Origin of the sequence: Photobacterium phosphoreum, assembly GCF_002954725.1 — a bacterium.
Lineage (GTDB): Bacteria > Pseudomonadota > Gammaproteobacteria > Enterobacterales > Vibrionaceae > Photobacterium > Photobacterium phosphoreum.
Map to the genome: position 1 here is coordinate 2,631,770 of NZ_MSCQ01000001.1, position 42,508 is coordinate 2,674,277.

Annotated in this window: 44 protein-coding genes and 2 pseudogenes; 15 read left to right on the plus strand and 31 right to left on the minus strand. The window is 41.3% G+C overall.

Going from position 1 to position 42,508, the window contains the following annotated elements:
- Positions 1–54 precede the first annotated feature (54 nt).
- The 7 genes from BTO21_RS11660 to BTO21_RS11690 form a co-directional block, all read right to left on the minus strand.
- Entirely contained in the window at positions 55–435 is a 381-nt protein-coding gene (locus BTO21_RS11660) for a 3D domain-containing protein (RefSeq protein WP_045031576.1), read from the minus strand.
- 109 nt (positions 436–544) lie between these two features.
- On the minus strand, positions 545–934 hold the full coding sequence (locus BTO21_RS11665; RefSeq protein ID WP_045031577.1) for a 3D domain-containing protein: 390 nt from the start codon (positions 932–934) through the stop codon (positions 545–547).
- Positions 935–1,049: 115 nt separating this feature from the next.
- Entirely contained in the window at positions 1,050–2,387 is a 1,338-nt protein-coding gene (gene dinF / locus BTO21_RS11670; protein WP_045031579.1) for an MATE family efflux transporter DinF, read from the minus strand.
- Positions 2,388–2,483: 96 nt separating this feature from the next.
- The gene (cyoE, locus tag BTO21_RS11675; RefSeq protein WP_045031581.1) at positions 2,484–3,410 is read right to left on the minus strand and encodes a heme o synthase; all 927 of its coding nucleotides are present in this window, start codon (positions 3,408–3,410) and stop codon (positions 2,484–2,486) included.
- Positions 3,403–4,458, minus strand: a complete 1,056-nt coding sequence (locus BTO21_RS11680) for a COX15/CtaA family protein (protein WP_045031583.1) — start codon at positions 4,456–4,458, stop codon at positions 3,403–3,405. The genes cyoE and BTO21_RS11680 overlap by 8 nt, the downstream gene beginning before the upstream one ends.
- A 29-nt stretch (positions 4,459–4,487) precedes the next feature.
- Entirely contained in the window at positions 4,488–5,024 is a 537-nt protein-coding gene (locus BTO21_RS11685) for a hypothetical protein (RefSeq protein ID WP_045031585.1), read from the minus strand.
- The gene (locus tag BTO21_RS11690) at positions 5,021–5,704 is read right to left on the minus strand and encodes an SURF1 family protein (protein WP_232574054.1); all 684 of its coding nucleotides are present in this window, start codon (positions 5,702–5,704) and stop codon (positions 5,021–5,023) included. Before BTO21_RS11690 ends, BTO21_RS11685 begins: the two co-directional genes overlap by 4 nt.
- A 69-nt stretch (positions 5,705–5,773) precedes the next feature.
- Between BTO21_RS11690 and BTO21_RS11695 the strand changes: the two genes are divergently transcribed.
- On the plus strand, positions 5,774–5,986 hold the full coding sequence (locus BTO21_RS11695; RefSeq protein WP_045031587.1) for a DUF2909 family protein: 213 nt from the start codon (positions 5,774–5,776) through the stop codon (positions 5,984–5,986).
- Positions 5,987–6,037: 51 nt separating this feature from the next.
- On the opposite strand, the gene BTO21_RS11700 is transcribed toward BTO21_RS11695, so the two are convergent.
- From BTO21_RS11700 to lexA, 5 genes are all read right to left on the minus strand, one after another.
- Complete coding sequence (locus BTO21_RS11700; RefSeq protein WP_045031589.1) at positions 6,038–6,940, minus strand: cytochrome c oxidase subunit 3; 903 nt, start codon at positions 6,938–6,940, stop codon at positions 6,038–6,040.
- Positions 6,924–7,502 (minus strand): cytochrome c oxidase assembly protein, encoded by a 579-nt coding sequence (locus BTO21_RS11705; RefSeq protein ID WP_045031591.1) that lies wholly within the window; start codon positions 7,500–7,502, stop codon positions 6,924–6,926. Before BTO21_RS11705 ends, BTO21_RS11700 begins: the two co-directional genes overlap by 17 nt.
- A gap of 11 nt (positions 7,503–7,513) precedes the next feature.
- Positions 7,514–9,103, minus strand: coding sequence for a cytochrome c oxidase subunit I (gene ctaD, locus BTO21_RS11710; RefSeq protein ID WP_045031593.1), 1,590 nt, complete (start codon positions 9,101–9,103; stop codon positions 7,514–7,516).
- A gap of 18 nt (positions 9,104–9,121) precedes the next feature.
- Complete coding sequence (gene coxB, locus BTO21_RS11715) at positions 9,122–10,258, minus strand: cytochrome c oxidase subunit II (protein ID WP_045031594.1); 1,137 nt, start codon at positions 10,256–10,258, stop codon at positions 9,122–9,124.
- 281 nt (positions 10,259–10,539) lie between these two features.
- Positions 10,540–11,160: a transcriptional repressor LexA gene (lexA, locus tag BTO21_RS11720; protein ID WP_045031596.1), complete on the minus strand. Its 621-nt coding sequence runs from the start codon at positions 11,158–11,160 to the stop codon at positions 10,540–10,542.
- A gap of 350 nt (positions 11,161–11,510) precedes the next feature.
- Between lexA and plsB the strand changes: the two genes are divergently transcribed.
- A complete protein-coding gene (gene plsB, locus BTO21_RS11725) occupies positions 11,511–13,949 on the plus strand; it encodes a glycerol-3-phosphate 1-O-acyltransferase PlsB (protein ID WP_045031597.1) in 2,439 nt (812 codons plus the stop codon).
- An 87-nt stretch (positions 13,950–14,036) separates the two neighbouring features.
- On the opposite strand, the gene ubiA is transcribed toward plsB, so the two are convergent.
- Entirely contained in the window at positions 14,037–14,900 is an 864-nt protein-coding gene (gene ubiA, locus BTO21_RS11730) for a 4-hydroxybenzoate octaprenyltransferase (RefSeq protein WP_045031600.1), read from the minus strand.
- Positions 14,894–15,436 (minus strand): chorismate--pyruvate lyase family protein, encoded by a 543-nt coding sequence (locus BTO21_RS11735; protein WP_045031601.1) that lies wholly within the window; start codon positions 15,434–15,436, stop codon positions 14,894–14,896. Before BTO21_RS11735 ends, ubiA begins: the two co-directional genes overlap by 7 nt.
- 172 nt (positions 15,437–15,608) lie before the next feature.
- Here BTO21_RS11735 and BTO21_RS11740 point away from each other — a divergent pair, with 172 nt between their 5' ends.
- Positions 15,609–16,028 carry a flagellar basal body-associated protein FliL gene (locus BTO21_RS11740; RefSeq protein ID WP_232573081.1) on the plus strand — a complete coding sequence of 140 codons (420 nt, stop codon included), beginning with the start codon at positions 15,609–15,611 and terminating at the stop codon, positions 16,026–16,028.
- A 59-nt stretch (positions 16,029–16,087) separates the two neighbouring features.
- On the opposite strand, the gene glpD is transcribed toward BTO21_RS11740, so the two are convergent.
- From glpD to ftsY, 10 genes and pseudogenes are all read right to left on the minus strand, one after another.
- The gene (gene glpD, locus BTO21_RS11745; protein WP_045031605.1) at positions 16,088–17,623 is read right to left on the minus strand and encodes a glycerol-3-phosphate dehydrogenase; all 1,536 of its coding nucleotides are present in this window, start codon (positions 17,621–17,623) and stop codon (positions 16,088–16,090) included.
- 229 nt (positions 17,624–17,852) lie between these two features.
- On the minus strand, positions 17,853–18,614 hold the full coding sequence (locus tag BTO21_RS11750) for a DeoR/GlpR family transcriptional regulator (RefSeq protein ID WP_045031607.1): 762 nt from the start codon (positions 18,612–18,614) through the stop codon (positions 17,853–17,855).
- Between the two features lie 199 nt (positions 18,615–18,813).
- Positions 18,814–20,117, minus strand: a pseudogene (glpT, locus tag BTO21_RS11755) (glycerol-3-phosphate transporter); the annotation flags it as partial.
- A gap of 360 nt (positions 20,118–20,477) precedes the next feature.
- The gene (gene glpG / locus BTO21_RS11760; protein WP_045031610.1) at positions 20,478–21,317 is read right to left on the minus strand and encodes a rhomboid family intramembrane serine protease GlpG; all 840 of its coding nucleotides are present in this window, start codon (positions 21,315–21,317) and stop codon (positions 20,478–20,480) included.
- Positions 21,318–21,427: 110 nt separating this feature from the next.
- Positions 21,428–21,748: a thiosulfate sulfurtransferase GlpE gene (gene glpE, locus BTO21_RS11765; RefSeq protein ID WP_045031612.1), complete on the minus strand. Its 321-nt coding sequence runs from the start codon at positions 21,746–21,748 to the stop codon at positions 21,428–21,430.
- Between the two features lie 443 nt (positions 21,749–22,191).
- The gene (locus BTO21_RS20350; RefSeq protein ID WP_268875252.1) at positions 22,192–22,317 is read right to left on the minus strand and encodes a hypothetical protein; all 126 of its coding nucleotides are present in this window, start codon (positions 22,315–22,317) and stop codon (positions 22,192–22,194) included.
- Positions 22,295–23,155 carry an RNA polymerase sigma factor RpoH gene (gene rpoH, locus BTO21_RS11770; protein ID WP_045031652.1) on the minus strand — a complete coding sequence of 287 codons (861 nt, stop codon included), beginning with the start codon at positions 23,153–23,155 and terminating at the stop codon, positions 22,295–22,297. Before rpoH ends, BTO21_RS20350 begins: the two co-directional genes overlap by 23 nt.
- 178 nt (positions 23,156–23,333) lie before the next feature.
- Positions 23,334–24,266, minus strand: coding sequence for a permease-like cell division protein FtsX (gene ftsX, locus BTO21_RS11775; RefSeq protein ID WP_045031614.1), 933 nt, complete (start codon positions 24,264–24,266; stop codon positions 23,334–23,336).
- Positions 24,256–24,924 (minus strand): cell division ATP-binding protein FtsE, encoded by a 669-nt coding sequence (gene ftsE, locus BTO21_RS11780; RefSeq protein WP_045031616.1) that lies wholly within the window; start codon positions 24,922–24,924, stop codon positions 24,256–24,258. Before ftsE ends, ftsX begins: the two co-directional genes overlap by 11 nt.
- Positions 24,925–24,929: 5 nt before the next feature.
- Complete coding sequence (gene ftsY / locus BTO21_RS11785; protein ID WP_045031618.1) at positions 24,930–26,336, minus strand: signal recognition particle-docking protein FtsY; 1,407 nt, start codon at positions 26,334–26,336, stop codon at positions 24,930–24,932.
- Positions 26,337–26,420: 84 nt separating this feature from the next.
- On the opposite strand from ftsY, the gene rsmD reads away from it, so the two are divergent.
- Both rsmD and BTO21_RS11795 read left to right on the plus strand, forming a co-directional pair.
- Positions 26,421–27,026: a 16S rRNA (guanine(966)-N(2))-methyltransferase RsmD gene (rsmD, locus tag BTO21_RS11790; RefSeq protein WP_045031620.1), complete on the plus strand. Its 606-nt coding sequence runs from the start codon at positions 26,421–26,423 to the stop codon at positions 27,024–27,026.
- Positions 27,023–27,289 carry a DUF1145 domain-containing protein gene (locus BTO21_RS11795; RefSeq protein ID WP_036789251.1) on the plus strand — a complete coding sequence of 89 codons (267 nt, stop codon included), beginning with the start codon at positions 27,023–27,025 and terminating at the stop codon, positions 27,287–27,289. Before rsmD ends, BTO21_RS11795 begins: the two co-directional genes overlap by 4 nt.
- Positions 27,290–27,346: 57 nt before the next feature.
- Here the strand turns inward: BTO21_RS11795 and BTO21_RS11800 are convergent, their stop codons facing one another.
- Together BTO21_RS11800 and BTO21_RS11810 are read right to left on the minus strand one after the other, a co-directional pair.
- Entirely contained in the window at positions 27,347–27,679 is a 333-nt protein-coding gene (locus tag BTO21_RS11800) for a putative signal transducing protein (RefSeq protein WP_232573082.1), read from the minus strand.
- 838 nt (positions 27,680–28,517) lie between these two features.
- Complete coding sequence (locus tag BTO21_RS11810; protein WP_045031622.1) at positions 28,518–28,880, minus strand: hypothetical protein; 363 nt, start codon at positions 28,878–28,880, stop codon at positions 28,518–28,520.
- Positions 28,881–29,066: 186 nt separating this feature from the next.
- Between BTO21_RS11810 and BTO21_RS11815 the strand changes: the two genes are divergently transcribed.
- Positions 29,067–29,399 (plus strand): DUF2500 domain-containing protein, encoded by a 333-nt coding sequence (locus BTO21_RS11815; RefSeq protein ID WP_045031624.1) that lies wholly within the window; start codon positions 29,067–29,069, stop codon positions 29,397–29,399.
- Between the two features lie 51 nt (positions 29,400–29,450).
- On the opposite strand, the gene BTO21_RS11820 is transcribed toward BTO21_RS11815, so the two are convergent.
- Positions 29,451–30,455: an acyltransferase gene (locus tag BTO21_RS11820; protein WP_045031625.1), complete on the minus strand. Its 1,005-nt coding sequence runs from the start codon at positions 30,453–30,455 to the stop codon at positions 29,451–29,453.
- 149 nt (positions 30,456–30,604) lie between these two features.
- On the minus strand, positions 30,605–31,327 hold the full coding sequence (locus tag BTO21_RS11825) for an SDR family oxidoreductase (RefSeq protein ID WP_045031627.1): 723 nt from the start codon (positions 31,325–31,327) through the stop codon (positions 30,605–30,607).
- 207 nt (positions 31,328–31,534) lie between these two features.
- On the opposite strand from BTO21_RS11825, the gene BTO21_RS11830 reads away from it, so the two are divergent.
- From BTO21_RS11830 to BTO21_RS11840, 3 genes are all read left to right on the plus strand, one after another.
- Positions 31,535–32,380, plus strand: coding sequence for a LysR family transcriptional regulator (locus BTO21_RS11830; RefSeq protein WP_045031629.1), 846 nt, complete (start codon positions 31,535–31,537; stop codon positions 32,378–32,380).
- 112 nt (positions 32,381–32,492) lie between these two features.
- Positions 32,493–33,380: a patatin-like phospholipase family protein gene (locus BTO21_RS11835; RefSeq protein WP_045031631.1), complete on the plus strand. Its 888-nt coding sequence runs from the start codon at positions 32,493–32,495 to the stop codon at positions 33,378–33,380.
- A 142-nt stretch (positions 33,381–33,522) separates the two neighbouring features.
- The gene (locus BTO21_RS11840) at positions 33,523–33,999 is read left to right on the plus strand and encodes a Dps family protein (RefSeq protein ID WP_045031633.1); all 477 of its coding nucleotides are present in this window, start codon (positions 33,523–33,525) and stop codon (positions 33,997–33,999) included.
- A 149-nt stretch (positions 34,000–34,148) separates the two neighbouring features.
- Here BTO21_RS11840 and BTO21_RS11845 read toward each other — a convergent pair whose 3' ends face one another.
- Together BTO21_RS11845 and rhtB are read right to left on the minus strand one after the other, a co-directional pair.
- Complete coding sequence (locus tag BTO21_RS11845) at positions 34,149–35,372, minus strand: EAL and HDOD domain-containing protein (RefSeq protein WP_045031635.1); 1,224 nt, start codon at positions 35,370–35,372, stop codon at positions 34,149–34,151.
- A 91-nt stretch (positions 35,373–35,463) separates the two neighbouring features.
- Complete coding sequence (gene rhtB / locus BTO21_RS11850; RefSeq protein WP_045031637.1) at positions 35,464–36,081, minus strand: homoserine/homoserine lactone efflux protein; 618 nt, start codon at positions 36,079–36,081, stop codon at positions 35,464–35,466.
- 201 nt (positions 36,082–36,282) lie between these two features.
- On the opposite strand from rhtB, the gene BTO21_RS11855 reads away from it, so the two are divergent.
- Both BTO21_RS11855 and BTO21_RS11860 read left to right on the plus strand, forming a co-directional pair.
- The gene (locus BTO21_RS11855; protein WP_065193982.1) at positions 36,283–37,251 is read left to right on the plus strand and encodes an alpha/beta fold hydrolase; all 969 of its coding nucleotides are present in this window, start codon (positions 36,283–36,285) and stop codon (positions 37,249–37,251) included.
- Positions 37,252–37,415: 164 nt separating this feature from the next.
- A pseudogene (locus BTO21_RS11860) lies at positions 37,416–38,131 on the plus strand (HAD-IIB family hydrolase).
- Positions 38,132–38,208: 77 nt separating this feature from the next.
- Here BTO21_RS11860 and BTO21_RS11865 read toward each other — a convergent pair.
- On the minus strand, positions 38,209–38,667 hold the full coding sequence (locus tag BTO21_RS11865) for an EVE domain-containing protein (RefSeq protein WP_045031641.1): 459 nt from the start codon (positions 38,665–38,667) through the stop codon (positions 38,209–38,211).
- A 61-nt stretch (positions 38,668–38,728) separates the two neighbouring features.
- On the opposite strand from BTO21_RS11865, the gene BTO21_RS11870 reads away from it, so the two are divergent.
- From BTO21_RS11870 to potE, 4 genes are all read left to right on the plus strand, one after another.
- Entirely contained in the window at positions 38,729–39,148 is a 420-nt protein-coding gene (locus tag BTO21_RS11870) for a hypothetical protein (RefSeq protein ID WP_045031643.1), read from the plus strand.
- 80 nt (positions 39,149–39,228) lie between these two features.
- Positions 39,229–39,810: a tRNA-uridine aminocarboxypropyltransferase gene (locus BTO21_RS11875; RefSeq protein ID WP_045031644.1), complete on the plus strand. Its 582-nt coding sequence runs from the start codon at positions 39,229–39,231 to the stop codon at positions 39,808–39,810.
- 129 nt (positions 39,811–39,939) lie between these two features.
- Positions 39,940–40,410 carry an outer membrane lipoprotein gene (locus BTO21_RS11880; RefSeq protein WP_045031646.1) on the plus strand — a complete coding sequence of 157 codons (471 nt, stop codon included), beginning with the start codon at positions 39,940–39,942 and terminating at the stop codon, positions 40,408–40,410.
- 715 nt (positions 40,411–41,125) lie between these two features.
- A complete protein-coding gene (potE, locus tag BTO21_RS11885) occupies positions 41,126–42,451 on the plus strand; it encodes a putrescine-ornithine antiporter (protein ID WP_105026805.1) in 1,326 nt (441 codons plus the stop codon).
- The last annotated feature ends 57 nt before the right edge of the window (positions 42,452–42,508 follow it).

Genomic DNA, 42,508 nt, shown 5'->3' on the forward strand with positions numbered 1-42,508 from the left:
AGCATCAAAATGCGGCTTTTTTTATTAACCTATTTTAGGACGAGACATTAAGCATCAATCAAGGACGGTAATAGTTACAGTCCGCTTACCCCATTTCCGCGCAGCTTTTATATCGTTACCCATATAAATATCAATCTTATTACGCCAACGACGATGCATTTTATCTAATACAACATATTCCCCAGAGAGTCCTTGAATAGTAATTCGAGAACCCTTTTTAAGTCCCTTGTGGAGTAAATCACGCGATATAGCAACCGCTTTCATGCCAGGCTTTAAACGCACTCCCCACGCAGTAAGATTAGGGTGATGATTAGTTTGTGCCGCTACCGAGTTATAAGCACTCGCGGTAACGCGTAATGTTTTGACTGTATGAGCTGAGCTCTGAAAGCTAAAAAACAATGACAATAACAGAATAAAATACGTCGACTTTTTCATTGTCTACAACGCCTTGAGAATCAAAGCACCGTATTAAACCAAAAATAGTTAACCAAGAACATGTTTACCTATCAATACCAACAATAAAAAATACTGATAATAAAACGTCTTACGTCTTAACAACGGTAATGGTTACCCGTCGTTTACCCCAGTTTTTAGCGGCTCGAACATTTTTACCCATATAGATATCAATTTTACGACTCCAACGATGATGCATTTTATCAAGTACGACATACTCACCAGGTAAACCTGAAATCTTCACTTTAGAACCACGCTTTAGACCCATTTTAAGTAAATCACGAGAAACGGCGATGGCTTTCATTCCAGGCTTTAGACGATCGCCCCAAGCGGCAATATTTGGCGTAGAATCTGTTTGCGCTGATACTGAATTATATGCTGTTGCCGTGACATTCAATTTTTTAAAACTGCTAGCATAACTGTGAACACTGAAGGTTAAACTCAGTACCAGCAATAAATAACCTATAATCTTGTTTATCATTCGCACCACCTGGATAATAAGTGAACGCATTTAAGCAAATCGAAGTCATGATTGAAAGCCCTTTTTGTACAAAAAAGCACCAACAAAACTCACAGTGATGATAAGTATTTGTTTATTAAGTGTGCGGTAAAAAAATATTTTTTCGCCACTGATAAATAAATAGTACTGCTAATATCAACCCTCGTAACGCCATAAAACCAACCATTGCTGCCCACAAGGCATGATTACCGTAACTGCTCATCGACCACCAAATCACAAAAAATCCGCAGGTGGCTAAAAACATACTATTACGCATATCTTTGCCGCGTGTAGCACCAATAAAAACCCCATCTAATAAAAAACACCACATCGCCACTAAAGGCACTGCGGTTAACCACGGTAAATACTGATCAGCTTGCTGCTGCACCGCTGGAATATCAGAAATAACCCCAATAATTTGAGTACCAAACAGAGCAAATATAGCGGTTAAGGCGAGGGATATCAGTAAACTCCAAAAAGTTGTTCCAACTAAATAACGCTCAAGTTGACCTTTATTTCCAGCGCCAACAGCTTTCCCCACTAACGCTTCCATTGCATAAGCAAAACCGTCCATCGCATAAGACACCAGCATTAAAAAACTCATCAATACTGCATTAGCCGCTACTACGTTATCGCCTAAATGTGCCCCTTGAAAGGTCATAAACGTAAACGTCGCCTGTAAACATAAACTGCGTAAAAAAATATCGCGATTAAGTTTTAATAGCCGTTCCATACCATGACAGACACTGGTGAGTTTTTGTTTCAGTGGCGGTAAACCTAACCGTAACCATTGTTGAGCAACAAACCATAAACCCAATATCATGCCACTGTAATCGGCAATGACAGACGCAGCTGCCGCACCTTGTACTTTCCACCCCAAACCAAGTACAAACAGTAAATCTAGCGTTATATTGACGACGTTAGTTACAATTAATAGCCACATCGGTAATTTGGCATTCTGCATTCCTAGCAGCCAGCCCATAATCACAAAATTAGCTAAGGCGGCGGGAGCGCCCCAAATACGAATTGAAAAATATTGCGCGGCATACAATTTCACTTCACTGCCAGCACTACTAAAGTGAAAAATAGCGTGGCTCACAGGTTGGTGTAATGCCACTAACACCCCCCCAAATAACCATGCAAGCGCCATGCCTTGAACAAAAATCACCGCTTGCGCATCTTTGTTGGCACTGCCTTGCGCTTGTGCGGTAATGCCTGTAGTTGCCATCCGTAAAAAGCCAAGTAACCAAAAAGTCACGTTGATCATGGTGCCACCGACAGCGACACCGCCTAAATACCATGATTGATCAAGATGACCGATAACAGCAGCATCGACCAACCCCAGTAAGGGGACGGTAATATTAGACAACACCATTGGCAGTGCTAATGCAAAAACTTGATAGTGTAGTGATTTATCTTTTAAGGCAGCAAGCACACTCATTCCTTATCTAATATATAAATAAGCGCGCAGTTTACCATTTGAGGAGAGAGACAATAGACAGATAGCGATACAAAATATCAGCCAATAACATTAATACTGAGCTAGCACCCACGTTAACCACCAGTGATCGACTAACAACACCACAAACAAGGCTAATAAATGCCAGATTGAATATTTAAATGTCGCCCATGCATGACCTGTGGTATCAAAAAATTTCAGCTTGATGGCATAACCAATAAATCCGAGGTTCAACACACTGCTACCAATAAGGTATATGCCGCCACTCATCCCTGTTAACCACGGTAATCCCCCGACGGCCAACAGTAAGAAAGTATAAAACAACACCATGGTTTTAGTGTATTCAATCCCATGTGTCACAGGCAGCATCGGTATTCCTGCTTTGGCATAATCATCACGACGATGGATCGCTAATGCCCAAAAATGAGGAGGGGTCCATGCAAACACTAGCATTACCAATAACAGCGCATGAGGATCTAAACTGCCCGTTACTGCCGTCCAACCTAATAAAGGTGGCGCAGCCCCCGCTAAACCACCAATCACAATATTTTGAGGAGTCGCATGTTTTAACCACACAGTATAAACCACCGCATAACCGACTAAACTCGCCATCGTTAACCATGCGGTTAATGGATTCAGCTGCCACAGTAAAATAAACCCCGATACCATTAATGCACACGCGAACAGCACCGCTTTTGAGGTTGCTATCCGCCCTTTTGCTAACGGTCGATGATAAGTCCGCGTCATTTGAGCATCAAAACGACGATCAAGCACATGGTTAAACACCGCTGCTGCTGCTGATTGCAAACCAATCCCTGCTAGCCCAATGATAACAACATGAGCAGCAGGCACTGTGGGTACAGCAAGACACATACCCACTAAGGCGGTGAGCAATAACATCGCCACCACTTTAGGCTTAGTCATGGTGAGGTAATCTCGCCATACTGCCGTGGTTACAATAGCGGTGTTAATGCGATCGATCCCTTGTAATTTATCCATATGATTGCTCCTCCCTTAATGGTTGTTCGGCTTCTCGTGAATGACGTGAGCCAACTCCCACTCGATAACTAATGGTCACCATCGCCACCAATAATCCTAAGCCAGTAACATTATGTGCTACTGCAACCGCAAGCGGTAAACTTGCAACTACGTTTGTCACCCCTAATGCAATTTGCAGCGTCAGTAACAACACTAATCCCCAGCTATAACGCCGTAATACTGGTTGTCGCCAACATAACCATGCCATTGCTAACACCACCACCGTGGTTATCATCGCACCGATACGATGTACAACATGAATCGAAACCCGTTGCCCATAATCGAGCACCCCATATTGATAACTATCATGCTGAGGTTGGATTAACAAAAAGGCTTTAACGTCAAATAACTGTTGCCAATTAGCCTCACAGAGAGGTAATTGACTACACACTAAGGCGGCATAATTGGCTGCCGTCCAACCGCCTAATGCAATTTGCAAGATAACCACAATCACACTGATAATGGCCGCTACTCGCAACCGAGATAGTGTTTTTATGCCAATCTGCGTCATGTCTACGGGTGTAGCTTGAAGCTGTAACCGTAATAACCACAATAAACTTACAATGGTAAAGCCGCCTAATAAATGCGCCATCACCACCACGGGCATAAGGACTAAGGTCACCGTCCACATACCTAATAGCGCTTGAATAGTCACCATGATTAACAGCAATATCGGAATTAATTTAGGTCGTGATACTTGTCGCCACGCCATCAGATTGATAGCCAATACAAACAAACCAAGCGTACCCGCAATGTAGCGATGCAGCATTTCATTCCATGCTTTTTGTGGCTCTAATGGGGTGAGAGGGAAAAATTCTGCGGCAGTTTGTTGCTCAAGGGCGGTTTGAGGAACGGTTAAAAAACCATAACAACCCGGCCAATCAGGACAGCCAAGACCCGCTTCAGTCAAACGTGTAAAAGCCCCTAATGCCACAACAGCCAGCGATAATACAAAACTAAAACTGACTAAATAAAAGAAGTATCGATCATTATTATTATTGATAATCATTCGTTATCCTCCCTAATAACAGCAATGACTTAGCCAATTTTTGAGACTTTTAATAACCTTTTTAAATCACGTAAAACATCTTTACCTTGCATTAAGATAGCCTGCTCCCCCGCAACCAATGGGTAAGCCATTAGCATGTTACCGTGAGGATCGGCGATATAAATAGTTGCTAAACCATACTCTAACTGTGCCAATTGTTGCTGTAGCGGAGCATCTATTTGGCGCTGTTCTAAACCCTGTAGCAATGATGTTGTTGCAACCGTATTATCACCAGCAACCAATACTAAACTCTGTAATCGATTGTTATCAGCGCCAGCAGCTTGGGGCACTTGCCGTAAATTAAACAATGCCCCTTGGCAACGTTCATCACAGCGCGTTGGTAGTCGATAAACTAACTGCCACGTCTGTGGTATCGCAAACTCAGTAACGGTAACCGCTGGCTGCAATAATTGGCCACGATTGGTTACTCCACCCTGATACCATTGCTGTTGTAACATCAACTTAGCCACAATCATTGGCACCGCAAACACCACCATAACCACAAATAACACTTGATATTTTTTCATACAGCTTGCTCCCTGCGTAGCCATAGTAAAGACATAAAAACCACCGCGATGGCTAATAAAAACCACTGCATCGCATAACCATAATGTTTTTTCGGCCCCATAACGACTGGCTGCCATGTTTGCGTTAAGGCAAGCGGACTTGAGGCTGAAATCTGAATAACCCACGGTAAGAGTGGCCGTTGTAATTGCTGAGTCAGCCAAATTAACTCGATGTTTTGCACCCGCAATGGCCATTGATCATCACTATTATCTGGCTTAAATTGTAATAACTGCTGCGCCGGAGCAACCACTCCAGAGATAATTTGGCGGCCATTAAAGGTGGGTAAGGTCGGTAGCATATTTCGATATGGCGGAGCGGCAATCCAGCCAAGGTTAACTAGCACTCGCTGTCGCTGACTCACAAAAGGCAAATAAAGATGGTAGCCAGGACGACCACGATAAAGCTGGTTATCTAATAAGATTGGGTGTTGGTTATCAAATTCACCTTCAATGGTAATGCTATGCCATAGCGGTTGCATCGGCAGATTAGCTAAATCAACCAACATTGTTTGTTGCCGAGTCGTGACTTGTGATTGTAACTGCTGCTTTTCATTTGCGCGGCTCATTTGCCACCAGCCAAGTTTTAATAACAAAGCAACAACTGCAATGGTAAAGATAATAAAAGCGACAGATCGCATCATTAAGTATCCTTTTATCGCTAACAGTTAAAACCCGCTATGCTTTAAATAGCCACTTGAGGAGCGTCTAACATGCTAATTAAATTGTTATTTATCGTATTATTGCTACTAATGATTATTTATCTATTTCGCGCTCTACCACAGATGCTAAAAGGTCAATCATCACTACCATTATCGCATTACCTTGGGCGTCGCCTGCTGATTGCGGTGATTCTATTTGGGCTACTCGTTATCGCATTAGTGACCGGTATGATTCAACCCAACCCCAGCCCTTATAAGCTTTAAATTCTCTTTTTTAAGCTCTCTTTTTAACCACTAACAGTCGCACTTAATTGCTTATAAAATATAAACAAAAACAAACAAGCATAACCACACCACATCCACAAAATGCCAATACCAGGCTCCGGCTTGAAAAGCAAAATGGTGCTGAGGGGTAAAATGACCTTTTAACACTCGACACCAAACAATGAATAATAAAATCGCACCTAAGGTGACATGCACACCGTGAAATCCCGTTAACATAAAAAAGGTATTACCATAAACGCCACTCTCTAACCGTAAGTTAAGATCATGGTAAGCATGGATATATTCCACCGCTTGTAGATAAACAAACACCCCACCGAGTAATACCGTGACTAACAAAAACAGGCTTAATCGACGCCGTTGATTATTTTCTAACGCTAGGTGGGCAACATGGAGGGTTATCGATGAGGTCAGCAGAATAATAGTGTTATATAACGGTAATCCAATCGGCCCCATGGCTTGCGTTTCTGTACCATCAGGCGTAACAACCAACGGCCAATCCGCGACAAAATTAGGCCATAATACAATGTTGGTCATTGCATTATTACTGGCACCGCCTAACCAAGGAACAGCAATCATTCGAATATAAAATAACGCCCCAAAAAAAGCCCCAAAGAACATCACTTCAGAAAAAATAAACCAACTCATGCCTTGTCGAAACGAACGATCCATCTGCGTACTGTACAAACCACCCATAGACTCGTTAATAACATCTCTAAACCACCCCGTTAGCATCAATAAAATTAACCCAACTCCAGTTAATAAAATCCATGGTCCTTGACCTGCGAGTAAATCACCAACCGTAGCCCCCGCACCTAAGGCGATTAAAAATAATGCCACCGCCCCTAAAATCGGCCAACCGCTAGCAGCAGGAACATAATATTCCTCAGTGCTTGCGACTACCGACGGCTTGGGATCATCATAAGAGTTCGACATTTATCACCTCATTCTCTTGCTCATTAGATTGAGTAAGGGGTTGTACATCAGGGGTCACGTCATAAAGTGTATAAGCTAATGTCAGTACCTTAATATCACGCGGTAAATCAGGATCGACATAAAAAACCAACGGTAATTCAGCTTGTTCACCCGCCGCTAATGGCTGATGGTTAAAACAAAAACATTCAATTTTATTAAAATATTGTGCCGCAATCCCTGGCGTTACTGAAGGTACTGCTTGACCAATAGAAGCCTGTGAGTTGAGATTTTTAGCATCATATTTAATGATTTTGGTCTCACCTGGGTGAACATTTACTTGGGTCACCTGTGGCGTAAATTGCCACTTCACATCAGGGTTAATATAAGCAACAAATTCAACGGTTACGGTACGACTGCGATCAACCCTATCGCTAGCCGCGGTTGGCTCTGTCGCCGTTTTGCCATTGATGCCGGTAATATCACAAAACACGTCATATAACGGTACTAATGCAAACGCAAAGCCAAACATTCCAACGGCTGCTAACACCAATGCAATCACCGAACGTTTTGATTGCGGTTCCATATCAACCTCCGCTAATCAATCTTGGGTGGGGTTGAGAAGGTGTGATATGGCGCCGGAGAAGGCACTGTCCATTCTAGACCTTCCGCCCCTTCCCACGGTTTTGATGCGGCTTTTTCACCACCGCGAATACATTTCACCACCACCGCAACAAATAACAATTGTGAGAAGCCGAATAAAAAGCCACCAACACTCACCACCGCATTAATATCAGCAAACTGCAACGCATAATCAGGAATACGACGTGGCATCCCTGCTAGACCAAGAAAGTGCATCGGGAAAAATAAAATATTGACTGAAATTAATGAACACCAAAAATGCCACTGAGCTAGCCGTTCATTGAACATATGCCCCGTCCATTTCGGTAACCAATAATACGCCGCCGCCATAATCGAAAAAATCGCTCCAGACACCAGCACATAATGAAAGTGTGCCACCACAAAATAGGTATCATGATATTGGAAGTCAGCCGGTGTGATCGCCAACATCAATCCCGAAAAACCACCAATGGTAAATAACACAATAAACGCAATCGCAAACAACATCGGCGCTTCAAAGGTCAATGAACCGCGCCACATAGTGGCCACCCAGTTAAACACTTTGACCCCAGTGGGAACTGAGATCAGCATGGTGCAATACATGAAAAACAGCTCGGCAGCGACAGGCATACCAGTGGTAAACATATGGTGCGCCCACACTAAGAAGCTTAACCCCGCAATCGAAGCGGTGGCATACACCATTGAGCTATAACCAAAGAGCTTTTTACGCGAAAATGCAGGGATAATTGCCGAAATGATACCAAAACTCGGCAAAATCATAATATAAACTTCAGGGTGACCAAAAAACCAAAATATGTGCTGGAACATCACCGGATCGCCACCACCAGCGGCATCAAAAAAACTGGTCCCGAAATATTTATCGGTTAAGACCATGGTTACTGCGCCCGCTAACACTGGCATTACCGCTATCAATAAAAAAGCCGTGATTAACCATGTCCATACAAACAATGGCATCTTCATGTAAGTCATGCCGGGGGCGCGCATATTAATAATGGTCACGACCACATTGATTGCGCCCATGATTGAACTGATCCCCATAATATGAATCGCAAACACAAACAGTCCAGTACTGGCTGGGCTATAGGTGGTTGATAAAGGGGCATAGAATGTCCAACCAAAATTAGGGCCACCCCCTTCCATAAATAGTGACGACAATAACAAACTAAACGCAAATGGTAGGATCCAAAAACTCCAGTTATTCATTCGTGGCAGCGCCATATCTGGCGCGCCAATCATCAATGGAATCATCCAATTCGCGAGCCCTGTAAAGGCGGGCATTACTGCACCAAACACCATGATCAAACCATGAACAGTGGTCATTTGATTAAAAAAATTCGGTTCAACCAATTGTAATCCTGGCTGAAATAACTCAGCACGAATCACCATAGCCATCGCACCGCCAATAAAAAACATCGACAAGCTAAACAACAAATACAGCGTACCAATATCTTTATGATTGGTGGTAAATAGCCACCGCTTAATCCCCGCTGGGGGATGATGCTCATGGTGATCAACGATCGGTTGTTGGCGCACTATCTCCGTCATGCTGATAATTCCTTATTGCTACTGTCCATTTTTAATCGCTTGAACATCCGCGGCTTGCACGGTTTCTCCGGTATGATTTCCCCAAGCATTACGCTCATAGGTGATCACGGCAGCTAATTCTTTAAGGCTGAGTTGCGGACCAAAAGCCTGCATCGCCGTGCCAGTACTGCCATGTACCACAATCTTGATATGCTCAATTCGACGCTTTGGATCAATCGACATTCCTTCAGCAGCTAAGGCAGGGAAAGCCCCCGGAATACCCTCGCCATTGGCTTGATGACACATAGCACAACGGCTGTTATAGGTTTTCTCACCGAGGGTCATTAGTTCATCCATCGGCATAGTCATATCGAGTAATTGCTGTTCTTGCTCTCGCGCTTGACGCTGACTGGCTTGGGTTTGTTGCAACCATTGGTCGTATTCAACTTGTGTTTTTGCAATCACGACAATCGGCATAAAGCCATGATCTTTACCGCATAACTCAGCACATTGACCACGGTAAATACCCGGTTTATCAATGCGGGTCCATGCTTCATTAATAAAACCAGGGTTAGCATCTTTTTTAACGGCAAATGCAGGTACCCACCAAGAATGGATAACGTCTTGCGAGGTAATTAAAAAGCGGATTTTCTTGTCGATAGGCACCACTAATGGGTAATCGACTTCTAATAAATAATTGGCCCGTTTAGGACGGAGGTTGTCAATTTGAGCGGCACTGGTGGCGAGGTGTGAATAAAACTCAACCTCTTGATCAAAATAACGATAATGCCATTTCCACTGGGATCCCGTGACTTGAATAGTAAGATCAGATTTAGACGGATCTTCCATGGCTATTAGAGTTTTAGTGGCAGGGATCGCCATCACAATCAAAATAATGAACGGGATCAGGGTCCAAATAATTTCAACTTTAGTACTTTCATGAAAAGAAGCAGCAATCGCACCTTTAGACTTTCGATGATGGAAAATAGACCAAAACATGGCCCCAAACACCACCACACCGATAGCAATGCAAATATAAAGAATCGTCATATGTAAACCAAACACATCTTGGCTTATTGCGGTGACGCCAGGCGTCATATTCAATTGTATCGTCTCACCTTGCAATGATGATGAGAATATAATTAATCCACTACTACCGATCAGCTTACGTATCATCGTTCTGACCTCCTTGTCGGCTACATTCCACCTTACACAGCACATGCAGCGACAAATTCACCTACCCGCAGCAAAGCTAAAATAACATTCCTCTATGTTTAACTTAGGTACAAAATGGTAATAGTGCAAAAAAATACCAACAAAAAATTACTAACAGATCACTAGATAAGCCTATGATATTCGAGATAAAATAATACAAATCATTTTACGAGGCACAAAAAAAGCGCAGCTTATGCGCTACGCTTATTAAATATTCAACTCAATCTGTCGTTTACTGATATTTACATCCAATCAGCGTTACGGATCACGCCAACGGCAATACCTTCAATGGTTAAACTTTGATGTTCTAAATCCACTTCAATCGGTGAAAATTCTTCATTTTCAGCATGAAGCAACACTTTTACACCTTGTTTATCCAATCGTTTAACCGTAACTTCGTCATCCACACGCGCAACAACCACTTGGCCATTATGCACATCTTGGGTTTTATGTACTGCGAGTAAATCACCGTCCATAATACCGATGTTTTTCATGCTCATACCATTAACACGCAATAAAAAATCGGCACGAGGCTTAAACAAGGTTGGATCAACCTCATAATGAGCTTCAACATGCTCTTGCGCTAAAATGGGTTCACCAGCAGCAACGCGGCCAATTAACGGTAAGCCTTTTTCTTCTGTTGCATCATCCGCAATTAATAAACGGATCCCTCGTGATGCACCAGGAATAATTTCTAACACACCTTTACGGGCTAAGGCTTTTAAATGTTCTTCTGCGGCATTAGCAGAACGGAAACCAAGTTCACGCGCAATTTCTGCACGTGTTGGTGGCATTCCACAATCATCAATCTTTGTTTTGATTAAATCAAAGACTTGTTGTTGTCGCGGCGTTAACGGCTTCATGAGTCACCTGTCTTTTTATACAGTTGCTGTAAGTATATCCAGTGTTCAGAGACAATAAAAGCCAATTGTTTACGAAAACAGCAATTTGAGTAGGAATTCAATGCCATTCAGTAACTTGGCTAAAAAAAATATAATGCTATTGTTTATCGCAATAATTTCAACAGAATCAATCATCTTTCATTAACTGGTCATGCCAGATCGATTTTCAATCCAAAAGTTGTCATAAAAATAAACCATGACTGAGTCAAAAAAGTGGTATTTTAACGGTTATTTACCGCATATCTTCTGCATGAAAGCTGCATTTTTCTGCTATTGTGCGGCGTATTAGAGTTCAGAGGCTAATTATATCTATGTCAAGCGGGCAGAAAATCTATCAACAATTATTAAAATTGCCACTTTCTTTGTTGGTAAAACCTCATTCGATTCCATCTGATCCAGTTGCTGACTTAGAACTCGATTTAGCACGCCCAATCGTCTATATATTGCCGTACCGTTCTAATACTGATCTATTAACTCTACGTAGCAGTGCGCTAGCATCAGGATTACCTGATCCATTATCGACATTAGAGATTAATGGCCAATCATTTCCGCGCTTTGTTTGTGTCGCTGAAAGCCCAAGTGTATTCGGTCATAAAAGCGGCCTTCCGCAAGACTCAATCACACTATTTTGTGATCTATTAGAACTGCATAAGCAAGACAGTGAATTAAATATTCAATTAATTCCTGCTTCTATTTTATGGGGTCGAGCACCGGGTAAAGAGTCAAAAACTAAGCCTATTTTACGCCCTTTAAATGGCCCCAAAAAAACCTGGGCTATTTTAGGTCATGGTCGAGATTGCTTAGTCCGTTTGAGTACCCCGGTGTCTTTACGCTATATGGCGGATAATCATGGCACTGATGATGCCATTGCACAAAAGTTAGCGCGCGTCGCTAAAATCCACTTCTCACGTCAGCTGTTAGCAACATCTGGACCTCGACTGCCTGATCGCAAACAATTATTCAAACGCCTGTTAGCATCAAAAGCAATTGATAAAGTGGTACAAGAAGAAGCGTTAAGCCGTCAGGTTCCGGTAGAAAAAGTCCGCCGTGAAGCGATTGCAATGATGGAAGAAATTGCTGCTGATTTTTCTTACCCATTAATTAAACATGGTGAGCGTTTCTTAGGTTGGTTGTGGAACAAACTTTACCAAGGATTAAGTATCACTAATGCGCAGCGAATTCGTCGCTTGGCGCAAGATGGTCATGAAATTGTCTATGTCCCTTGTCACCGCAGTCATATGGACTATTTATTACTGTCTTATGTCTTGTATCAAGAGGGCTTAGTACCACCGCATATTGCCGCTGGTATTAACCTCAATTTCTTCCCCGCAGGTCCGATCTTCCGTCGCGGTGGGGCGTTCTTTATTCGTCGCAGTTTCAAAGGTGACCGCCTTTATTCGACGGTTTTCCGTGAATATTTAGCTGAATTGTTTGCCAAAGGCTACTCGGTTGAGTATTTCAGTGAAGGTGGACGTTCACGCACTGGACGCTTACTGCCAGCAAAAACCGGCATGTTATCGATGACCATCCAAGCGATGTTACGCGGCTTAAATCGTCCTGTAACCTTGGTACCTGTCTACATTGGTTATGAGCATGTGATGGAAGTCGGCACTTATGCCAAAGAGCTGCAAGGCAAGCGTAAAGAAAAAGAAAATGTCGGCCAAGTACTGCGTACCCTACGTAAATTACGTAATTTCGGCAAAGGCTACGTTAACTTTGGTGAGCCGTTATCACTCAATCAATATTTAAATGATAACGTGCCTAATTGGCACCAAGATATCAACCCAATCGAACCCCAACGTCCAAATTGGCTGTCACCAGTGGTGAATGATTTAGCGGTTAAGATGATGACTCACATTAATGATGCCGCCGCGACCAATGCCCTTACTTTATGTGCACTGGCGCTGTTGTCATCTCGCCAGCGAGCGCTAAGTCGAAGCTCATTAGAACAGCAAATTGAATGTTACCTTGAACTGCTGCGCAATGCACCGTATTCAAACCATTGCACCACCCCAAAAGACAATGCGACTCAAATGGTCGATCATGCAATTACCATGGATAAATTCTTGGTTGAGCGTGACGTATTAGGTGAAATCATCTCGCTTGATCGTGAACAATCCATCTTGATGACTTACTACCGTAACAATATTATTCACTTGTTTGCGCTACCGTCATTAATTGCCCATATCGTGGTGCAGCAACAGTGCTTAACCCGCACTGATATTCATCAACAAGTTGAGTTATTGTATCCATTCTTGAAAGCTGAATTGTTCTTACGCTTTGATAAACAACAGTTACCGCAAGAAATTGATCGTTTAATTGCTGAGCTAGTACGCCAACGGTTATTGCTGATTAATGATGAAACCATTGCGATTAATAATGCTCGCATTGGTCCATTACAGCTGTTAGCACGTACCATTACTGAAACACTACAGCGTTACGCGATTGCACTGACATTGCTCAATGCCGATCCGCAACTACCGAAAACTGACTTGGAACAACAGAGCCAAGTACTTGCTCAACGTTTAAGTCGTTTACATGGCATTAATGCGCCGGAGTTTTTCGATAAAGGGGTGTTTAGTACGCTGGTGAAAACCCTCCGCAGTGAAGGCTACCTTAACGCTGAATGCCATGCAGTAACGGCTCCAGTAGAGCAATTAGCAGGCTTGTTAACCTCATTAATTTCATCCGAAGTGAGATTGACTATTCAAGCGGTAATGCACCCAGATGAAGTGCCAAATAACGACTAATTCTGAGTCACAAAAAAAGCGCCTTGCGGCGCTTTTTTTATAATTTAAATTTTTATACTTGTGTATCAATCAGTTAAAGATAACAGCTTATTGCCACAATACACTTAAACTAATACCGATAAAGATCACCATGCCAACGTAATTATTATTTAAAAACGCTTTAAAGCATTGCTCTCGCTGCCGACCTTGAATCAACATTTGTTGATAAACAAACAATGCTGCCGCCAGCAATAACGCCCAATAATAACCCTGACTAAGATCTAAAATACCACCGATAGCAATCAATAACATGATTGTCGCTAACTGCAATATTCCAATGATTAATTTATCAAACCGACCAAAAAGAATTGCTGTCGATTTAATCCCCACCTTGAGGTCATCATCACGATCGACCATCGCATACAGCGTATCGTAAGCAATGGTCCACAAAATATTAGCCGCAAATAATAGCCATGCTACCGTCGGTAACGTCCCTGATTGTGCGGCATAAGCCATTGGAATTGACCAGCCAAAAGCTGCCCCCAAGACCAATTGTGGTAAATGGGTATAACGCTTCATAAACGGATAAGCCGCAGCCAGTATTACCGCCACCACCGATAACATAATGGTGAGATTATTCATGGTCAGTACTAATAAAAACGACACTAATACTAATAAACTGAATAACCCTAACGCTTCGCGTTCAGAGACTTTTCCCGATGGCATTGGTCGATTAGCAGTGCGCTTAACATGACCATCAACATTGCGATCAGCAAAATCATTGATCACACACCCTGCGGCACGCATAAATACCACCCCAAGTACAAACACCACCAACACATCTAATTTAGGGAAACCATCTGCCGCTAAAAATAGTGCCCATAACGTTGGCCATAATAATAATAAACTGCCAATTGGGCGATCAAAGCGGGCTAACTGCCAAAAAGCTCTAGCCTTGGTAATTGCTAACATCCATTTTCCTTAGCATACACTGGTGATTGGGTTAAAAAATATTCTGCCACCAGCATTGGCTTTTCATTGATCCATAATCGCGACCGACGTGCCCATCGAGGCTGCTGCTGAGTGCCAAGATTGGCAATTTCTAATGCATCTCGGCGTGAATTTTTATCATTAAAAACTCGATACCCTAACGGACGATTACCAAGATCAACAAGATCTTGCTCCTTACCACTTAAGGTTGTCACCGGAATCAATGTTCGCGCAAATACCCATGGCTGTTGATCACCATAAAGTATCACTTCTCGTTCTAAACAATCACTCTCACCAACAAGCTGCCGTTCCATTACTGACAAATTATCATTGCTGATAATCGTTTGTGCCAATACCGTCACGGTAAAATGTTGGCAATATTGTGCCAATCGGCGTGACAATGATTCTGACTCGAGCAACCAGGCTCCATGTGACGTTTGTTCTAATGCCCATGATTGCACCGGGTACCATTTAGCACTCCGAATCAAGGGACTGTACAACTGCTTGAATTCCGACATTTTTTATACTACAAAATTAACAAACACGTGATCAAAACACTTGGTTGAAAGCGGTTAATTTATTACCATATTGATCTGCTATTGTAGCAAGAGGTAACGAATTCTAATATCGTTAACCGTGGTAGATTACACCTTGTTAAGCCTAAATGTCCCTAACTGCATGAGTATAATGATGAAAAAAACTGTTTTTGTAGCGAGTTTATTGATGGCGATAACATTACTCTCACCCTTCAGTTATGCAAAACCGCCACAGGATAGCGCAACGCAGTCAAATATTACCTATTACACCTTAACGCCTGATATCACCACCAACTATATTATTAATGGTTCGCACTTAGGATATATTCGACTACAAGTTGACTTAATGCTCACAGATAGCAGTCAGATCATCAATATTGAGCATCATGCACCATTAATTCGCGATACTATTATTAGCATCATTGGCCAACAATCAGCCCAACAAATAAAGTCATTGGCTGGGCGTGAAAAAATTCGCCAATTAAGTAAACAAAAAATCAACCAACTGTTACTTGCAGAAACGGGGCATACGGCAATCAATGAGCTGTTATTTACTCAATATCTATACCAATAAGCGCCCACAAAAAAAGCGCCCATCGGCGCTTTTCTATTAAATATAAACCACGACTATTATTATGCTGCGGCAATAGCCGGTTGCAATGGATGCTCGGTAATATAATCCCCGATTAACTGCTGCTGAGATGGCGTTAAATACAAGCCTAATTTACTTCGTCGCCATAAGGCATCGGTTGCAGTTTGGACAAATTCATGGGCAATTAAGTAATCAAGTTCACACTGATACACCCCTTCACCAAAGTGCTGCCCCATCTCAACTTCGGTTGTTATGCCATTAAATAACACTTCAACCCTTGAGCCATAATTATGTGCCATACGCTGACACGTAAATGCATTTAACCACGGATATTGTTGCTGCAACTGTGTTGCCAACTTATCACCATCAAAATCAGCACTACCACCGGGTAAATAACTGTCTTTGGTCCAAGCAGGCCCCATTTGAGAATAAAATGGCGCTAATTTCACTAACGCAGATTCGGCTAATTTACGGTAGGTCGTCAGCTTACCACCGAAAACCGATAATAATGGCGCTTCATCTGCTTGCTGCTCTAACTCTAAGGTGTAATCACGCGTTACTGCCTGCGGTGAATCTGATTCATCATCACATAGTGGTCTTACGCCACTCCAATTCCACACCACATCGGAACGCTGACATTGATGCACAAAATGGTTGTTATACACCTCCAGTAAATAATCAATTTCCTGCTCATCAATCGCAACATCACGCGGATCGCCATGATATTCAACATCGGTAGTGCCAATCACAGAGAAACGATCCAAATAAGGGATCACAAATACAATTCGATTATCTTCGTTTTGAAGAATATAGGCTTGCGGTTGATCATGCACCCGCGGCACCACAATATGAGAACCTTTAATTAATCGTATATTACGTGGCGATGTTAAATCGGTACTGTGATCATAAAATGACTTCACCCATGGGCCCGTAGCATTAACCAGACCATGCGCACTGCGTTGAAAGGTTATCCCTGTCTGCATATCTTTAATGGTAACCCGCCAAATATCGCCTTCACGCACCGCTTTCTCAACTCGGCAACGATTACGTACTTCAGCGCCATGTTGCACCGCTTCCATCGCATTTAAAATCACCAACCGCGCATCATCAACCCAACAATCAGAATATTCAAACCCTTGTTTAATTTCAGGCACCAATACCGAATCAGCACCAAATGACAAGCTTTTACTGGCGGGAAGTGTGGTCCGTTTACCTAAATGGTCATATAAAAATAAGCCCGCACGAATCATCCACGCGGGACGTAAATGGGGCTGATGCGGCAATCGAAAACGCATTGGTTTTGCAATATGAGGCGCTTTTTTTAATAACACTTCACGCTCAGCTAAGGCTTCAGCCACCAATCTAAATTCGTAATGTTCTAAATAACGTAATCCACCGTGTATCAACTTAGAACTTGCTGATGAAGTGGCCGAAGCAAAGTCATCCGCTTCATAAAGACCGACACTCAAACCGCGACCCGCGGCATCAGCAGCAATGCCAGTACCATTAATACCGCCACCAATCACAATGAGATCCAGCAGTTGATTATTTTCGAGGCCGCTTAATGCTACTGTCATAATGTTCACATCCATCCAAATATACACAACAAAACGAACCAAAAATGTTCGTTCGAAACTAACGAGTTAATAATAGCGTATATATTGATCTAATCCAGCCTTGGTTAAGATTGTTGTGACATAAGTTTGATCATTAGCGCAAATTTGATTTTTATGGCGATTATCAGTAAAAAAAATGGGCTTCTATGAAAGAAGCCCATCGATATAACCATATGCTGTCACGAGAGGGTTATTCCACCACCTCAAAATGAATTTCATTGCCTTGTAAGCACTCAACAAGACTTGCTGGCGGTAGCTGATCGGTAAATAGCATATTAATTTGACTAATGTCGCCTAGATTCACCATCGCATTGCGACCAAACTTAGTATGGTCGACTCCCAACATCACACAACGACTGTTTTCAATTATCGCTTGTTTAACTCGCACTTCATGGTAATCAAAATCTAATAATGAACCATCAAGATCAATGCCACTAATACCTAGAATGCCGAAATCTAATCGAAACTGGGACACAAAATCGAGGGTTGCTTCACCAACAATACCACCGTCACGATTACGTACTTCACCACCGGCTAAAATCACGCGGAAATCTTCTTTCGCCATTAATAAACTGGCGACATTGAGATTGTTAGTCACAATACGGAGATCGTTATGATTCATTAAAGCGCGCGCCACCGCTTCTGGGGTGGTACCAATATCAATAAATAATGTCGCACCATCAGGAATATGGCGCACTAAGGCTTGAGCGATACGATCTTTTTGTTCTAATTGTAATACTTGGCGAGTGCTGTAAGCGGTATTAACCGAACTAGAAGGAATGGTTGCACCACCATGATGGCGACGAATTTTATTTTCATCAGCCAACTCATTAAGATCACGGCGAATCGTTTGCGGACTAACATTGAAACGTGCCACAAGATCGTCAGTACTGACGTATCCCTGACTCATGACTAAATCAATAATTTCTTGATGACGTTTACTTTGCTTCACGGCTGGAAAGCTCCTATCTATACCTGCCATATTCAGCAATGAAAGGTAATAAAAACAAGGCTTCGCCAATGCGAAGCCTTTTTATATTACTCACAGCGCTACCAAGAAGCCAAACTTAATCAACCATTTTGTTGCTGTAACTCAAGTTGCTGTTGTTGATAGGCCTTCTTTTCACCAACCATTGTGATAATAAAGAAGAAAATCGCCATTACACATGATCCGGTTAGCACAATAAAACCACCATCCCAACCAAAATGATCCACCGTATAACCCAATAATGCATTTGCCGCGACAGCGCCACCTAAATAACCAAATAACCCCGTCAGCCCAGCCGCAGTACCTGCTGCTTTTTTAGGTGCAAGCTCTAATGCATACAAGCCAATCAACATTACTGGGCCATAGATTAAGAAACCGATCGAGATCAGTGCCATCATATCAACAGTCGGATTACCAGGAGGATTAAGCCAGTACACCAATACTGCGACCGTCACTAGCAGCATAAATAGAATCCCTGCTGGTGCACGACGACCTTTAAATAGCTTATCGGATATCCAACCACATAATAATGTACCGGGGATCCCTGCCCACTCATAAAGGAAATAAGCCCATGATGATTTATCGACCGTAAAGCCTTTTGCTTCCCCTAAATACACTGGTGCCCAATCTAATACACCATAGCGAATCAAATAAACAAACGCATTGGCAATCGCAATGAACCACAATAATTTATTATTAAAAATGTATTTAAAGAAAATTTCTTTAGCCGTCATCTCTTTTTCAAATGATTTATCATAGCTTTCAGGATAATCATCTTTATATTCTTCAATCGGTGGTAAGCCACAAGATTGCGGCGTATCACGCATCACTAACAACGTGAAACCTGCCACTAATAATGCAAAAAAAGCGGGCACATAAAACGCGGAACGCCAATCATCATTAAACGCCCACAGGCCAAATAAGAACAAGGGACCGATTAAACCACCGCCAACGTTATGGGCCACGTTCCACACCGAAACCAATCCGCCCCTTTCTTTATGCGACCACCAATGCACCATGGTTCGTCCGCAAGCTGGCCATCCCATCCCTTGAAACCAACCGTTTAAAAATAGCAGTATAAACATCGCAGTAATGCTGCCCGTTGCCCATGGCATAAACCCAAAACACAACATCACTATCGATGACAATATCAATCCCGAGGCTAAAAAGAAGCGAGGATTGGATCGATCCGATACATTCCCCATTAAAAATTTAGATAAGCCATAAGCAATTGATACAGCGGCTAACGCAACGCCTAACTCACCGCGACTATAGCCATATTCTTCAATCAAATACGGCAATCAAATACGGCATCGCTAATGAAAAATTCTTACGTACCAGATAATAGCCAGCATAACCAAAAAAAATACCAACAAACAATTGCCACCGCAATCGCTTATAAACCGGATCGATACTGCCATCAGGTAAACGCTGTTTATGCGCTACGGGGTTAAATAAACCAAACATAGATGTTCCTTTCTGTTATCACATTACTGTAGTGCCATTGATGTCTATCAATACGTTTATGGCATCTTATGGGTGCTAACTTTTCGTTATTTACTCAAAAAATCACTATTATTTCGATATCGCTCAAAGTCGCGTAGATTATTGCTCGAATGAGTAATTAAAAATGTGAAAACAGTCAAAGTCAGACAGATAAATATGAATAGATATGAAAATAGGCAGGATTTATATCAACATTGGACTCACTATCAACTAATCAACAGCTTTAGTTAATATCAATAGTGCATTCACGACCGTAATGATGCCGTCAAGCTAAACATCATTACGGGTAGTAGAGGATTTAGAGGATGTAAAGGCAGGAAACTAAGCTTTAGGTTTAATTAACTTGGCGTCAATTAACGCAATCGCACAACCGGTTAATAACCCCATTAAGTGCGCCATATTAGCAATTGCAATACCCGCAGGTTCAGCAAAACCAATGATCAACCACACCAACATAAACACCACATAAGAACGGGCAATCACTAAACCACGCTGGGGAGCTAGCCATCCCATCCACCAGATATACCCTAGTAACGCATAAACCACGCCAGATAAACCACCAAAATTAGGGCCATCAAGCCAGAATTGACCAAAGCCTGAGATTAGCGATGAAATAAGGAATAATTGTACTAATTTAGCGGAGCCACTATGACGTTCAATTTGGCCGCCTAATAGCCACCACCACAAGCAGTTAAAAATCACATGCAGTGCTGAAAAATGAAGTAATGCATGACTGAAATAACGCCATAACTGCCATTGATCACCATTCATAAACGGAAAATGGAACCAATCAAACAAGAGTGATTCAAATCCTAACAACCACAACCCATAAATTACCAGCGATGCCACCATCACCACCAGTGTAAACGGGCCCGCTTGAGCTTTTACTAACGAGACTAAACTGGGGCTGGAGTAATCAAATTTTGCAGTACGACTCTCCGCCACTTGCCATGATGCTTCTTGGTATTTGCTATTATTAGGATTTGCAATAAACGCATTCAATTCAGCTTCGGCTTCAATCAGGTGTTGGCTATCTTGCAGCCATAGCGCAAATTTACCCTCGGGCTCTGGTGCTAAAGTCAGTTCAATACCCCGTGAAGCCATATAATCAATAAATGCTTGCGCATGACGAGGGTTATAAAATTCAGCTAAGCGATGCATAGTTATCACTCTAATGGATAGGAGATTATCAGTACTAAAGATCAAAGGTGGCTACATTCAAAGTAAGTAACACGCCCTCTTGTTAGTCATGTTATCAAGGACAAACTTAACTAAGCTTGTACCATTGGTAATGCTTCACGACGCCAAGCTTCAAAGCCACCATCAATACTATACACTTGCTCATAACCTTGATTAGCCAAGTATTGAGCCGCACCTTGGCTACTGACACCGTGATAACACATCACTAATACGGGCTGTTCAAAATCAACTTCATCCATCAATGTCACCATGGTGTCATTAGTTAAATGAAATGCTGCTGGGGCATGAGCAAGACGATAAGATTGAAGATCCCGAATATCAACTAAAACGGTATTCGGTTGTTGTAGTAACTGCTGGGCATCAAGTACTGATAGGTGTTGAAACTGTTCCATAATTTTTCCTTCTTATTTATACAGATAAAAACTGGGACACAAGGTTATGACGTTAGTAACCGTCACGATCAATCACTGTATAAGATCATCATTAATGATCTTGACACTGACTCGACCCAAACAATGCATTACAGATCATTGTACCTCAGCTTAACGCGGCTATCTCCCACCAAAAAATAAGGCTTTATCCACAATATAATGACCATTCGTAAACGCAACTCTTCAATAGCCGCAAGGGGTTATCGTTGATAACACTTCCATAGCGAACATAAATTAACCAGTTGTGGAAAAGCCTGTGGATTGCGTTGATAATGTGGTTGCTAATAAAAAGATCCACTACATGTAGATCAGATCCTACTATAAGCTGTGGATAAGTTACCGAAGCATACACACAACTATTCACAAATGTGACTTATCACACATAAAATCAGCGAGATAAGTTATTAACAGATAATGGCAGTTACCCACTGCGGATTAAGGCGATCAATAGCTATAAAAAAACCGACACTGAGGTCGGTTTTTAGATCTTTCATGGCAACTGATGAATCAATAAAAATCACCCACCGCATCTTTCAGCTTCTTCATGGCATTTTTTTCTAACTGACGAATACGTTCAGCTGAGACACCATAATTATCGGCTAAATCTTGCAAGGTGGATTTCTGATCATCTAACCACCGTGAACGAACAATATGCTGACTGCGCTCATCAAGACTGGCTAATGCTTGTGATAAGCGATTATTAGCATGACTTTCCCAATTACTTTCTTCATAACTCAAGGCAACATCAGAGCCTTTATCTTCAAGGAAATAAGCGGGGGCCATCGGTGTTGAATCACGTTCATCATCATCATTTTGCATTTCAAACGTGGGATCTTGAGCCGCTAAACGTGATTCCATCTCGCGTACTTCAGCAGGTTCAACCCCTAACTGTTGAGCGACCATGTTCACTTCATCATTATTAAACCAACCTAGGCGCTTCTTTGATTTACGTAAATTAAAAAATAATTTCCGTTGGGCTTTGGTGGTTGCCACTTTCACTATTCGCCAATTGCGTAATACATATTCATGGATCTCAGCTTTGATCCAATGGACGGCAAAAGACACTAATCGCACACCAACTTCAGGATTAAAGCGCTTAACCGCCTTCATCAAGCCGATATTGCCTTCTTGAATTAAATCAGCAATCGGTAAACCATAGCCAGAGTAACCACGAGCAATGTGCACTACAAACCGTAAATGGGACATCACTAACGCTTTAGCAGCATTAATGTCACCCTCATAGTGCAGCGCTTCAGCAAGTTCTTTCTCACGCTCAGGCGTTAGCATTGGATAACGGTTTACAGTCTGAATATAACTTTCAAGACTATCCGCCGAAACTAGAACTAATTTCGACATCTCATTTGACATTCGAAAACCTCGTGTAATTTTTGTGCGATCACAACGGTTATTAAGCATAGGCTATCGTTGTGTGAACCGACTATGATGCCTGTAAACATAGTTCAAATGCAAGTCGAAGCGCAAATATATATGATTATAAGCATCACTTTTTCTTATCGTGTTGTTTCAAAACTATTAACAATCACGATTATACTGGGTTAATTTCACGCAAATGGCGTCCTGCAGCAAGACGAGCCGCCATCAAGCCAAGGAATGTCGCGATCATTATCATGATCAGACTTTCATCCCAACTTAAACCTAGCATTCTAAAATGGCTACCGTACAAGTCTGACAGTTTTGCGACCGCATCACCTAGTAATAGCGTGACACCTTGAGTTAACCCCCATGCAATAAGCGCAGCAATCAAGCCATACCAAACCCCGACATAAAGATAAGGTCGAAGAATATAGCTATTGGTCGCCCCCACCATTTTCATCACTTGGATTTCATCTTTATGGCTTAACACCTGTAAACGTAAGGTGTTACCGACAATTAAGAACACCGCAAACAACATTAAGCCTGACATTAATAACGCCAATGCTATCGCTAATTGCTGAATAGCGGCTAAACGTTGTAGCCAATCACTGTCTAAGCGTACTTCAGCAACTTGGTCTTGTTGACCCAATTTTTGAGCCAACTCATTGGCTTTAGCTGTCGTTTGCCAATCACTACTCGGTTCAACAATCACCACTGCAGGTAACGGGTTATTTTGTTCATCAAACAAACTCAGTGCTTTCTCAAAGCCACCATTTTGACGTAACTGCTCTAAACCTTGCGTCGCAGTAATATATTTAACACTATTAACTTGTGACCAATTTTTAAGTTTATCTGCTAATGCCTGACCATCATCATTGCTGACATCATGTTTTAAATACAAGGTGATTTGGCTTGGGTTTTGCCATGCATCAGCCACTGCAGTAATATTTTTGGCCATTAAATAAAATGTACATGGCAAAGTTAATGCGACGGCCAATACTGCTAGGGTTAAAAAATTACCCAATGGATGGCGAAACATATCTTTTAATGCAGAACGTGCTTGTTGGCGATGAATTGCAAAAAAACCAATCGATTTACGCGCCATGTGCCAGCTCCCTTAAATTACCTTTATGTAAATCTAAACGACGATAATCACGACTGGCCAGCAATGACGTATCATGAGTTGCCATTAATACTGCAACACCAACTCGGTTAAACTCTTCAAATAAGCGTAATACTTGTTGTGATAATTCAGCATCAAGGTTACCGGTTGGCTCATCAGCCAACAGCACCATTGGCTTATTAACAATCGCGCGGGCAATGCCTACGCGTTGTTGTTCGCCGCCAGATAATTGGATAGGCAAACATTTTGCCTTATCCAATAATCCGACTTTATCCAATGCTGCGCTCACTCGACGTTTGATATCATGTTCCGTCATTTGCTCAACCCGTAATGGCAATGCAATATTATCGAAAACACTGCGATCCATTAACAGCTTATGATCTTGAAAAATAATACCAATATTACGGCGCAAAAATGGAATTTGCTTATTAGGTAATCGAGTAATATCGTGACCATTGAACCAAATCTTGCCGTCACTTGGACGTTCAAGGGCGCAAATTAATTTCAGCAGAGTACTTTTACCGGCCCCAGAGTGACCCGTTAAAAAAGCCATATCTGCTGGTTTTAGGTGAAAATCTACTTTTTGTAGGGCTTGCCTACCACCACGATAAGCCTTACTTACCTGCTGAAATCGAATCACTTTTATTATTCCTCGTTGCTAAATAATGCTTCTATAAACTCATCGGCCGCAAACGGTCGTAAATCATCAATGCCTTCGCCAATACCAATATAACGAATTGGAATATTGAATTGATCCGCAATGGCAAAAATAACCCCACCTTTAGCGGTACCATCTAATTTGGTAATGGTGATCCCTGATACGGGTGCCACTTCACTAAATAGCTTTGCCTGGCTAATGGCATTTTGGCCCGTACCTGCATCCAGTGTTAACATAATTTCATGCGGTGCTTCAATATCAACTTTCTGCATCACTCGCACAATCTTACGCAACTCTTCCATCAAGTGACCTTTGTTTTGCAAACGCCCTGCGGTATCAGCAATAACAACATCAACATTTTTCGCTTTGGCAGATTCAATCGCATCAAAAATCACCGATGCGCTATCGGCACCTGTATGCTGAGCGATCACAGGGACATTATTACGCTCGCCCCAAACTTGTAATTGCTCAACAGCTGCAGCACGGAAAGTATCACCCGCCGCTAACATTACCGATTTACCTTCTGCTTGGAATTGTTTGGCTAATTTACCAATAGTGGTGGTTTTACCCACACCATTCACGCCAACCATTAAAATAACATACGGCTTTTTAGTCATATCAACCACTAACGGTTGTTCAACTTTAGCCAACATTCCACCCAGTTCATCTTTTAATAAACCATAGAGTGCTTCACCGTCATGTAAATCACTGCGTGATGCTTTGTCGGTAAGGTTCTTAATGATTTTTAATGTGGTATCCATCCCCACATCAGCAATCAACAGTTGCTCTTCTAGCTCTTCAAATAAATCATCATCAATTTGCTTGCCACGGAACAAACCAAAGAAACCAGCACCAAAGTTGGTTTTAGTACGTTTTAAACCACGCATTAAACGGCTAAAGAAGCCTTCTAATTTTGGTTTTTCTTGTTCAACAACTGCCATTACCTGCGGGGAATTTACATCACCATCAGCAGCATTTGTATCACTAACGCTCGTCTCATCAACAATCTCTTTCATCGATGTTAGTGATAACTCACTTTCATCATTATGCTTATCAACTAAAGGTTGTTGACTATTATCTTCGGCTACATTTTCATCATCAACGACACTATCAGTAACTATCGTGTCTTTTTGATGATCATTTTCTTGCAACGTTGCAGCCAATTGGCGATCATTTGTTTTAGCAATTAATTCTGGTTCAATGGGTGTTTCTAGCTCAAGGTCATGATTATGACTGGCTTTTTGCCCCTCATCGTCAGAGGAATGTGTTGATTTTTGGCTATCAACCGAGCCATCAACTACTGATTGATCAGTAGCTTGTTCCTTTGATGCGTCGTTATCTTCAGAGCTAAATCCTAGCCATGAAAATAATCCGCGTTTCTTTTTTTCTGCCATTGGCAAATCCTAGCGCTTGATTGGTACAATTTACGGCCTAAAAACAGGTGTATACTATCATTTTCTTAACGGTCAAAAAAATCTATGACGCAGCGAAGACAGCAAACAACTCGCAAAACACAAAATAATCGTCCTGGTGGGTTCGTTAGAATCATCAGCGGACAATGGCGTGGACGCAAATTACCCGTTCATGATGTCGAAGGACTCCGTCCAACCACTGACCGTGTCAAAGAAACACTTTTCAACTGGTTAGCGCAAGACATTTATCAATCTAAATGCCTTGACCTTTTTACTGGTAGCGGTGGCTTAAGTTTTGAAGCACTTTCACGCGGTGCTGAAAGTGTCACTATGCTTGAACTTGATAAAAAAGCAGCCGCACAACTCGAAATAAACCTCAACACAGTAAAAGCGACCAATGCCACTGTGATCAATAGCGATAGTTTACGCTTTTTGTCACAAACAGGTACGCCGCACGATATTGTTTTTATCGATCCTCCGTTTCGCAAAGATCTTATTCAAGATGTTATCACAGCGTTAGAAAATAATGGCTGGTTAACACCACATGCAATGATTTATATTGAAGCAGAAAAGGAATTAGGTCAGTTGGCAATCCCTAGCCACTGGCACTTACATCGCGAAAAAAGTGCTGGCCAAGTCTGCTACCGCTTATTTTCCAGAGAGGAACCATGAAAGCACTGATCATTACTGCCAAAATAGCGATAGCCTTAGTCTGGCTAATATTGTTCATTAATATCGTTCACCCTTTTCCGGGAGTGTCGGCGATAGCGCTGTATATCATGACCGCGTTTTTGTTCATGATGCACGGCTTACAAATGCTGATTTTCGTTGGCGCGTTTGGTGATAAAATCAATATGTCGCGTTGGGAGCATTGGTCAATTTTAATTTTTGGTATCTTCGCGCTGCTTGATATTCGTCGCAAACACATGATGTAACACCAATAGAGCGGGCAACATCATTGATGCTCGCTTTGTTATCTTGTGTTTAATACCCTACTCATCTCTATCCTGCTGACACTGCCAACACAATTCAAATTGCCCCTGATTAACTTCACCACAATGGTCGCAATACCAATCACGATAATCAGTACGTAAATAACCATCAATGACGGTCAACGCTTGTTGGCGTTGATTATCCGTTACCCATAACTGCACTTCTACCACGCTCATGGGTAATTCACCGGCCGCTGCTGCTAATGCTTCTCCCGTTAAACGTACATCTACTCCCATACTTTCTAGTAAGCCTTTAATACTATGGGCTTCTAAACTATTACCAGCACGATACAAACACTGCCATTGTTGATCCACCATCCCGCTTCCCATCATGTAAATTATCATTAATTAAAGATAGCAACAGTGGCTCAAACGAATGTCTTTAATATTAAACGCATATTGTATGAGGTTGAGTCTCACAGCATGAGAAAGAGTGCTAACAATAACAACTCGCATAGAAAAACAACCACTAATAACAATAAAAAATAGACATAACAACATAAAAAAAAGCATAAAAACAATGAATTAGTTAAAATAAAACCAAAAAAAACAACTAAGAACCATAATTATCACCAACAACACATTTAACAACAATGAACCACAATCAAACCACGTTAATGTAATGAAAAACCAACACTTTAGCTATTTTATGTACACCGACCATTGGCCACATAAATACAACCATTAAAATATAACAACTAAATAGGGTTACTGCTAAATATTGCTTCTTTTATGTCATTTTTAACAAAAAACATCACCACTGCCATCAACAAGCTAGACATTTAAAAAATAAAACAATAAAAACATTGATTTAAAATCAAAAAAAGCAAAAACCATAAAACAAACATTAAATTTACATTAAGAAAAACATTGTTTTAATAGTGATTATTAGCTTTTATTGATAATGAAAAATGTTTTTATGAAAGATACACCATGACTTCATTGCCAGTATTGGCAAAAACGTGTTATCCTTATTGTCAAGAGAAAAAGATACTCACCATGAAGGATTAAAAAATATGCTTACACACTCACAAAAACAAGGTCTTGTAATGATTGCTGTTGTTGTTGGTCTAATGACACTACCTATTATTTACTAAGATCAATTCAAGAAACAAAAAAATAGCGCCTAATGGCGCCATTTTTTTATCTGGGTTATTAATATACTTAATTATCATAATGTGATGTGTTGCCAATGATAAAGATAGAATCCTAATGCTGCCAAGGTAATACCACCAAGAAGTACCACCGCCACCCCCCATACTAAGCGACTACTACGCGGCATTAATTCCTGCTCACACTCTGCACATAAATCGATAAAATGCTGATAGTCATTCGATGCTGACATCGACGTATCTGTCATCATTATTTGCTGACGTATAGTAGCAATTTTGTTTAATTTATTAACAATATCATCAGGAAAGCGATTATCACAACTGTGAACTAATTGCGTAAAATCAGTGCCTTTAGCATGATAATGTTGGCGCAGTAAATCTTCTAGTCGACGAGATTTATCAATAACTTGATCAATGTCCATCGTCACCTCCCTAAATTTTCAATTATGATTACCTTACCTAAGCTATCAATCCAATATAGTGTTTTAGTAAAATAATTGTATTTAGATCACGATTTTATTATCCATAGCTAGGGATGTAGAAATTTGCTGTGAATAATAGCGCGGTATTTATCTAATATAGCTTATTAACCACCAAGGAGTTTGGGAATGCCAATATGGATTATTGTCGTACTGTGCCTGCTATTACTATTGGCATTATCTTATTTTATCTATAACTATCGCCGCCATACCTTAGGTATAGATGCACCAGAGAAAAAAATTGAAGTACAAATACTTGATAAACAAAGTAACCGTATTATTGGTGCGCAGCCTGGAGAGGAAGATGAAGAGTATTGGTTTTATGTTCAACCACTAACGGGTGGCCCTAAACGTGAATTCATGATTGGTATTCATTATTACCATGCTTTACATCCAGGTGATATTGGCACCATGACCTACCGCGGTCAGCAATTTGTTCATTTTGCACTAAAACGTCAATAAGCCACAACGCTGTTTGCTCACACCTTTGTGAGCAAACAGACAGCCACTCGGTTATGGCACTAACCAAGCCGTATAACGACTACGCCCTAATAGCCAGCTAGTTGCTAATGCTAAACTAGCAGCAATCGCGGTCCAGACAGGAATCGCAATTAACGGATTGGCGAAATAGAGATCATATTCCCGTAGCGGCCATAAAAAGATCGGATGAATCAAATACACTCCAAGGCTATATTTGCTCAACCAGGCTAATTTATTTTGGGTTGCCAAACTTAGCTTATCGCTAATCATTCGACATCCAACAAAAATAGCGGCAGCCACCAACACCGTATTCAAGGTTTTATACGACATCCAACGGCCGACTTTATATTCATCGGCTGCAAAACTATGACTGATCACGCTATAGTCCGTCGCCACAATGGCAATCACCGCCAGCGGTAACAACACCATCAAACTTGGCCAGCGATATTGATACAAGCAATACCCTAACAATAAATAGCCGCTATAAAGTAAATAAGTTTCGCTCCACAAACCATCAATATAAAACAGATATAAGCCCGTGATCAGCAGCCACACCATCAGGACACCTTTCACTTGCCCAGGCTCTGCTTTTTGAACCCACCATTGAATAATCGGAACAACCAAATAAAGAGGAATAAAGTAATAGAAAAAACCGAGATGGTAATAGGTTTCGTGCATCGGCAGTTTTTTCAATACTGACCAACTAACAGCGCTATCAAAACCGCTAACCGTTAAGCCAGAGAAAAATGCATAAAACACTGACCACACTAAAAAGGGGACCAAGACTTTGCCTAAACGACGCTTAATATAATAGACGGGCTCAAAAGGACGCTGGTCACTGAGCATTAAGGCACCAGTGATCATAATAAAGACAGGGACAGCCCACCGACTTAAGCTATTGATCGTAATGGCGCTGATCCACTGCCAATCAGGTAATTGACCAATTTGGTCACGATAAGGCCCTAGAACATGGATCACCACGACCGCGATGGCAGCACTCACCCGCAGTAAATCAAAAAAACCTATTTTTTCTCTCACCAACGGCTCCTTATATAAGCAAAAGCAGAGCCATAATAATTTAGGGCTCTGCTTTGAATATAGCAGTCGTTGAGTGGCAAGTATCTAATACTTCAATCAATTAGAGATTAATTAACCCTCGCATGACAGTAACAGATTTATTTATCTAATTATGGTTGCTGGCGCGTTGCTGCAAGTACAATTTCACGCACACAAAGGTTTTGTGGTTGGTTGTAAGCATAACTGATCGCATTGGCAATATCTTGTGGTGCAATCACGCCCCCCATACCTTGCTTCCACTCTTCATAACCCGCTTTAATTGCATCACTGCTGGTGTGAGTCAATAATTCAGTTTCTACCGCACCAGGAGCAATAGTAATAAAGCGCACATTATCATCAGCCACTTCTTCACGAATATTTTCAGTGATCGCATGAACAGCAAACTTAGTACCACAATAAGCAGCATGGTTAGGGAAAGTTTTACGACCAGCTATTGAACTGATATTAATAACAGTCCCGGTTTTACGTGCTTTCATGCCCGCAAGCACCACATGAATACCGTTCAGCATCCCCATCACATTGACATTGAACATAGTTTGCCATTCAACAGGATCTTGCTCATCGGCAAGCCCTAGTAACATCATACCGGCGTTATTGATCAAACAATCGACTGGGCCAAATTGTTGCTCAGCTTCAGCGACTGCAGCAGCAATCGCTTTTACATCGGTCACATCCACTTGACGGCATAATGTGTTGGGTAGATTAAGTGCTTCCATCGCCTCAACACGACGCGCCAATAATAATAATGGATAGCCTTCTGCTGATAATTTACGTGCCGTAGCTTCACCAATACCTGAACTTGCACCCGTGATCACAACTAAAGATTTCGACATATTTTTGTTCCTCTAGAATAAACCGCACACTCGATGCAGCCAGCTAAGATGCTGTTGATGGCAATAACTATAGAACGAATATGCGACACTGAAAAATATCTATTTCCTTGGTTTATCATCAAAAAAAACTATGGATAACTCACTGTCGTCATAAGTTTCAACAATGTGGTAGGCTAATAGGGTCTTTTTTTAAGTGAGTATCAGTTGATGGATTTACGCTTATTACGGTTTTTTATTGCGGTTTATGAAGAAAAAAATATCACTTTAGCCGCCCTGAGATGCTGTGTCTCTCAACCGTCAATATCAAGTGGTATCAAACAATTAGAACAAGAGCTCGCCACTCAGCTGTTTATTCGCCACAAAAAAGGGGTCAACCTCACCGATGAAGCACACTACCTCTACCCATTAGCGATTCGGTTATTAAATGACGTTAATACGCTACCACAGCTATTTCAGCAGCGAACAGAAAGATTACCACTGACTTTGGCTAACTTTGCCGATCTTAGCCAAACCCAATTAGCCGCAATATTTAGCCAACTGCAACAGCAGATCCCAACGGTTTTATTAGAATTAGTTGATCACGATCGCCCTGCTGATGCGCGTATTACACTTGATATGTTTAAAGCTGAAGATGAGATATTTTTGCCATTATGGGAAGAAGATTATGTACTGTGTATGTTACCTAATCACCCTTTAGCCAAGTTAACCAGCGTGTCACCACAACAATTACACCAGCACGATTTTATTGAATGTCCACCGTGTGAAGCTCATCAACAAACGATTGGTTTATTAGCCTGTGATGGTTTATCGGTTAATTTAGTTGCCAAAGCTGAGCATAAAACCCAAGTGATGCATTTAGTTCAAGCGGGATTAGGGATCTCTTTTCTGCCAACGGGGGTATTAGAAAGTGCCACCCAATTAGTCACGGTTCCGCTTGAAGGACCACGGATGTTCCGTCGCTTAGGATTATGCTACCCCGCCACTAAAACCCTTAATCCAGCCTTAGCTGCTTGTATTAAAGTGTTAAGTCAACCCGCGATCGTTGCCCAGTAATAAACGGTTAAGTTTTACCTATTACAGCAATAAGAAAAATCGAATTTTTTATTGCTGCCAATCTGTTTATGCTGCGCCTTCAGTTAAGGATCGTTAAAAGATAGGTTGCACAATGAATACAATTCAAGCCACTCCCCATGCACTGGTTGTCGAAGGCGGTGCAATGCGCGGCATTTTTGCCAGTGGTGTACTGGATGCATTCCTTGAAAATAGCTATCTTCCGTTTGATTTTGCGATTGGCGTCTCAGCTGGGGCAACCAATCTCATTGGTTATTTAAGCGGTAATTATGGCCGTAGTCATAAAATTATTACCCAATACTCTCGCGATCCACACTTCATCAATTTCTCGCGTTTTACCCACGGTGGTCACTTAACCGATATTGATTGGTTATGGCGTACAACCGCACGTTATTTACCGCTGAACCTATTAAAGTACGAACAACGTCAGATCCCGCTTTACGCCACCACGACTAATTTAGAAACCGGTAAAGCTGAATATATCAAGGTCACCCGCAATAATATTATGCCATTGATGGAAGCGACCTGCGCCCTCCCGATTGCCTATCGCCATAACCCGACCATTCAAGGCGTCGCAATGAGTGACGGTGGTATTGCTGATTCAATTCCAGTGCTTGAAGCTTATCGTCGCGGAGCGCGTAATATTACGGTTATTTTATCAAAACCACTTGGTTTTCATAAATCTGACACTAAATTACCATGGCTCATTAAGTCGATGTTTCACGATCATCCTGCATTTGCCGATGCAGTAATGACCCGCGCTAATCGTTATAACGATGCACTTGATTTCATTAACAATCCACCTTCTGATTGTACTATTACCGTTATTGCCCCCAATGAGCAATTTCAGGTTGGTCGTTTAACGCGTAACCTTAACAAATTAGAACAAGGTTATTTGCAAGGTAAACAAGCGGGTCATCGTGTCTGCGGTATTATTCCTTGTGAAGGCGAGCATTGTGGTTCAACGTCATTAGTCGCTTAGTCATCGATTGCTTAGCCATCATAGATTAAAGCTATCGTTATAATAGATAACAACCGTTATACCTATTAATAGCATTTATCTATACTGGCTTCATCAAAACGAAATCTACTTTTGTTTTTAACCATTTTATGAGGAATATACCATGGCTCACCAAACCAATTTAATCGGTCTTGACAGTGATAAAGCCCAAGCGCTGGCCACTGACCTCAACCAACTTTTAGCTAACTACCAAGTCTTTTATATGAATACCCGTGGTTACCATTGGAATATCAAAGGTCACCAATTTTTCGAATTACATTTGAAATTTGAAGAAATTTATACCGATCTTCAAATCAAAGTAGACGAGTTAGCTGAACGTATTCTTACCTTAGGCTATACCCCAGATCACAGCTTCAGCCGTTATTTAGCAGCGAGTGACATCAAAGAACAACAAAATGTCAGTGATGGTCTGCAAGGGGTGCAAGGCTTAGTGGATGGCTTTAGTATTTTACTCGGCCAACAGCGTCGTATTCTTCTTACTGCAGGTGATGCGAATGACGAAGGTACTGCTGCATTAATGGGCGATTATATTCGCGAACAAGAAAAGTTATTGTGGATGCTTAACGCTTATTTACAATAATAATAACGACACAATGTTAGTGAATTAGTCGCTCATTAACATTTTAAAATGTACTTATGTAAAATAAGTATATTAATACTCAAGGCGACCCGCCTGACTACAGCAATACATTATATGGTTCTTTTGGGGTCTTTATGGCCCCGTTTTTTTTACGATAGATTATCAATTTGGGCACATTTATCAGCCCATGTCACTGCTCGTAAGTAGCTATCTTGCACCTGCTGTTCTGATAACCCTAATCGACAACACTCTCTCGCAACTTGTCGCCAATCTGCTTTATCAAAGGCATCAACTAAATTTAATACTTGTCCAAGTTCTCCTTGTCGGTGTAATAACGCCGCTTGAATATTAGGTTGTAACTTTAATAACCCCAATAATTCAGCTAACGAACTGTCTAATAGCGCATCCAATAATGAAAACATACCCGCCAAAAAAGCCTGCTGGGACAGTATCTCTAACGGACTGTAATCAACTAATATTTCACACATTTTTGCACGTTGTAATGACAGCGCATACAGCGCTTTAGGTTTATCCAATGCGGCATGAGCGGTAGCTACAACGCCAACAAACATGCGTAATTTTTCTTCGCCTAAATACACTAACGCCTGATGAAAAGAACTGATCGGCTCAACCAATCTTTGATTGGTCTGGTTCACATAACGCAGCAATAAATAAGACAGCGAAACATCACTGCTAATAATCGTTTCAATATCAGTAAAATTAACCGGCTCAGCACTAACAGCTTGTAATAATTGAATCGTCGTTAACTCAGAAGGGGCAACTTTTCGGCGTTTAAGCAATTCAGGTCGACTAAAATAGTAGCCTTGAAAAAGATCAAACCCAGCCGCAAGTGAAACCTGAAAATCATCATAGGTTTCGACCTTTTCAGCTAAAAACTTTACTTTCATATGGCGGTTATTACGCACAAAATCACACGCATTGTTCAAACCAAGCATCAGTAAATCAAGTTTAATAATATGCACAAAACGAAAAAAACGGTGCCACCGGACATCATATTCAAAATCATCAAGCGCAATGATATAACCCTTGTGATGCAAATGCTTAATCGCTAAAAAAAGCTCATCATCTGGAGTGCAGGTCTCTAAAATTTCAATCACAACCTTATTTTTTGGCAACAGCAGTGGGATTAAATTAACTAAACAACTGTGCGGGAAATTAATGAAATTTCGCTGACCTTTATAAGCCAAATCATCACCAATCGCCATGTAGTTTTCAAGCACTAACCGACAGGTTGCTTCATTCGCATCAATAGCAGGAAAGGCATTACACTCACCGTCACGAAATAACAATTCATGACCTATCGTTTGCTGACGACGATTAAAAATAGGCTGGCGAGCAACATAAGCAAACATTGTAATAATACCTTTCTAGTACAGTAATGAACGACATCAGTCAGTTAAAATAAACCATATAAGAGTATTCGTTTACGCCTATTATCTCAGTTTATGCACGCGCCAAAGCAAGTAATGCACCACAACCAATAAACATCGAGCCAAATATTCGATTAAGTCTTGTCATTACGGTTGCAGAGCGAATATAGCCAGTAAATCGCGACGCTAAGCAGACATAAAACAACATCACACTGGCATCAATGACCAATGTCGTTACCCCTAAAATAAATAATTGTGGCAATTGCGGTTGAGTAGCATTAATAAATTGGGGAAATAACGCCACTAAAAAAACAATCGTTTTAGGATTAGTTAAATTAACCAGTATTGCCCGTCGAAATAAACAGCCCGCAGTGACAGACTCATCGACATTCTCAATCGCTAATGCGCTATGTTCGCGCCATTTTTGAATCCCCAACCACACCAGATATGCCGCACCAGTCCATTTTATCAGCGTAAAAGCCACAGCTGATTGCGCTACTAATGCGCCTAATCCAACCCCAACCAATACAATATGAACCATCATCCCTAATTGTAAACCAATGATCGATGCAAGCGACTTACGCCAACCATATACCATGCCATTACTGATTGAATTCACGGTACCAGACCCAGGTGCAAAGCTAAATACGATGGCAGCAACAACGTAGGCAAGCCAGATCTCAACAGTCATTAGTATTCCTTTTTGATTATATTAAGCAGTAAAAAAACGCTTTATACCTTGAAGCTGGATCAACAATCAACCTCTTGCTTAATTACGTTGCTAGCAATAAATAAGGTATACTGGTAAAGATGATAATAAGCAACGGGATAGGTTATCGGTGCCACTATCATTCAATAGTTTGCCTCGTAGTTCACAACTTTCGGAAACGTTATGACCATTTCTACCTTGCCTTTTTCACAAGAAGCTAGCTTCAACAATATAATGGCAGGTCCAATCACCGCACTGTGGCAACAACGCCACCAAGGCACGCTTGAAGGTGTCAATCAGTGCCAATTGAGCTGGGTCAGTTTAACGCCCGGCCAAAGTAATAAAGTCATTGTGATTGCTAATGGTCGTATTGAAAGTTACTGCAAATACCAAGAGCTATTTTTTGATTTAATCAATCAAGGCTATCATATCTATGCGCTTGATCACCGTGGTCAAGGCTTGTCACAACGATTAAATACCGATTTAGAAATGGGTTATGTCGATCACTTTAATAACTACGTTACTGACCTCCACCGCTTTATTACTGAAATAGTGAAACCGCAAGGCTACCAACAACAGTTCCTATTAGGTCACTCTATGGGCGGGACGATCAGTAGTTTATTGCTTGCACGTCATCCAACCCTATTTGATCGTGCGGTATTAAGTGCGCCAATGCATGGTATTCATTTCAAACCCATCTTACGCTTTTTGGCCGAGCCCTTGGCGCGCTTTAATGACTATATTCATCGTCAGCCAACGTATGCGCCTGGGCAAGGATGTTATTACCCTAAACCATTTGCTAATAATCCACTGACGCACAGTAAAATACGCTTTCAATGGACTAAAATGCTCTATCAACAGCAGCCTCAATTGCGCTTAGGTGGAGCCAGTAATCGCTGGGTATGGCAAAGTATTGCTGCTGCGCGGGCGAGTATTATTGAGGCGAAAAATATCACCACTCCAACCTTAGTGTTACAAGGCAGCGCTGATCATATTGTTGATAATCAAGCCCATCGCCATTTTTGCCAACAGATACCGCAATATAGTCGATTAGTCACGATTACTGACGCCCGTCACGAATTATTATTTGAAAGCGATCAATATCGAAATATTGCGTTAACGGAAATTTGCAACCACTTTGCCTCACCATAACTGTAATTTGCCCCAAAAAGACTACGCCATCACAAAAATAAAAACGGAAATATTTATTACTAACATTAACCCCTTTTTATCTCTCATAGTGGTTTAAGATTAGCGACTCACATTAGATCTCGTTATCTTTCTTTTCGCTACATTTCTATTTATTGAGAGCCTTCATGTATCAAATTGTTGCTTCAGATTTAGATGGCACATTACTAAATCCCGAACATAAAATTGCCCCGTTTACGCGTGATGTATTACAGCGCCTTGCCCAACAAAAAATAAACTTCGTGTTTGCAACGGGTCGTCACCATATTGATGTTGCAGAGATACGTGAAAAATTAGCGATTCCTGCTTATATGATCACCTCAAATGGTGCTCGCGTACATAACAGTCAAGGCGAACTGGTCTTTCAACAGAATCTCAGTGCTGAGGTTATTCGAGGTGTGATTGCACTCGCCAAAGATGATCCAGCCTTACATATACATATGTACCGTGGCGATCAATGGTTACTCAATCACGAAAATGAACAATTAAAAGAATTCCATGACAGTTTTAGTTATCACTTGTTTGATGCGAACAATCCACCAGTCGATGACGTTGCTAAAGTTTTCTTTACCCGTGATGACGGCGATCATGAAGCACTCGTAAAATGGGAACAATCTTTTAATGCCCATTTTGGTGACAAAGCTAACATTGCGTTTTCTACACCATGGTGTCTTGAAGTGATGGCATGAATGATGCTGAAATGTTGGCAATGGCAGGTAAAGGGCTAGTAATGAGCACTTCCCATGAAAAGGTCAAATTAGCCTTACCTAATAATGAGGTTATTGGCTCAAATGCTGATGAAGCAGTGGCGCATTATTTAGAAAAACACTTATTATCCCGTTAATTTTATTGGTTATTTAATCAATAAAAACAACCTAGCTCAGTGATATTCATAGCGTACTATGGTGTCACTGCTGCTGTTCAAAATTGACCTGTCATCGCCAAAATATGCTGCCACTGCGCGGATGTTACGGGCATCACGCTCAGTCGGTTACCCCGTTTAACTAATGGCATCTCCGCTAATTCAGCCACTTTTTTCATTCGTGCTAAACTAACTAACCGTAGATGCTGCTGATATTCAATATCAACCATTACCCACGGTGGATTTTCAAGGGTTGCTTTAGGATCAAAATAGCCACTTGTTGGTTCAAATTGAAAATGATCGGGGTAAGCCTCTTTAACGACTTTCGCGATGCCAACCACACCAATGTCTTTACAAGAAGAATGATAAATCAGCACCTGATCACCACATTTAATTTCATCCCGTAGCATATTTCGTGCCTGATAATTACGAACGCCTTCCCATGGTGAAACTTTTTGTTGTTTTAAAGTGTCTATTGAAAAGGTATCTGGTTCGGTTTTAAATAACCAATACGCCATTGATTTCCCCTAATTGCGCTAATTTCAATGTTGAAATTGAGCCTACCATAGAGAGTACAAAATGACATACCCACGCTTATCAGTTGCATTACTGTTAGCAGCAACTACCTTATCAGGCTGTGCCAGCTGGATGCCTGCAGCTTTTAAAAGCGATCCCGCAGAGTCACAATGGGTGGGGAATTATAAAAGTGATACCGAAATGGGGCTAACCACACATCTTCATTTAGCTGATGATCATGCGGCAACAACGACTTACACTTACACTAATGGCGATCCTGATTTGTTAGAAACCGGCCATTGGCAAGCCATTAATCCCACCAGTGTTAAAGTCACCATGACCACCCATCAAGGGCGACCATTAAATAGCGAACGTGTTTATAGTTATGATCCTCATAGCGAGCAATTAAGCACCCAACAAGAAACCGTTGATGGTCAAACATATGAACTTGGGGTTGAGGGGTTAATTCTACAACGCCAATAACCGCCAATATTATTCTCTATCGTGACTCAAAGGTGGCGTTATGCCACACTGCCACCTTTATTATTGATCACGAGAAAAACATGGCTTGTCAGCGTTGCGGTTTTCAATTTAATTGTATTTGTGCCGTCGAACCGCAATTACAATCAGTGGCCGATTTTGTCCTCCTTACCCACCCTCGTGAATGTAATAAAGACACCAACACCGGAGTATTGATGACCCGTACTTTACCCAGCTGTCGGGTCGAAATGTGGCATCGTACACAACCGCCACAAGCATTATTAGATCAATTAAAAAACCCGCACTATCAAGCGTGGTTAGTTTTTCCGAGCGATGAACAACACCCTGCACTACCTTTAACGCTGCCGACAGCAACCGATACCAAAATATTATTGATTATTCTCGATGCGACATGGCAAGAAGCACGCAAAATAGTGCGTAAAAGCCCATGGCTAAACCAACTCCCTCGTATTGCCATCACGCCACAACACACATCAAGCTATGCGTTACGTCGCAATCAACAACCCGGACACCTTTGCACTTGCGAAGTTGGCATTGAGTTATTAAACCTAACGCATGAGCCTCAAGCCGCACAACAATTACAAACCTATTTTGAGCATTTTATCCATACTTATCACGCCGACAAAAGTGGTCATGCAAAATAAGCTCACTAGTGCTTAAATCGTGCTAATAGTTGTTTTGGTAATATCAGATTTACTGCTTTATTTTCTAAATAAAAAGGCTCAAATTAGCAACAACCATTTTATACACTGTATTTTTAGCGAAGACATACCATGAAAACCAAACTACTTGCTGTTGTCATCATTGCCTCGACCTTAGGGCTTGCCGGCTGTGCTACAAATCCTTATGGCAATGCCTACAATGTAAATGATGCCCGTCAAATGCAACAGGTTTACTACGGTACAGTTGTTCGTACTCAAGCGGTTACTCTAAATGGTAATGGTAATGGTATCGGCACCTTAGCTGGCGGCGCGATTGGTGGTATTCTTGGTTCTGGTGTTGGCGGCGGAACAGGCTCTGAAATTGCCTCGATTGGCGGTGCGTTACTCGGTGGTTATTTAGGTAATGCCGCAGGTAATCAGGCAACTAAACGTAATGGGGTTAACTTAACTATAAAGATGGACAGTGGTCGTACGGTGTCTATCGTGCAACAAGTGAATCCTCAAGTGATGTTCAGTACAGGTGAGCGTGTACAAGTCAATGAAAGTGCTGACGGTACTTCTCGCGTAACGCCCGCGGCGTAACCCCATTGTTTTCTATAAAAAAGGAGCTGATGCTCCTTTTTTATTATCCGCATTATAGCTTTGCTATCCACCTTCTCTTTATCCATCTTGCTACCCCGTTTTTAGTGGCTTACTCTCCTTTATAAAAAAGAATGTACATAACTTATGGGCTTAGGTAGGCGTTATTTGACTCTAAACGACCATCATCCGTTATTATTTATTATTATTTTCAAAAAAAACTTCATTAAATACAAAACATGTAACATCACAATTAATGCATAACTATTTTATGCTCATAGCTAAGCAACCCTAATTTGTATGATAAATATCATTAACTGACAATCCCAAGCTGCTGTTATTAATAATAATTTAATTTTTCATTATTATTATTTATTCATCAAATGTTCATTTTGACGAAATTAAGCGATCGAATAACGATACTCTTTCTTTATTTACTCTCTAAATCTGCAACGTTTCTTTGCGCTTTTACGGTTTTTTTTTTATCAAAATAGCAGCATCATAGCACTCGTCAAATAACTAAACGGTGATGTAATTAAGTAATAACAACAAAGGAAATATATCTTTAATCTATTTTTTTGGTTACGTAAGACAATCAAAAAAATAATTTAATGATTAGTTGTTCTTTATATTATTTAATCAGCATGACTTTATTTTCATTACGATAAATAAACTATATATATAGCGTTTATATCCCTTTTTACCATAGGTGAATATAATGTCATCAGATACTGGCACTAAAAAAATGGGTCTTGTCGGCTTAACTGTACTTGTTGCAGTTAACATGATGGGTTCCGGTATTATTATGTTACCAGCAAGCTTGGCGCAAGTTGGTGCAATTTCAATGTTGTCTTGGATTGTGACTGCGTTAGGCGCAATGTGTATTGCTTACACTTTCGCTAAATGTGGTGCGTTTTGTAAACGCTCTGGCGGTATGTCAGCTTACGCAGAAGAAGCACACGGAAAATCATCTTTCTTTATCTCTTCTTACACTTACTACGTGTGTTTAGTTATTAGTTGTGTGGCTATTGCTGTTTCTGCTTTAGGCTACATCAAACCATTTATGCCTTGGCTTGATACCCCTATCCACACTTTCTTCGGTGTAGTAGCGATCCTTATCTTCACTATGGTAGCCAACTTTGGCGGTGCGAAAATCACTGGTCAAATCTCAGCATTCACTGTTTGGGGTATTATTATTCCTGTAGCTGGTCTATCTATCATCGGTTGGTGGTGGTTCGATCCACAAACATTCATGAGCGCATGGAACCCACACCACGACACAACAATGCACTCTGTATCTTCTGGTATCGCACTGACTTTATGGGCATTCCTAGGTATTGAATCTGCGGGCGCTAACTCTGATGCAGTTGAAAACCCAGAGCGTAACGTACCATTAGCAGTATTATTCGGTACTGGTTTTGCAGCGATCATCTACATTGCGTCAACGGGTGTTATTCAAGGTATTATTCCTAACGCTGAACTATCTGCATCAACGGCTCCATTTGGTTTAGTATTCAGCCACATGTTTAACCCTATGGTAGGTAACATCGTTACTCTTGCAGCGGTTATCGCATGTATCGGCTCACTACTTGGCTGGCAGTTCACTAACGCACAGGTTTCTAAAGCAGCAGCAGATGAAGGTTTGTTCCCTAAAATCTTTGCTAAAACTAACAAAGCAGGCGTGCCAATTGCAGGTATGTTAATCATGTTAACGGCTGAGATTATCCTTGCGGTAATGACTATCTCTCCTAACTTGATCAGCCAGTTCAACGCGCTATTGAACCTTGCAGTATTTATTAACATGGTACCTTACATCCTATCGATGACAGGTCTTGAAGTACTACTTCGCAAGAACATGGTGTCTAAAAAGCAATACCGTCTTGGTGCAACTGTGGGTACATTAGCTGTTCTTTACAGTATCTATGGTGTGTATGCTTGTGGTGCAACCGCAGTATTTGGCGGTACCATCTTGACACTACTTGGTTATATCTTCTACGGCTTCATCGCCGCTCGTGATACTAAACCAGAAGTAAAAGCAAACTAATTTAAAGATTTAATAAATTCGATATTAAAGAAATTTATTAATAACTCGCTAGAACAG

Bases quoted from the DNA above. Each gene is read 5' to 3' on its own strand.
- BTO21_RS11795 (WP_036789251.1), top strand. From the start codon at position 27,023: ATGAAAGCACTGATCATTACTGCCAAAATAGCGATAGCCTTAGTCTGG.
- BTO21_RS11870 (WP_045031643.1), top strand. From the start codon at position 38,729: ATGACATACCCACGCTTATCAGTTGCATTACTGTTAGCAGCAACTACC.
- coxB (WP_045031594.1), bottom strand. From the start codon at position 10,258: ATGATACGTAAGCTGATCGGTAGTAGTGGATTAATTATATTCTCATCA.
- BTO21_RS11880 (WP_045031646.1), top strand. From the start codon at position 39,940: ATGAAAACCAAACTACTTGCTGTTGTCATCATTGCCTCGACCTTAGGG.
- BTO21_RS11705 (WP_045031591.1), bottom strand. From the start codon at position 7,502: ATGGAACCGCAATCAAAACGTTCGGTGATTGCATTGGTGTTAGCAGCC.
- glpE (WP_045031612.1), bottom strand. From the start codon at position 21,748: ATGGAACAGTTTCAACACCTATCAGTACTTGATGCCCAGCAGTTACTA.
- BTO21_RS11680 (WP_045031583.1), bottom strand. From the start codon at position 4,458: ATGATTATCAATAATAATAATGATCGATACTTCTTTTATTTAGTCAGT.
- BTO21_RS11800 (WP_232573082.1), bottom strand. From the start codon at position 27,679: ATGATGGGAAGCGGGATGGTGGATCAACAATGGCAGTGTTTGTATCGT.
- rsmD (WP_045031620.1), top strand. From the start codon at position 26,421: ATGACGCAGCGAAGACAGCAAACAACTCGCAAAACACAAAATAATCGT.
- BTO21_RS11810 (WP_045031622.1), bottom strand. From the start codon at position 28,880: ATGGACATTGATCAAGTTATTGATAAATCTCGTCGACTAGAAGATTTA.
- BTO21_RS11685 (WP_045031585.1), bottom strand. From the start codon at position 5,024: ATGAAAAAATATCAAGTGTTATTTGTGGTTATGGTGGTGTTTGCGGTG.
- BTO21_RS11700 (WP_045031589.1), bottom strand. From the start codon at position 6,940: ATGTCGAACTCTTATGATGATCCCAAGCCGTCGGTAGTCGCAAGCACT.
- BTO21_RS11835 (WP_045031631.1), top strand. From the start codon at position 32,493: ATGAATACAATTCAAGCCACTCCCCATGCACTGGTTGTCGAAGGCGGT.
- BTO21_RS11840 (WP_045031633.1), top strand. From the start codon at position 33,523: ATGGCTCACCAAACCAATTTAATCGGTCTTGACAGTGATAAAGCCCAA.
- BTO21_RS11875 (WP_045031644.1), top strand. From the start codon at position 39,229: ATGGCTTGTCAGCGTTGCGGTTTTCAATTTAATTGTATTTGTGCCGTC.
- cyoE (WP_045031581.1), bottom strand. From the start codon at position 3,410: ATGGATAAATTACAAGGGATCGATCGCATTAACACCGCTATTGTAACC.
- rpoH (WP_045031652.1), bottom strand. From the start codon at position 23,155: ATGTCAAATGAGATGTCGAAATTAGTTCTAGTTTCGGCGGATAGTCTT.
- BTO21_RS11825 (WP_045031627.1), bottom strand. From the start codon at position 31,327: ATGTCGAAATCTTTAGTTGTGATCACGGGTGCAAGTTCAGGTATTGGT.
- ftsY (WP_045031618.1), bottom strand. From the start codon at position 26,336: ATGGCAGAAAAAAAGAAACGCGGATTATTTTCATGGCTAGGATTTAGC.
- BTO21_RS11740 (WP_232573081.1), top strand. From the start codon at position 15,609: ATGAAAAAAACTGTTTTTGTAGCGAGTTTATTGATGGCGATAACATTA.
- BTO21_RS11865 (WP_045031641.1), bottom strand. From the start codon at position 38,667: ATGGCGTATTGGTTATTTAAAACCGAACCAGATACCTTTTCAATAGAC.
- BTO21_RS11830 (WP_045031629.1), top strand. From the start codon at position 31,535: ATGGATTTACGCTTATTACGGTTTTTTATTGCGGTTTATGAAGAAAAA.
- BTO21_RS11665 (WP_045031577.1), bottom strand. From the start codon at position 934: ATGATAAACAAGATTATAGGTTATTTATTGCTGGTACTGAGTTTAACC.
- ftsX (WP_045031614.1), bottom strand. From the start codon at position 24,266: ATGGCGCGTAAATCGATTGGTTTTTTTGCAATTCATCGCCAACAAGCA.
- BTO21_RS20350 (WP_268875252.1), bottom strand. From the start codon at position 22,317: ATGCGGTGGGTGATTTTTATTGATTCATCAGTTGCCATGAAAGATCTA.
- lexA (WP_045031596.1), bottom strand. From the start codon at position 11,160: ATGAAGCCGTTAACGCCGCGACAACAACAAGTCTTTGATTTAATCAAA.
- potE (WP_105026805.1), top strand. From the start codon at position 41,126: ATGTCATCAGATACTGGCACTAAAAAAATGGGTCTTGTCGGCTTAACT.
- rhtB (WP_045031637.1), bottom strand. From the start codon at position 36,081: ATGACTGTTGAGATCTGGCTTGCCTACGTTGTTGCTGCCATCGTATTT.
- ubiA (WP_045031600.1), bottom strand. From the start codon at position 14,900: ATGTTAGCAATTACCAAGGCTAGAGCTTTTTGGCAGTTAGCCCGCTTT.
- BTO21_RS11695 (WP_045031587.1), top strand. From the start codon at position 5,774: ATGCTAATTAAATTGTTATTTATCGTATTATTGCTACTAATGATTATT.
- BTO21_RS11690 (WP_232574054.1), bottom strand. From the start codon at position 5,704: ATGATGCGATCTGTCGCTTTTATTATCTTTACCATTGCAGTTGTTGCT.
- BTO21_RS11815 (WP_045031624.1), top strand. From the start codon at position 29,067: ATGCCAATATGGATTATTGTCGTACTGTGCCTGCTATTACTATTGGCA.
- glpD (WP_045031605.1), bottom strand. From the start codon at position 17,623: ATGACAGTAGCATTAAGCGGCCTCGAAAATAATCAACTGCTGGATCTC.
- BTO21_RS11660 (WP_045031576.1), bottom strand. From the start codon at position 435: ATGAAAAAGTCGACGTATTTTATTCTGTTATTGTCATTGTTTTTTAGC.
- BTO21_RS11855 (WP_065193982.1), top strand. From the start codon at position 36,283: ATGACCATTTCTACCTTGCCTTTTTCACAAGAAGCTAGCTTCAACAAT.
- glpG (WP_045031610.1), bottom strand. From the start codon at position 21,317: ATGCATCGCTTAGCTGAATTTTATAACCCTCGTCATGCGCAAGCATTT.
- ctaD (WP_045031593.1), bottom strand. From the start codon at position 9,103: ATGACGGAGATAGTGCGCCAACAACCGATCGTTGATCACCATGAGCAT.
- plsB (WP_045031597.1), top strand. From the start codon at position 11,511: ATGTCAAGCGGGCAGAAAATCTATCAACAATTATTAAAATTGCCACTT.
- BTO21_RS11845 (WP_045031635.1), bottom strand. From the start codon at position 35,372: ATGTTTGCTTATGTTGCTCGCCAGCCTATTTTTAATCGTCGTCAGCAA.
- BTO21_RS11735 (WP_045031601.1), bottom strand. From the start codon at position 15,436: ATGTCGGAATTCAAGCAGTTGTACAGTCCCTTGATTCGGAGTGCTAAA.